Genomic DNA, 57433 nt, shown 5'->3' on the forward strand with positions numbered 1-57433 from the left:
CCGACACAAAAACTCACAGCAAGATCGCCGGAAACTTTTACGGCTTCGGACACGGAAATCTTTTCCGCCTCGCTGACGGTTCGTGGCGGAAACAGATTTCGTTCGAACGCTCCGACTCCGTGCGCAGCAATCCCGATGTGCTGGTGTGGAACGAAGACGGAGCAGATTTCTTAGAAATGCCCGACGAGGCTCGCCGCGTCACCGTCGAAAAGTTAGCCGTACAACTGGAAAGCACCGTTACCAACACATTCACCGGGCTGCACCACGGCAATCTCTACCGGCTCGCAAACGGCGAAAAGTGGATGCAGCTCAGTTTTGAAAATATCAGCACCAACGTCATCAGTCCGAATATCATGCTTTGGTCTGACGAAACGAAAACCAATCTGCTGTTGCGCGACAGCCGCGACGTGACAATCGGAATCTGTACGGTCGCCGATCCGAACGCCGACTCCGACAACGACGGACTCAGTGATGCGGCGGAAATTCTGGCCGGAGCGGATCCGCTCGATTCCGAGTCGCGCTTCGAACTCCGCCAGACCGGCCGCAATGTGCTGAGCTGGAACGCCGTCGAGGGTCGCGTTTACACGATTGAATGGAGTCCGTCGCTGACAGAAATTTTCCAGACATTGGAAAATAATATTATCTGGCCGCAGAACAGCTGGACCGACACCGTCCACTCCGCCGAAACAAAAGGCTATTACCGCATCACCGTCCGCCGCGCGGAGTAAGAAGTCAGCGCCCGCGTTTTTCCGGCGGAACCCAGTTGATCGGCAGGTGCAGCACGGCGCGAATTATTCCGTTACTGACGTGGAAGAGCATGATGAAGCCAATGGTGTAAGAGGCGATGATCAGTTTGCCGGCCCCTTTGATCCCGAAGCCGCTGGAAAATCCGGCGCAGATGGTGGCGACGAGCGCGCCGCAGGAAATGACAATCCGCCAGAGATTGCCGACGGTTCCCTGCACAGAAACCTGCAATGAGTCGTCCATATGTCCGGCGCCCTGCACCAGCATGTGGACAAAGCCCAGCATGGTGCTGATGAACACCAGAAAGCTGACGGCGTAGCCGGAGCTGACTACTGCGGCGGCGATTTTGTTGCCGACGGTCGCTTTGCGGGAAGTGTAGAGCGCACGGCTGCGTTTGAGCGCGGTTTCGACAACGCCGTAGGCCCAGCGTTTCTGCTGGCGGAAAAGGTCGTGCGCCGTGTGCGGAACTTCGCAGTCGCAGGTGACATCCGGGCAATAGGCGATGCGGTAGCCGTTGGTGAAAAAGCGAAAGCTGAGATCAATGTCTTCGATCATGGTGCTGGTTTCCCAGCCGTTCATTTCAACCATCGCCTGACGTTTGATGAGCATGGCTGAACCGCAGAGAAAGCTGGTTTTCATAAACCGGTCGAACAGCGGCAACATGATGAAGTGGGTGACATTGATAATGCCCGCGCCGAGCAGTGTCGTCAGACTTTCGTGCGCATCGGTGATGTGCCAGCGTGCCTGCACCGCCGCGGTCCCAGGATCAGCGACGGCATGCGCCGCCAGTCGCCGCAGAAAATCCGGTTCCGGCAGAAAGTCGGAATCCATGACGAGAATATATTCTCCGGTGGTGTATTCGTTAACGTGGTTCAAGTTGCCCGATTTAAAACCGATCCGGTTGTTCCGCCGCAATATTCTGACGCGCGGATTATGTTCCGCGAAATGATCAATCTCCTGCATGACGTTCGGATTGTTGCTGTCATCTCCCAGCAGAATCTGAAGCTTATCCTCAGGATAATCGAAAGCCATGCAGCAGCGGGCGCAGTCGAGCGCCACCAGCTCGTTGCGGGAAGTAATCTGCACAGTAATCGTCGGCAACTGTTCATCCAGCACGAGCGGACTGACTTTTTTCTGACGGCAGGTCAGCACCGAAATCAGTGTGGTGATTAAATAGGTAATTGAGATCCCGGTGATCAGGGAAAACAGGACGGTTGACAGCCCGTCGATCAGATTGCTCAGCATATTCATAAAGAACTCCAAAAATCAGTTGGTTATTTCCCGGTGCGCGGATTCGCAACAGGACGGAACGGGTTGCGAAAAACTTCGTCGAAATCGTATCCGTTGGCGAAATCGGCGCGGCTGTCTTTTTCGGTTTTACCCAGCATTCCGGTTTCGACCATATTGAAAACAATTTCGCCAATATCTTCGGTCCGCCGGACTCCCCAGTCGTTGAGAACAGTTTTTGTCATCGGCCCGAATTCGAAAAGCGCAAACTCGCGGATGCCGTCGAGCAGTTCCTGTCCGCTGATGTGCCGCGGCTTTTCAAGGCGGCGAACCGTATGGTCGAGTCCGGCGCGAACAAAGGCATAGGCGTCCACGGCGTAGCGCGAGTCGCGGGCCATAATTCCCGCCAGCAGTTCTTCGGCGTTCGGGTGCTTCATTCGGCCAGTCCTTTGCGGATTTTCGCGGCGATATTTTCCATTTCGACCGAATTATCGTACTTCTTGGCGTTCCAGTTCCAGTGATGGCCGTCTCCCTCAAAGCGCGGAATGACGTGAAAGTGGATATGCGGCACCACTTGACCTGCGACGGCTCCGTTATTCTGGATGATATTCACGCCGTCCGCGCCAAGCTCCCTGATTTGTGCGGCGGCAATCCGCTTGCAAACCGACATCAGCTTGGCGAGCACCTCGTCCGGCGTTTCAGTGACAGGGTTGTAGCAGGTTTTCGGAATAACCAGCGTATGCCCTTTGATAATCGGGCCGATGTCCACGAATGCCAGTGTGTCGGAATCCTCATAGACAATGGTCGCCGGAATTTCGCGATTCACGATTTTTTCAAAAATATTCATGGGCGCAGTGTACCTGTTCCCGGCCTTTTTTCCAATGCTTGGAAAAAAGAAAAGCGCTCCGGAATTCCGGAGCGCCTCCCGTCAGCCGCAACACATGCTATTTTCGCGAAGCGCGGCGGACAACCCAAGCCATCAACCCGCCAAGCGCAGCCAGACTTGCGGTTGCCGGTTCAGGAACGGCTTCCACGGTAAACGAATTGAGAATCCAGCCGTTTCCTCCGCCGGTATTCATTGCGATTACCTTGAAATAAGAACCCTGATTCAGCGCGGCATCAATCGTATAGGTTCCGCTGGCTGTAAAATTCACGAGGCTTCCGCTCGCTACCTGATACGCGCCGGTTTCAACATTCCCGCCGGTGAAGCTGGAAACGGCAATGGACTTTACCGTTACCGCACGATTAAATGAAACCCACAATGCCTCCTGTCCATTAACTGTATCAAACAAGGATGTCGCATCTCCGGCACCCGCCGCATTCATCCCGAATTCGGTCGCCGTCGAATTCAGCTGGCTCCCGAAACTGTAACTTCCATTCAGATATGCAAACATGGCCGCTTCCAAAGTCAGCCCGCTGCCGGCATTGGTGCAAACGCCGGAAGACGCCCCATCCCATGATGCACCGTTCTTGTTGACCAGATCGAAGGTGAATAGCTCGGCGCAAACGTCATCCAAAGCAGCCCCCATGAGCAAAACAACCGCGATGATTTTCTTCATGTTTTTCTTTCCTTGTTAGACGAAGTAAATGCCGAGCATGTTACTCTTTAACTTTTTGGTGTTAAGAACTTTTTGAAGAAAAGTTGAATGGACTCACCACCGGGCAATGGGACAGCGGGCGAGCGCGGCGTTGGTGTAACGATGGTCATGAGAGACTTCTTCGCCCAGCCACTCCGGTTTTTCGAACGACTGATTTTCACTTTCAAGTTCGATTTCAGCCAGAATCAATCCGGCGTTCGGCCCGGAAAATTCATCGATCTCCCAAACCACCTGATCGATTCGCAGTGTATAACGTCTTTTTTCGATCTGCCGCCCGCCGCAAAGGTTTTGAATCATATACTCGGCCTCTGCCACCGGAATTTCATATTCCAGTTCGGGCCGGGAAATCCCTTGAGTAGCGCCTTTGATCGTCAAAAACCCCTTTCCGCCCAGCAACCGGACGCGAACGGTCGCCCCGTCCGGCGCGGAGGTGATGTAGCCCTGCCGGCAGGACAATCCGTCTCCGGCGGTTTTGCGCCATCCATAACCAGTTACCAGAAATTTGCGTTCGATTTCCTGCTTCATGAACAAATCCTTGCTTTCGGTCTGCGGTTCAGGGATTTTTAGCGCAACTGATTTCGAATGAAAGGAATAAAAATGAAACCTGCCCTGATCGTCGCGCTGGATGTTCCGACCGCCAAAGAGATGGAAGAAGCGCTCACCCGCCTTCCGGACAGCATTGAGTGGTATAAGGTGGGTCTCGAACTGTTCTGCGCCGAAGGCCCGTCCATTCTTGACCCGCTGAAACGGCGGAATAAAAAAATATTTCTGGACCTCAAACTGCACGATATTCCGCGCACGGTTGCCAATGCGGTAAAAACCGCCGCCAGCCATGGCGTCAACCTGATGACGGTGCACGCCATCGGCGGACGGGCCATGCTGGAAGCCGCCGCTGAAGCGGCGCGCGAATGTTCCAATCCGCCGAAACTGGTGGCTGTGACCACGCTCACCAGTCTTTCGCAGGATGACTTTGCCGATCTAGGCATCGGTCGCAGCGTGTCAGATCAGGCTCTGGCGCTGGGCGAACTTGCCATTTCTTCCGGCATCGATGGATTGGTGACCAGTGCTCACGAAGCGGGCGCATTGCGGAAAAAATTTCCGCAGGCACTGCTGGTAACCCCCGGCATCCGCATGCCGGACGGGGAGGCTGGCGACCAGAAACGGGTCGCGACACCAGCCTTCGCCGTGCAGCAGGGAGCCACTCATCTGGTGGTCGGCCGTCCGATTCTGCAGGCGGAAGATCCGGCCTTAGCGGTTCGGGCGATTTTCGCCGACATAAAAAATGCCCCGTAATTACGGGGCATTTTTCCAAATATTTTCATAGAAAATATTTGTCGAAGTTCGGAATGGTTCCTACTTCTTTTCGGCCAGAGTCAGCTTCTTGCCTGACTGGAGCCACTGTTGCAGAACGATCTTGCAGTATTTGCTTTTGGAAATGTGCATAGAGTCTGCACGTTTTTCCAGATCGTCTGCCATGGTCTTCGACATATTGATACCAATCGTCTTGGTACCTTTTCCGATGGGGTTTGTTGCCATAACATCTTCTCCTTCTCTGTTGTTATGTTGGCTATATCCTACAAAAATAGATGGCTATTACCAAGTTTGTTTTTTGAAGAATGTACGGTATTTCACCACACTTATTTCTCTTGTCTTCCGTCCGTCCGCAAAAAACCCGCCTCGGAATCCGAGACGGGTTTCGGCGAGATCGGCCTGCCTTTTAATACCGGTAATGCGCCGGTTTAAACGGGCCGGTCGTCGATAAGCCAAGATATTTAGCCTGAGCGCGGGTCAGTTTTTCCAGCTTTACGCCGATCTTTTCCAGATGCAACCGCGCGACTTCTTCGTCGAGGTTTTTCGGCAGTGTGTAAACTCCCACCGGATATTTGCCGGGGTTGCAGTAGAGCTCCATCTGCGCCAGCACCTGATTGGTGAAGCTGTTTGACATGACGAAGCTCGGATGGCCAGTTGCACAACCGAGGTTGACTAAACGTCCTTCCGCGAGCAACAGAATGCTCTTCTTGGTCGGGAAGGTGATTTTGTCCACCTGCGGCTTGATGTTGGTCCATTTATATTTCTTGAGCTTCTCGACCTGAATTTCGCTATCGAAATGGCCGATGTTACAGACGATCGCCATGTCTTTCATCTTCCGCATGTGCGTTTCCGTGATGACATCGCAGCAGCCGGTCGTGGTAACGAACAGATCGCCGAGGGCGCAGGCATCGTCCATGGTCATCACTTCGTACCCTTCCATCGCGGCCTGCAAAGCGCAGATCGGGTCAATTTCCGTGACGACAACCCGCGCGCCCTGCCCTTTAAGCGACTGGCAGGAACCTTTGCCGACGTCGCCGTAACCGGCGACCACACAAACTTTTCCGGAAAGCATCACGTCGGTGGCGCGCATAATTCCATCCACCAGCGAGTGACGGCAGCCATAGAGATTATCGAACTTCGACTTGGTCACCGAGTCGTTCACATTAAACGCCGGGAAAAGCAGTTCGCCGCGTTCCATCATCTGGTAAAGACGATGAACCCCTGTGGTGGTTTCTTCGCTGACGCCGATAATGCCTTTGGCGATGCGCGAGAAACGTTTCGGGTCTTTCTTAAGCGCCGTCTTCAGCTGCGCCAGCAGAACTTTTTCTTCGTGGCTGCCCGGCTTGCGATCGAGAATCGAAGGGTCGCTTTCAGCCCGCAGTCCGAGGTGGACAAACAGCGTCGCGTCGCCGCCGTCATCGAGAATCATGTTCGGACCTTTACCGTTGCCCCAGTCGAGGATGCGGTCGGTGTAATCCCAGTACTCTTCCAGCGTCTCGCCCTTCACCGCGAAAACCGGCGTACCGGTAACAGCAATGGCGGCAGCGGCATGATCCTGCGTGGAATAAATGTTACAGCTCGCCCAGCGAACCTTCGCGCCGAGAATCTGCAGTGTCTCGATCAGCATCGCCGTTTGAATCGTCATGTGCAGCGACCCGGTGATGTGCGCGCCTTTGAGCGGCTTCTCTTTACCGTATTTTTCACGCAGCGCCATCAGACCGGGCATTTCATATTCCGCCAGCTCCATTTCCTTGCGCCCGAATTCTGCCAGCGACAGATCCTTGACCAGATAATCACCTTTTTTTGAAATCGCTTTCTTCGCCATATCTATTTGCTCCGTTTCTTCTCTTCTTTAGTTGCCACAATCATCACCACAGAAAAAGCCGGCGTCGGCCCCTCCAGCGTTTGGAAAATCTCCATCTTAAATCCTGTGCCGGCCAGCCAGCCGCGCAGTTCGCGCTCGTCGAATCCGAGCCACTGATCCGCCCACTCTGTCCTCACCCATTCCTGATCGTGCTGGGCCAGATCGAGCAGAATCAGCCGTCCGCCCGGTTTCAGGATTCGCGCCGCTTCCGCCAGCGCCTTTTCCGGCCGCGCGGCATGATGCAGAACCTGACTCACAAAAGCGGCGTCCATGCTGTTTGATTCCAGCGGAAGTTTTTCCAGATCGCCGCGACCCACCGTCACGCGCCGCGCCACGCCCGCTTCTTCGGAACGTTCCTGCACCACGCGCAGCATCTGCGCCGAAAGGTCAACCGCCACGACCCGCTTTGCGAAGCGCGCCAGCAGCAGCGTCAGATCGCCTTCGCCGCAACCGATATCCGCCACCGTCTGTCCGGCGAATCCGGCGGCCAGTGCGGTAGCCAGAGCCTGCCAGCCGCCGCCCGGCTGAGTCAGCGAGCCATAGCGTCCGGCGATTTCGTCAAAAAATTTCGTGCTTTCCTTGCGGCGCAGCTCAATCGCGCGATCCACCGCAGCGCGGTCGCGGCTGGCACCGCGCAACTCGGCCAACTTTTCGCTCATCAGCTGAGCAAAGGTCTGATCCTGAAAAACCGGCCCGCGCCGGTAATAAACGGAAGTCCCCTCGCGGCGGGTATCGAGCAGTCCGCTGTCGCGCAACGGCTTCAAGTGGCGGCTCACCGACGACTGCGGCATTTTTAGCGCCTCGACGATTTCGGCCACCGACAGCTCGGAAATCTCCACAGCTCGCAGAATCCGCAAGCGACCTTCATCGCCCAGCGCCTTAAACACTTCCAGAATGTTGGTTTCGGTCATACTTCATTTATCCGCTTGTCCGGATGAAAGGATATTTACGGACCGGAAGCAAGACAGAAAAAGGCGCCCCGGAATCCGGAGCGCCTTTCAGGTTTCAAGCTTCAGCTCTCAGCTTTTCGCATCAGCCCCACTTGCCTTTTTTCATGTGGCCCTGCATTTCGGTCAGCGAAAGCTTCATCATCTGCCACGCCATCGCACGGGATTTGGTGAACACGTCCACACAGCCGGGATCGAGCTCGTCTTTAATCCCCGCGTTGCAGGCCGCTTCCAGCTGGCGGGCCAGATCAATGACGTGAGCGTGCAGAGTATTGGTGTGGCGTGAGCGCTCAACCAGTTTGGCCGCGGCATCGTCGAGCTGTTTAAACTGCTCCTTCGGCGCTCCGCACTTCGGACATTTGCAAGGCGCTTCATCCCCATCATGAATATATCCGCAGGCTTCACATTTCCACTTCTTCATCGTCTTTCCTCCGGTTGAGTTACTGTTCAGGCGCTTTCATCGTAACCAAGCGCACTTGTGATTGTCTGCGGCAAAGCCTACACTGCGGCGCATGAAACTCAAAACATTAATCCGCCGGTAAAGGATCGTCCGATATGCCGGTCTATCTTCTTCTCGCTCTGATCGCCGCGCTGGGCTACAGCACCGGCAGCATCTTCAACAAGCAGGCTATGACCGAAGGGTGCGGCGTCTTCCGCGTCTTCGCCGCCATGACCTGGACAACCACCGTTCTTCTTCTTCCCTTTGTGCTTCTCGCCGGAACCGCCGCGCCGTGGCATCAGTTTTATCAACCGATGCTCGCCACCATCTGCTGGCTAGGCGGAGCGTCGCTGTGGATGAGCGCCCTGCGCACCGGCGAAGTCAGCCTGATCGCGCCGGTGGCGGGAATGAAGCCGGTCTTTAACGCCCTGCTCACTGCGCTACTGCTGGGCGCCCCGCTTTCACCCAACGTCTGGGCTGCCTGCGGACTCACCGCCGTCGCCCTGCTGGTTATGCGCACGCCGGACCCGAAAACCCATGCGTCGTTTCTAAAAACCGCAGGACTGATGGCTGGCGCGGTTTTCTGTTACGCGCTCTGCGACGTCTGTCTGCAAAAATGGGCGGGCGGCTGGGGCGCCCTGCGCTTCACCGGACTGATGTTTATGATGGCCTCCCTGCTGATGTTCACGCTGATTCCGCGCTTCGGAACACCCTACCGCGACCTATCGCGCCCCGCACGGCGGCACCTAAAAACCGGCATGATGATCGCTTCACTGCCAGGTATCTGTATGGGGCTGGCGGTCGGCCGCTACGGTCACGCGCCGGAAGTGAACGTCATGTACAGCTCACATGCTCTCTGGAGTGTTCTGTTGGTCTGGGCGTTCGGGCGGCATATCGGCAACCTCGAACACACCGCCGGACGCGGCGTCATGCTCCGCCGCCTGGCCGGTGCGCTGATTCTGCTCACCGCCATCGTCCTGATTATTTCCGGACGCGCTCCTTAGGCAAATATTGGATTGGAAAAGTCGCCATGAATATCGAACCGGTCGGAATCATTCGCTCCTGCTTTAAGGAAAAGTTCGGCATCCCGCGCCAGCCGGGACTGATCAAAAGCGCGACCGCCACGCTCGAACTGCTCCCGCCGTACAACGTCGCCGAAGCACTGCGCGGCATTGAGAAGTTTTCCCATCTTTGGATCGTGTTCGCCTTTCATGAAAGCATCTGCGAAACGTTTCAGCCGACGGTTCGTCCGCCGCGCCTCGGCGGCAATACCCGCCTGGGGGTTTTCGCCACACGCTCGCCGTTCCGTCCCAACCCGATCGGTCTTTCCGTCGTCGAACTCAAAGCCGTGCGCGGCACAACACTGGAACTCATAGGCGGCGACTTTCTCGACGGAACTCCGGTTCTGGACATTAAGCCGTACATTCCGTACGCCGACAGCATTCCCGGCGCGCGCGGCGGCTTCGCCGACGACGCGCCGGAACCGGTCAACACGGTTGCTTTAACTCCGGAAGCGCAGACGGTTTTCCAGACCTTGGAAAAAAATCAGCAGCAGCTCATCACCGACGTCCTCAGCTACAACCCGCGCCCCGCCTATCAGGACGATGACCCGGCGCGGATTTTCGGAACCCGGCTATTCGACTTCGATGTGAAGTGGAAACACGCCGGCAAGTCCGTAACCATCATTTCTATAATTTAATTTGTATGTTACGGAGAAACTTATTGCTCAATTATGGCTTTTTTTGACTTTATGAGCAATTTTATGCTCTCTGCGTTTATTGTTTAATGAGCATTTAATTTAACTTTTATCTTGCCTGACGCCTGAAAATGACGATAATTCCACCATGATGAATATGGAAACAGCCAGCAACGAGGCGATCCGTCAGGAGATCGGAAAGCGCCTGCAAAGCGAGCGCCTCAACCGGAATATCACGCAGGCGGCACTGGCCGAAAAGGCCGGTATCGCCCGCCGCACACTGGTCGGAGCCGAGCGCGGCGAAAGCTTCACTATCGACACCCTGATCTCCATCCTCCGGGAACTGGGATGCCTGTCGCAACTCGACCTGTTTCTTCCCGAACCGGAAATCAGTCCGGTACAACTCTCGAAGCTCAACGGGAAGAAGCGCAAAAAAGCTTCCGGCAAGTTCACCTATCCGCAACCCCGCACGACACCGTGGGTCTGGAATGAAGAATGAATCCGTCCGTCACAGCTGATGTGCTCCTGTGGGGTAACGTCATCGGATCGGCCTCGTGGGATGCTGACCGGCAGCTGGCGCTGTTTGAGTATGCGCCGGACTTCCTCGACAGCGGCATTGCACTCGCGCCGCTCACCATGCCGCTGCGCAAGCAGGTCTATTCCTTTCCCGAACTGGCGCGCGAGTCGTTCCACGGACTGCCCGGTATGCTGGCCGACGCCCTGCCCGACCGGTTCGGTAACCTGCTGATCGATGAATGGCTCGTCCGCACCGGACGCTCTCCCGCCGACTTCACGCCGGTCGAGCGACTCTGCTACCTCGGACAGCGCGGCATGGGCGCGCTGGAATTCCGCCCCGCCCTCCGCGACCGGCAAAGCGGCTCGGTTCCGGTCAACGTGGCGGCGCTGGTCGATCTGGCCAACACCGCACTGGCGCAGAAAGAAATGCTCGCCACAAAAATCGGCCCGGAAAACGAAGAAGAACTCGACGGCATGCGCGATATTTTGCGGGTCGGCACCTCGGCAGGCGGCGCGCGCGCCAAAGCCGTTATCGCGTGGAACGAGAAAACCGGCGAAGTCCGCTCCGGACAGGTCAAAGCGCCGCCCGGCTTCGGCTACTGGCTGATCAAATTCGACGGCATCGGCGGCAACCGCGATAAAGAACTCAACGATCCGCAGGGCTTCGGCAAAATTGAATACGCCTATCACCGCATGGCGCTGGCCGCCGAAATCGAAATGAGCGAATGCCGCCTCTTTCAGGAAAACGGGCGCAGTCATTTTATGACCCGCCGCTTCGACCGCACGAATGACGGAAAAAAGATTTTCATGCAGTCGCTCTGCGGCATCGCCCACATGGATTTCAATCAGGCGGGAGCCTACGGCTACGAACAGGCGCTGGATGTCGCGCAGCGTCTCGGACTTGGTGCTGGCGCACTTGAACAACTCTTCCGGCGAATGGTCTTCAACGTCATGGCCCGCAATCAGGACGACCATACAAAAAATATCGCCTTCCTGATGAACAAGCGGGGTGAATGGCGGCTCGCTCCGGCCTACGACGTCATTTACTGCTACAACCCCGACGGCGCGTGGACGCGCCGTCACCAGATGAGCGTCAACGGCAAACACGACAACTTTGAAAAAGCCGACTTTGAAGCCGTCGCCAAACGCTTCAGCATCCTCCGCAAAAACGGGGTAAATCAGATACTTGAAGAAACCGCCGCCGCCCTTGCCCGCTGGCCGCAGTTCGCCACGGAAGCCGGCGTCCCCGAACAAACCGCACAGCAGATTGCCAGCCATCACCGCCAGATATATAGGTAAATTATTTAAATTATAAAAATATTGTAATTAGCCTAATTTCGCTATATACGTCTCTCTATGAATCCGATCACTAATCCATTTGCACCGGGTGCAGGGACTCCTCCTCCAGAACTAGCCGGACGCGACGAACTCCTAAAAACCATTCATATTGCCATCGAACGAACTCGCCTTGGGTTTCCAACCAAGAGCGTTCTGCTGGTCGGATTGCGCGGCGTTGGCAAAACGGTGTTGCTGGATAGAATGCGTGATGATGCAGAAACATCCGGAATTCAGACCTTACGAATCGAAGCTCCGGAAAACCGCTCTTTGCCCGCCTTGCTGGCCCCGCAACTCCGTCAATGCCTCCTTCGTCTTTCCCGAAACGAAAAAGCAAAAGAGTTGGCGCAACGGGCACTCCGCGGACTTGCCGGTTTTGCCAAAGCCCTGAAGGTTAAATACGAAGACATTGAAGTGGGTTTTGATTTTGATCCCGAACCGGGGCTGGCCGATAACGGCGATTTGGAACACGACCTCCAGGCCTTATTGGAAGTAGTTGGCGCTGCAGCAAAAAGTGCCGGTACCGCGCTCGTCATGTTTGTTGACGAGCTCCAATATGTTCAGGAAACAGAACTTGAAGCACTAATTATGGCACTTCACAGGGTTTCACAACGTCAGTTGCCAGTTATGCTGGTCGGAGCAGGGTTGCCGCAGTTGCGTGGTCGTATGGGAAGAGCAAAGTCCTACGCTGAGCGTTTATTCGATTTCCCGGAAATTGGCCCTCTTAATCCGGACGCCGCGAAACAGGCCATCCTTAAACCTGCCGCAGATCAGAATGTGCTTGTCGAAAAAGATGCGCTGGAGCGGATTGTACAGGAAACCGAAGGATACCCCTATTTCATTCAGGAGTGGGGGAAACATGCCTGGGATGCCGCCGAAAAATCCCCCATCACTCTTCTGGACGTAACGCTGGTTTCAAAAGAAGCCATTGCCGCTCTTGATGAAAGTTTCTTTCGCGTCCGTTTTGATCGTCTGACGCCAGCAGAAAAACGTTATCTGCGAGCCATGGCCGAACTCGGAGCCGGGCCGCACCGCTCCGGCGATATCGCGGATATTCTTAACCGCAAGGTAAGCGCCCTCGGACCGACTCGCGGCCAGTTGATTAACAAAGGAATGATTTGGAGTCCGAATCACGGAGATACCGCTTTCACGGTTCCGCTATTCGATGGTTTCATGCATCGCGTCATGCCGGGCGACGACTGGAAGAAAGACTGATCTCGTCAACCTCGACGAAAACGACAACGAACTCATCAAAGTTATGCAGCGCGCCTTGGTGCCGTGACGCAGGAAAGTCCGAGGGTCGAAAAACATCCTTCCAATCCTTGGAAAGTTCAGTGACGTTCTGTAGGCTCGGCGCCAATTTAACAGGCGTATGAATTAGAAGACCGGGAAGGAACTCTGAAATGAAATGTCCAAAATGTAATGGTTCTATGGGAAGCGCAAAATACGCTGATACGACCGTTGATCGTTGCGCCGACTGCGGAGGAATCTGGTGTGATGTTTTCGAGGCGGAAGATTTGGCAGAAGCTAAGGGCGGCACTTCGGTTGACGCCGGCAGCAAAATCAAGGGCCTGCAGATGAATAAAGTTCACGACATCAAATGTCCCCGCTGCGGAAAACCGATGCAAACTGCTTCCGACCGTGAAGATCCTCTCCTCAAATTTGAAGTCTGCACCGCCTGCCACGGTTACTTCCTTGATGCAGGTGAACTCCGTGACATGGCTCACGTCACATCAGCTGAAAAGGCAACCGAGAACCTCTTCTTCAAAGCCAAACAGTTCCTGATCGCCTTTATATCCATGCACACCGCAGCGAACCCGCAGAAGAAGAAATAACCGGCTGCGCCTGCGTCATCACATCCGGAGCGTTTCCAGTTCTTGGAAGCACTCCGGATGTTCTTTTTGTAGATCAGAAAATCTGCTTCCAAGGCTTGGAAAATCCGCCGGAATCCGTAGTCTGTTGCGGTTTACAAACGCCGTGTGAGGGCACACGGCCTACAGTTTTTCGAATCCGCTTCTGTAGGCCCGGTCCCCGACCGGGCGGAGAGGAAATAATAATGAACGAGAAATACCCTTTTTCTGAAATTGAACCGAAGTGGCAGGCGCACTGGAACGAGCACGGCCTGTTCAAAACCGATCTGTCAAAGACGGCGCAGAAGTATTACTGCCTGATGATGTTCCCCTATCCGTCCGGCAAACTGCACGTCGGCCACGGCCGTAACTACATCATCGGCGACGCCGTCGTCCGCTATAAAAAGATGCGCGGCTTCAATGTGCTCTCGCCGATGGGCTGGGACGCGTTCGGCCTGCCCGCCGAAAACGCCGCAATCAAAACCGGTACGCCGCCGCGCGAAAGCACGCTCAAGAATATCGTTGTGATGAAGGAACAGCTCGCCGCCTGGGGCTGCTGCTACGACTGGGATAAGGAAGTCACCTCCTGCGAGCCGGAATATTACAAATGGACGCAGTGGCTGTTCATCCAGATGTTCAACCGCGGGCTGGCCTATAAGAAGAAAAGCAACGTCAACTGGTGCCCGAGCTGCGCGACGGTGCTGGCCAACGAACAGGTCGTCGACGGCCTCTGCGACCGGTGCGATTCGACCGTGGTGCAGAAGGCGCTCGAACAGTGGTTTTTCAAAATCACCGACTACGCCCAGCGCCTGCTCGACGATCTCGACACGCTCGAAGGCTGGCCGGAGCGCGTAAAGACGATGCAGCGCAACTGGATCGGCCGCTCCGAAGGATCGGAAATTGATTTCGCGCTCGTTCCGCGCGCCGACGGCAAAGCCGACTGCTCGAACAAAGTTTCCTGCTTCACCACCCGCGTGGACACCATTTACGGCTGCACCTATATGGTGCTTGCGCCGGAATACGTGAATCTCAAGGAGATGATCGCCGGTCTGCCGCAGGAGCAGGAAGTGCTGAAGTTTGTCGCCGACAGCGCGAAGCTGACCAACCTCGACCGCGAATCCGACGTGCTCGAAAAGAAAGGCGTCTTTACCGGGCGCTATGTTGTTAATCCGTTCACCGGCGAGAAAGTTCCGCTGTGGGTCGGCGACTATGTGCTGATGTACGGCACCGGCGCGGTGATGGCCGTTCCGGCGCACGATACCCGCGACTGGGCTTTCGCCAAAAAATACAACCTGCCGATCAAGCTCTCGATTCAAAATCCGGAAGGCTCGCTTGTTCTCGCCGACATGGACGACGCCTACACCGAAGACGGCGTCTGCTGCGACTCCGGCGAATTCACCGGCCTACCGAACCGCGAGGCGATCAGCGCGATGATCAAGCACGCCGAAGAAAAAGGCTTCGGCAAAGGCACGATCAATTTCCGCCTGCGCGACTGGCTGATTTCCCGCCAGCGCTACTGGGGCGCGCCGATTCCGATCGTCTATTGCGACCGCTGCGGCATGGTTCCCGTCAACGACGATGAACTGCCGGTTCTTCTGCCGACCGACGTCGAGTTCAAGCCGACCGGCGAGTCGCCGCTCAAAGGCTCGGATGCGTTCATGAATTGTTCCTGCCCGAAGTGCGGCGAACCGGCGCGGCGCGAGTCCGACACGATGGACACGTTCGTCGATTCAAGCTGGTACTTCCTGCGCTACCTCAATGCCCGCGACAGTTCTCAAGCGATTGACAGCAAGGCCTGCAACCAGTGGCTGCCGGTTGACCAGTATATCGGCGGCATCGAGCACGCCATTCTGCACCTGCTCTACGCCCGCTTCTTCACCAAGGTCATTCACGACCTCGGCCTGATCGGCTTCGACGAACCGTTCGCCAAACTTTTCACGCAGGGAATGATCTGCAAAAAGAGCGACATCGACGGCAAGCTCTACAAGATGAGTAAATCCAAAGGCAACGTCGTCAGCCCGAACGAGCTGATCGAAAACTACGGCGCCGACACCGTGCGCCTCTATACGCTCTTCATCGGCCCGCCGGAAAAAGAAGCCGAGTGGAACGACAGCGCCGTCGAAGGCTCTTACCGTTTCCTCGCCCGCATCTGGCGCCGCGTCTGGCAGAACAAAGAGATGCTTTGTACCGCAGGCATCCCTGCCTGCAACATTAACGCAATGGACAAGCCGGAACGCGATCTCTACCGCAAGCTGAACGAGTCGGTGAAGAAAATCACCAGCGACCTCGACGGCGCGTTCCATTTCCATACGGCTATTTCCACCATCATGGAACTGATGAACGCTATCGATGAAATCAAAGTCGATGCCGCCAGTTCCGATCAGGCCAAAGCGGTTTTCCGTGACGCCATCGAAAAAGTGATCGTCCTGATTTCGCCCTTCGCGCCGCATATCTCCGAAGAGCTGTGGAAAGAACTTGGTCATACCGGCGGAATTCTTGCGGCTAAATGGCCGGAAGTGGTCGAAGCCGCGCTGCACCGCGACGAAATTCAGATGGCCTTGCAGGTTAACGGTAAAGTCCGCGGACAAATCACCGTGCCGTCCACCGCGACCAAAGAAGAGATCGAAAAACTCGCCGTCACCGACGAAGCCGTCATCCGCTGGTCCGAAGGCAAAACGATCAAAAAAGTCATCGTCGTCCCCGGCCGTCTGGTGAACATTGCCGTGGGTTAACAAACCTCATTATTAAATTTTCATATTAAATCAAAACTGTGAGGATAGGCTGTTAGATGAGCCTGAATGTAGAGGTAAGGAAATACATGATGAAAATATTCGTCTGTTTATTATTTCTATCAGGAATGTTACTAGTATCAGGATGTTTTTCAACCCGCCCCCTTTCTCCGACGGAAAAGTCATCAATCAAAACCATCTACATGGAGTCGAATTATTCTGGCTTTATTGAGTTCTTCGGCCCGACGGGTTCCCCTACACAAATCTACGGAACCCCCTTTCTTGATCCGCTTCTGAGCAAAATCAAAAGTTATCTGACCGATAAAAAATACCGCGTGACGGACAATCCACACGGGGCGGACACCCGACTGGTGATCCAGCCGCACAAAGGGTTTGTTGACGGACGACCTGCAGAAGGTATCGGTTTCTTCGTGAAAAACAACGATACATATGCCTTCGCATGGCTTTCCATCCTCCTGATCGACAGCAAGACCGGAGAAGTTAAAGCTTTTGCCGAAAAGCTAAGCGTTGTGCAAATCACCGACCTTCAATATCAGGTATCAGCATGGTCTAAAGCTTCCTCAGAAGAAGTTGATCTTATGATGCGCGAACTTATCCGAGCCGGCTTTTCCGCGTTTTACGTTTCAGCAAACAGAACCCATCTATAAACAAAGTATAAGCGAAGAGCTCTGGAAAGAACTTGGTCATACCGGCGGAATTCTTGCGGCTAAATGGCCGGAAGTGGTCGAAGCCGCGCTGCACCGCGACGAGATTCGGATGGCCTTGCAGGTCAACGGTAAAGTCCGCGGACAAATCACCGTGCCGTCCACCGCGACCAAAGAAGAGATCGAAAAACTCGCCGTCGCCGACGAAGCGGTCATCCGCTGGTCCGAAGGTAAAGCGATCAAAAAGGTAATCGTCGTCCCCGGTCGACTGGTGAACATTGCAGTCTCATAACGTAACTAACGTAACGGAGTCAGTAACGGGGTCAGCCAATGAATTTTAGAATCGGCTGATTTCTGCGTGTTAAGAAAATCTATTGAGTCAGCAGATTCCGGCTGAAGCCGGGACTACATACCTATGCGGGCGCATGGAGTTCCACTTTGCATACAGCACGGGAGGCATGTAGTTCCGCCTTCAGGCGGTGAAGTGGTTGCTATTTTTAAAACCACTCTAAACAAACCGTCTGCGGGGCTGGCGGACGATTTTGTCACGATAAACTTGTTCTAAATTATCAGATTTTAGTAGTGACAAGACGGGGTGTCAGGAGCAGTTTATCCGCACATGAAGGGCTCATCATCCATCTTAACTCCGTTTGAAGCGCAGATCCGTAATCTGCGCGAACAGGGCGTTCCGCTTCGTAAAATCGCGGAATTGCTGAACCACGAGCATGGGCTGACCGTCACGTACAACGCCGTGTTTTCATTCCTGAAGACGCGGGAAAAGACCGAAAAGCACCCTTCCCTGTTTTATGAAAATCTTCCCGCCGATATCCGAGAGTCGCTGATCAAACAATTCACCGCTCTCTGGACGTTTGATTCGACCGGGATCGAAGGCAATACGCTGACGCTGGGTGAGACCGTAAAAGTACTGGAGCTGGGGCTGACAATCAGCGGAAAGCCGCTGAAGGATCACGAAGAGGTTTACGGTCACGCCAAGGCGGTCGAGCTGATTTATGATCTGATCCAGAAAGAAAAAATCTCTGCTGACGATCTGTTCAATCTGCACCGTTGCGTGATGCAGAAGAGCCCGATCGATTCTCTGCGTCCGGTCGGCGATTGGAAGCGCGATTACAACGGAACGACCGGCGTGCGCGACGGCAAACCGGTTTATATGGAATATGCCCGGCCGGATGACACGCCGAAACTGATGGCGCGCTGGATTAAAGAGTTCAACCGGAAGCTCCGCTCGGCGACGTCGGCACCCAAAGCGGTCAATGTCTATGCGTGGACACATCTGAGCTTCGTGCGCATTCATCCGTTCTTTGACGGAAACGGACGTATCGCCCGGTTGATCGCCAATCTGCCGCTACTGAAACGCGGCTATCCGCCCCTGCTGATTGCTCTGGCGCGCCGCGCCGAATACATCGACCTGCTGTGGAATTATGAAAACGCGGTCGGTGTTATCAAAACGGATGATCCGTTGCTTCCTTTAAGTCCGGCCCTTGCATCATTTAAAATTCTGCTTCGGGAAGAATGGCGCGAATCGCTCCGCTTAGTTGAAGAAGCCCGAAAACAGGCCGCTTTGCGCTAAAACCGGCGTCCGCCGTGCGCGTTGCCGTGCATTCTCTGCTGTTTGGGAAGCGGCGGGGCTTCGAGATAGAGGCTGTACCATTCTTCGCCCAGTCCGGCGTTCGAGAACTGTTTGTCTTTGTTATTGGCGAGCAGTTCCCAGTTGCTGGCGAGGGTCTTGTCGGAAGTGATATCTTTTGCTTTAACCAAAAGCATGCGCGCTTTTTCGGACTCGCCCTGCTGCATATAAATCCAGGACATCACTGCGTAAAGCAGGGTTCCGCGATTGCCGCGCATCCATTTCACATGACTCTTGAACGTTCTCTCGAGTTTCTCCAGTTCGCCGTGCTCATACTGACGGGCTATTTTCATGGCGATTGTCATGGGCTCCATAAACATCGGGCCGGTGAATAGTCCCGCCGTCGCCAAAAGTTTATCCACCGCTTCGAAGTCTTTCAGCTGATAGAGGAACTGCATGCGCATGGTGGCAATCTGCCGACCCATCATCAGGCTCCATTTTTTGAAGGGCTCAAAACGATCCACAAAAACCAGCGCTTCCGAGATCAGCGCCTTTTGATCGCCTTCCAGCTGGCGCTGGATTTGTTTGATGTTCCCGCCGGGCCGGCTTTGGAACATCTGAATCTTCCGGTTCATCTGTTTCTGGCCGTTCACGAGCTTTTCTTGAAGCTCCTTTTGAACTGCCGTCATTTTTTTCCGGACAATGAATCCGATTAAGAACAGGGGAAGCAGGAATCCGGCGAGTCCTCCGAAAATCTCCCCGCCCAAACCGACATGGTAAACCCTCGCGGCAATAACTGCGGCGGCAGAAACAATCACTGAAATCAGCAATGCGATCATGGTTTTAGTCCCTTCTGTAGAATTTAAAGGGCGGCATCGTACAACAGGCGGCAGGAGATGTCACCCTCGAGACGCCCAGACTTTCCTGAAAATAATGAAAGCAAATTCGCGCTTCCATTCGATACGGGTCTGTTTGAGTATCGCCGCCATGAATACGCAAAAAATCGCCGGATCGCAGATCAACGCCTCACGCATCATTTACGGATGTATGACCTCCGCACTCCCTTGGGGGCCGGAACGGGATGCGGAAAAGGAAAAACAAGGACTCGCCGCCTTCGAACAAGCCGTCGAATGCGGCATCAACCTTTTCGACCACGCCGACATCTACTGCTCCGGCAAAGGGGAAATTCTTTTCGGCGAATTCCTTAAAGCCAATCCGGGGCTGCGGGAAAAAATTTATGTGCAGACAAAGTGCGGGATCCGCCTTCCAAACAGTCCGGTTCAAGGCGCGCCCCACCGGCTGGACAATTCCGGAAAACATATTCTGTCGTCCGTGGATGCCAGCCTCAAACGCCTTGGCCTTGATTATCTCGATATTCTGCTTCTGCACCGCCCGGACGCTTTGGTCGAGCCGGAAGAGGTCGCGGCCGCCTTCAACAAACTCTATGCATCCGGCAAGGTTCAGGCTTTCGGTGTCAGCAACCATACCGCCGGACAGATTGCCCTGCTGCGCCGCTTCGTCGAACAGCCGCTGGTCGCGAATCAGGTGCGCATTAATCTGATGCACTCCCATATGTTTGATGAGCCGCAGAATTACGATCAGGGCGGCGGGGCCGGCGGATTTCTCGGCACGCTCGAATACTGCCGTCTGCACGACATCACCTTGCAGGCCTACAGTCCGCTGATGCACGGACGGCTGAGTCAAAACGATCTCAACGAACGGGAATCCGCATGCCTGAAGGCTCTGCAAACGATGTCCGCCGAAAAAGGCGTATCGACCGACACGCTTCTTATGGCCTGGCTTCTGCGCCACCCGGCAAAGATTCAGCCGATCGTCGGTTCCTGTAATATCGGACGCATCGTCGCCTGCTGTCGGGCCGACGAAGTCGAACTGACGCGTGAAGAGTGGTATTCCCTGTGGGTCGCCGCCCGCGGTACAAAACTGCCGTAGTCTCTGGCCGGTCTAACCCTTTCCGCGGTTCCGCGTGGAAAAATTCGGGGCAGATAGCATTCGGCTCTTCTGGGCGTTCCTGCTATACACGGCCCTCGTTTTTAATTTTACCCCGGATTAAACCGTCATGATCACAACCTCAAAAATCACGATGCGCTTCGGCAAGACAGCGCTTTTCGAAGACGTTTCGGTGAAGTTTGTTCCCGGCAACCGCTACGGGCTGATCGGGGCCAACGGTTCGGGAAAATCCACATTCATGAAGATTCTGACCGGTCAGCTGGAGCCGAGCGAAGGAACGGTCACGATCGGCCCCGGCTGTACGCTCGGCTATCTCCGGCAGGATCATTCCGCGTTCGATGAGTTCACGATCCTCGACACCGTCTGCATGGGGAATCCCAAGCTGTGGGCACTGCATTGCGAACGCGAACTGCTCTACTCAAAAGATGATCTGACCGACGAAGAGCACGATCGTTGCAGCCACATCGAGCACGACTTCGGCGAAGCCGGCGGCTATACGATGGAATCCGAAGCCGCCACGCTGCTGGTCGGACTGGGCTTTACCGAGGATCTGTTCGGACAACCCATGACCGTTCTGCAAGGCGGTTTCAAACTGCGCGTTCTGCTGGCGCAGGTTCTTTTCGGCAAGCCGGATCTGCTGCTGCTCGACGAGCCGACCAACCATCTGGACATGGAGTCGATTGAGTGGCTGGTTGAGCTGCTTGAAAATTATAACGGGATGGTGATTACGATTTCGCACGACCGTTTCTTCCTTAACCAGGTTTGTACGCACATCGCCGATTTGGATTTCCATGAGATCCGTCTGTTCCCTGGAAATTATGACGACTTCACCATCGCCAGCCTGGACGCACGCGAGCAGCAGGAAAAGCAGAACCAGAAGATCGAGCGGCAGGCAAATGATCTGAAAGCGTTTATTTCCCGGTTCAGCTCCAACGCCTCGAAAGCCAAGCAGGCGACCTCGCGCAAGAAGACTCTCGAAAAACTGGAAGTTGTAAAAATCAAGGCCAGCAGCCGGGTATCGCCGTTCATCCGCTTTCAACCGAAAAAACGGCTGGGCGACAAAGTGCTTGAGGCCGTGTCGGTTTCCAAGTCGTATGATCAGCCGCTGTTCAGCAGTTTTTCCTGCACGATCGGGCCGGAAGAGCGCGTGGCCATTGTCGGTAAAAACGGAATCGGCAAAACGACACTGCTCAACATTCTGTGCAATCAGCTGCAAAGCGATACCGGCAAGATTATTTTCGGCGAAACCGTTCAGGTCAGCCTCTTCCCGCAGGATGCCGCGACCCTTTTGGACTCTGAAACTCCCGCGCTGGAGTGGCTGGGTCGCTTTTCCGCCGCTGGAACATCCGAAGTGGAGCTGCGTTCCTTTATGGGTAAAATGCTGTTCAAGGGTCAGGACGTCCTGAAAAAAACCGGCGTGCTCAGCGGCGGCGAAAAGGCCCGGCTGATCTTGGCAAAAATGATGCTGGAAGGCGGCAATGTGCTGGCGCTGGACGAGCCCACCAACCATCTGGATCTGGAATCCATCGAGGCGCTGAACTACAGCCTCTCGCTCTTCCCCAATACACTGATCTTTGTTTCGCATGACCACCGCTTCATTGCGACGCTGGCCACGCGGATACTCGAAGTCACCCAAGACGGCATCACCGACTACCGCGGCACGCTGGACGAATTCGAAGCGTGGAAAAAAGCTCAGAAGGCGAAGTGAGGATTCTGGCAAAAATAAGCGGGACATTTAACACAAAGTCACCAAGAAACCGAAGGTCACAAAGCACAATTATTCCAGTAACTTTGAGTCCTTTGAGCCTTTGTGGTGAATATTCTATCGTGTTCACGTTATAAATTCGCTGGCGACATCCCTCTGGTTAGAAATCGACTGCATAAAATTGTCAGATTATCGGACTGACCCCGTCACTTATTAGATTATCGAACCCCGGCCTTAAATTCGGCCTGTGAGCAGAGAAGATCAAAGTGGCGCACGAAGCTACCATACAGACTAGTATGGCCTTCCTGCTCAGGCGCATCAATACGGTACATCGGGGTATGGTGTCCGTGAGCGTCTTCTTCATATGTGCTCATAAAAAGACAGTTGTCGAAGATTAGCAGGCGAAAAACGGGATCACAGGTCAACAAGCCAAGCTTTAGCGCTCCGGAATTTGTGTTAACTCGAGAATCCGAGGTAACTATACTCGAAAATGCGGTTATAGTTTTATTAATGTCTCTAATAAAATTTACTTTAGTATAAGCTGGATCGCAGTGCCTCAACTGAACAAGGCGCTTGTCTATGATCGGATTATCCTCGATTGGATTGAGGATTAAAAAAGTTGCGGCCAGCCCCGGTCGATCCGCAAGTTCTTCATATATGAGTGCATTAGGCCCCTTCCCAAAGCACTCATACCCAGCCATAGAAAGCATTCTAATAGTTCGTGTGTTTTTCAACTGATCTCGAATCGCCTTGGCATACGGCTGTTGCTCAACAGGTCGATCATTATGAGCGGGAAATATTTGAGTAATCCCAGATTTACTTCCGAGTAGATCCAGAAGCAGTCTTGTTTGCTTATCGAGTTCGATTTTTTTTCTACGAACTTCATCGAGTCCCAAAGTCGTGTATATGTCTGATTGGACTGCTGAAAAACATAGTTTTACAAAAAGCGCAGATACAGCAAAACAGGCGACGCCTTTCCACAAAAACACCAATTCGCTAATATCGGACAACTTAAACGAGACTGAAGCCGGAAGCCCGAAGGTCAAATTTGGATGCTCTGCCCTAAAAAATTGTATCGCGTCGCCGAATCCACGACATAGGGCGTAAGCCTCCAAAGTTAACAGAAGAACCAGTAGGCGCTTTTTTGTGAACTTAAAAAAGCTCATTTAGCCTACACAGTGCGGTTGTATTCTTTGGACAGCTCAACAATATTGATTGCCCTTGTCGGGTTCTTAGATTCGTCAGAATTAATCCCACGCTTAGATGCGCTTCTGTTTCTTGGTGCTGGCACAGTGAAACAGGCGATTGCAAAAATAAGTACGCTTAACACAGGTACTATAATATTCATACAGACAGCCTTATTTATCCTAAACTTCTCTTCGTTCTATTTCTATGGTCAAAAGAGGTTACAAACATACCTCCAAACCCCGACACCTCTACGTGCCTCTGTTTACCAATGCGAACATTCTATGGAAACACTATGGGAAAAGGAAGGGAAAGGAACAGAAAAGGGCGGTTTTTTTAAAATGACATTTTTTGGCAAAAACCATTAAAAATAAGGGGATTTTATCTTATTTTATTTTTTATATAACCAACCACTTCATTTTTTTGTCAAAAATTGACTCGAGTTGCCTCCAAAACCTTCAATGAAAACGAGAGCAAAAAAGTGTCAGAAAAAAGTCCTATCTTTTACCCCCCCTTTTTTTTTGTTTATCTGGTGCCGGATTTTTGAGCGGCGGCGGCGCGGGCTCTGTCTTTTTTGTTCGGACGGTTTCCTTTGACCGGCGGTAATCCCTTTTTCTTTACGGGCGCGGCACCGGTGAGTTCGAAGCCGGGAATCTGTTCGCGGTCGAGCTGTAGCTTCGTTCGCTTTTCGATGACCGCGAAAAAGGCCCGATCGCTGTGGTCAACAAAGCTGACAGCGACCCCGTTGGAACCCGCGCGGCCGGTCCGGCCGATGCGGTGAATGTAACCTACCGGTGAGCGCGGCAGGTCATAGTTGACGACGGTTGAGAGATTCTGAATGTCGATGCCCCGCGCGGCAATGTCGGTGGAAATCAGAACCCGAATGTTCCGGTTTTTAAACTGGCTCAACACGAAGGTTCGTTCGTCTTGGCTCAGGTCTCCGTGGAACTCATCGGCCAGAATTCCGTCGCGCTTCAGCTTGGCGGCGAGGTTGCGGGCGGCGCGTTTGCTACTCACAAAAACGAGCACATGCTCCCACTTTTCCGTTTTGAGGAGGTGGCGCAGAAGCGGGCCGCGGTTGACTTGATTCACTTCAATCACGCGCTGCTTGATGTTCGCCACCGTCGGAATATCGCCGATGACGTTGATGTAACTCGGATTGTTCATCACCTGTTCGGTAAGCGTCATCACTTTTTTCGGATAGGTTGCGGAAAACAGCAGGCTCTGGCGTGTCGCCGGAAGTGCTTGAATGAGCAGGTCGAGCTCTTCGGAAAATCCGAGATCTAACAGCCGGTCGGCTTCGTCGATCACGAGAAAGCGCAGTTCATCGAAGCAAATTTCATCTTCGCGAATCAGTTCCAGCAGACGCCCGGGCGTGGCGACCACTACGTCCACGCCGCGCCGCAGATGACGCAGCTGAAATTGAATGTCTTCTCCGCCGATGATCGCCGTCACGCCGATTTTAGAAGGCATGTACTGCTCAAAAAGTTCGAAGGCCGCCGCGACCTGCTGGGCCAGCTCGCGGGTAGGTGTCAGCACAAGCGCCCGGACGGCACCCGGTTGCTTTTTCGTTTCCATCTCGTTCAGCAACTGGAGAATCGGCAAGGCGAACGCCGCGGTTTTTCCGGTACCGGTCTGGGCCTGCGCAATCAGGTCGCTTCCTTCCAAGATAAGCGGAATGGTTTGTTCCTGAATCGGCGTCGGCGTTTTGTAGTGAACAGCTTCCGCTACGCGCTGCATCGCCGTTGTAAGCCCGAGTTCAGAGAATGGCATTGTTTATAAATCCTTGTTTTGACCGGGCCCGTTTTTGACGCGCCGCAATCTAGCCTTTGCGCGTCAAAACACAACACCAAACGCCCCCTGTCAAACCCCGTGTGCATCCCGGTAAAAGGCGGAACCCGACGGGAAAAGCCGTTGCACTGAGAAGTCCCTTTGAGCATAATGCCGCTCCTATGAAAAAAATCCTTCTTCTTCTCGTTCTGGCGGCTCCGGCGCTTTTCGCACAAACCAATCCGGCTCCGGCGGCGGTCTCCACCAACGGCCCGCTGATTACCGCGATTGACGGCTACGCCGCCCGCGTGGACAGCACGATCATCACCTATGGCGAAGTGCGCGAAAGCGCCGCGCCTTATGTTCAGCAGCTCATGCGCCAGTATAAAGGAAAAGAGCTGGCGGAACGGTTGCAGGCTGTTTATCTCGATGCTCGTGAAGCGCTGGTCGAGGAAGCGCTGTTCAAGGCCGAAACCAAGAGACGCGAACTGTCTCTTCCCGATAAGGTGATTGACGATGAAGTCAGCAAACTTATCCGCGAGCGGTTTAACAACGACCGCGCTCAGCTTACCCGCGCTCTGGCATCCCGCCGCATGACCTACGACGAATGGAAACAGGACGTCCGCGACCAGATCACCCTGCGCGTTTTCTACAATCAGGAAGTCACCCGCCGCGCCAATGTTCCGGCAGAAGCCGTCCGCGCCGAATACGAGCGCAACAAAGCACAGTACTTCATTTCCTTTAAGGTTAAATACCGCTTCATTCTCATCAGCAAAGGTAAAACCGACGAAGACCGAGAGGTGAAACGGAAACAGGCGGAAGATACTCTGCAGAAACTGCATGATGGTGCCGCGTTCGACACGGTCGCCCAAGAAGTTTCTGAAGGCGATCTGGCCGCTAGTCCGTGGCGCGAGCCCGCTGATGTGCGCGCCGAACTGCGTCCCGCCCTACTGAAAACGCCAGCAGGCCAAATCAGCGATCTCATCGAAACCCCCGGCGAATTTTATATCGTCAAAGTCGATGAGCGGCGCGAAGAAGGCTACGTGCCCTTTGAAGACGCTCAGAAAGACATCGAGAAAAAACTCCTCGAAGCGGAAAGAGACCGGTTGCACGCTGCGTTGGTCAAGGCCGTTTCTGCCAACCATTTTATTGAGCGGTACTGAGAACGCCCATGAGCATCCGTATCGGTATAACCTGCGGTGACGTCAACGGCATCGGGCCGGAAGTCGCTCTCAAAGCCGTCTCTTCCAAGCACTGGATCAGAGATGTTGAGTTTTTTCTGATCGGCCCTTCCGGCAAAGGCAAATGGAACATTCCGTTCGACGGAAAACTGACGCCCGGTAAAATCACCGCCGATGCATCGCGAACCGCTGTCGTCGCGATTGAACGCGCCGTGCGCGGCTGTCTCGACGGCGAACTCGACGCGATGGTCACGGCACCGATTTGTAAAGAGGGGCTTAAACTCGCCGGAGTAAATTATCCCGGCCACACCGAAATGATTGCCGCGCTTACCGGAACGAAACGCTACGGCATGATGCTGATGGGCAAAGGCCTGCGCGTGATGCTCGCCACGCGCCACCTGCCGCTGCGCGCCGTCGCGGACGCGCTCACCAAAGAAAATATTTTTGAAGCCATTGAGCTGACCGGCGAAGCGCTGAAGTGGTTCGGAATTAAAGACGGACGCATCGGCGTCTGCGGACTCAACCCTCACGCCGGTGATGGCAGCACGCTCGGCGACGAAGAATCCGCCGTCATTGCGCCCGCCATTGAAGCGGCCCGCGCCAAGGGCTTCAACGCCGTCGGCCCCATTCCGGCCGACGTGATTTTTTTCCAGGCGTTGAATCATCAGTTCGATGCGGTCGTGGCGATGTATCATGACCAAGGTCTCGGCCCGCTCAAGATGCACGCGTTCGACTGCGGAGTGAATCTGACGGTCGGACTGCCGATCATCCGCACTTCACCCGACCACGGCACGGCGTTTAACATCGCCGGAAAAGGGATCGCCAAACCCGACAGCATGATCGCCGCCATCGAAACGGCCATTGAACTAGCCAAAGGTTCTAATCCGTGGAAAAAATAAATCCTTCAGGCAAGCTAACCAGCCCGTCGGTGATCCGGGCTTTGCTTGATTCGCTCGAACACCGCCCGAATAAAGGACTCGGTCAGAATTACCTGATTGATTCCAATATCCTCGGCATTATCGTCGCGGCAGCGGAAATTTCTCCGGCGGATCAGCTGCTCGAAATCGGCCCCGGCCTCGGCGCGCTGACGCAGGCGCTGCTGACCACCGGAGCAAAACTCACCGCGATAGAAAAAGACCGGACGATGGTTGCGCATCTGCAGGAATACTTCCCGGCGCTTCCGCTGATTGAGCAGGATGTGCTCGACGTGAATCTAAACGAACTGTTCGCAGGCGGTATTAATAAAATCGTCGCCAATCTGCCTTATTCCGTCGGGAGCCGATTCATCGTCGATGCCCTGGAAGCCGCACCGCTGCCGGAAAAAATGGTTTTCATGATACAGAAAGAAGTGGCCGACCGCCTGACTGCACAGCCAGGCGGAAAAGAATTCGGGCCGCTGGCGATCTGGAGCCAGCTGAATTACGACGTGAAGAACATCAAGAACGTCAGCCCGACCTGCTTTATGCCCGCGCCGAAAGTGTGGTCGGCGGTAGTTCGTTTTGAAAAGCGCACTGCGCCGCTGGCCGATGTACCGGATTACGCGCGATTCAAAAAACTGATCAAGCTGGCCTTCACACAGCGCCGCAAACAGATCGGTTCCAATCTGCGGAAAAACGCGCCGGAATTTTTTGAAAGGCTGGAACCGTGCGGAATCGATCCGGCGACACGGCCGGAGCAAATTACCATAAAACAATGGGCTGCACTGGCCCGAAAAGAGGAGTCGTCTATATGAAAAAAGCTGCTTTTACCGAAGTCCCGCTGGCGGAAATCCGCCCGGGCGGATGGATTCAACGCTGGCTGGAAATTCAAAAGCACGGATTAACAGGTCACCTTGAGGTGGCGGGGTTTCCGTTCGCCAGTAAATTGTGGGCCTGTAAACATATTGCTTTCCAGTACGGAGAACCGTGGTGGCCTTATGAACAGACCGCTTACTGGATCGACGGATTCACCCGCTGCGGCTATCTGCTGGATGATCCCGAGCTGATGAAAAAGACCCGGGAGCAGGTTGATTACGTTCTCAAACACGCTGACCCGGACGGGTATCTCGGACCGAAGGGTTGCAAAAAGCCTATGCCGGCCGGCCGGTGGTCTCATTCGATTTTTTTCCGCGCCATGATCGCGCATTTCTACGCCACCGGGGACCAGCGGATTATTCCGGCGTTAAAAAAACACTATCTGTGCAGCGCATACGACTATGCAGGCGGAAGAGATGTCTGCAACGTTGAGATCATGTGCTGGCTGTACGGACAGACCGGTGAAAGCAAACTGCTGGCCATGGCGGAGGAGGCTTATCAGGAATATGACCGTACCGCCAAGGGCCCCGAGCGCGATCTGCGGGCGTCGGAATTGAAAAAGGATACGCCGGCGACGATCCATGGCGTCACCTTTATTGAAACGGTGAAGCAAGGCTCCATTCTTTATATGTACACTGGCAACCGGCGGTATCTGCAGCCATCCGTGAACGGATTCCGGAAGCTGGACAGGCATCATATGCTGATCGACGGCGTGCCAAGTTCCCACGAAGAGCTGCACGGAAAAAGTCCGAAAGATGTGCATGAAACCTGCGATATTGCTGACTATGCGTGGAGCGCCGGATATCTCCTGATGGCAACAGGCCACACCGATTTCGCCGATAAAATTGAACGGGCATGTTTTAACGCCGCGCCCGGAGCTGTAACACCGGACTTCAAGGCTTTGCAGTATTTCAGCGGCCCGAATCAGGTGGTGCTGAATAAAAATTCCAGCCACTCGCTTTCTTCCGCCGGAGGACAGTGGATGTGCTACCGCCCCAAGCCCGGAACAGAATGCTGTACCGGACAGATCAACCGGGTGATGCCCTGCTATGTGTCCAGAATGTGGATGCAGAAAGACGGAAATCCTGCCGCCGTGCTCTACGGGCCGGGAAGCTATTCCTTCAAGTCCGGACGACAGGACATAACGATCACGCAGGAAACCAACTATCCCTTCGGCGAAGAGATTGATTTCCTGTTCCGCATGAACCGCCCGGCAAAATTCACCTTCTGGCTACGGATTCCCGGCTGGTGCCGCAACGCAAAAATTCTGATCAACGGGAAACCGCTGAAGCGCAAGCTCACAGCAGGAACGATGACCGGCATCACCAGACTGTTCGCCCACACCGACCGGATCACTCTGGTGCTTCCGATGGAGCTGAACCGGATCGACTGGATCGGCGGCGGAGTTGCCATCGAGCGGGGCCCGCTACTTTACTCGCTCAAAATTGAAGAAGATCGGCGGATTGACTCGGATGATCCGAACCAGACCAAAGAGTTCCCCGCTTACGTCATGTTTCCAAAGAGTTCGTGGAACTATGCGCTCAGCCTGGATAAGAAACCTCTGTCCGAACAGATTGAAGTGCAGCTTCATGCCATGACCAGCGAGCCGTGGACGAATCCACCGGTCAGCCTGCGCGTGCCGGCCAAAAAAATCAAAGGCTGGACGCTGTCTCGCCCAGAATCCATTCCGGCGACAGAACGGGCTTTGCTGGATCCTGTTAATAATATTTGGGGGCCGAAACGGGCGATGCAAAAAGGCGACTACCTGATGACGCCGGATTTACCCGACGAGAAAACCGTGAAGGCCGGTCTGAGCAAAAAAGAGGAACTCATCACACTGGTTCCATACGGTTGCACCCAGCTGCGGCTCACCTTGTTTCCGTCTGACCGTTAACCCCGGCGGACGGAAAATTTATAAACCGTCTGAGAGGCGAAGAGTTCGCCGGGATGCAGGATCGTATTCGGAAACTGCGGACGGTTGGGTGAGTCGGGATAGTGCTGAGTTTCGAGACAGAATCCGCCGCGCCGGACATATGCACATCCGCCTTTCCCCTGGTCTTTTCCTTTAAGAAAATTGCCAGCATAAAACTGCACGCCCGGCTCGGTGGTGTAAACTTCCATCACACGGCCGCTCGCCGGATCTTCCGCGCGGGCTGCAAAACTCAGTTCGCCTTCCGATTGTTTATTAAGACAAAAGTTGTGGTCGTAGCCGGGGCTTTTTGCGATTTGAAGCTGTTCGTAGTCGGCGTCGATCCGCTGTCCGATGGCAGCCGGTGTTCGGAAGTCGAACGGCGTATCTTTCACCGGACGAATCTCGCCCAGCGGATTGCCCGTTGCGTCTGTCGGAAGAAATGTGTCGGCGTTGATGGTTAAAATCTGCGCCCCGTGACATCCGGCATCGTGTCCGGCCAGATTGAAATAGCTGTGATTGGTGAAGTTAACCGGCGTGGCCCGATCCGTTACGGCCGTGTAGTCCAGCTTCAGTTCATTTTCTTCCGTGAGGGTGAATGTGACCGTCGCGTCCAGATTGCCGGGATAGTTTTCTTCGCCGTCCGGGCTGCGATAACTCATCCGTACCGCATTTTTTTCCGCCAGCGGTTCCGCCCGCCAGATTCGTTTGTCGAAACCGCGATCGCCGCCGTGCAGAGCGTGAATTCCATCGCCGTTGCGGGCCAGCTGGAATTCTTTGCCTCCGAGTTTAAACCGTCCGTGAGCAATCCGGTTGGCAAAACGTCCGACTGTGCATCCAAAGAATGGTGTTCCGGAACCGTATTCCGCCGCCGTGTCAAATCCCAGCACGATGTCCGCCATCTGCCCGCTTTTATCCGGAGTCTCAATCGAAAGAATCGTCGCGCCGTGATTCATGATGCGAACCTGAACCCCGTTCGTATTCGTCAGCGTGAATAGTTCGACGTCTTCGCCGTACGGGTTTTTTCCGAAAGTCTCTTTTTTTAGCGACATGATTTTTCCTGTGTTGCGGTTCTGAGCAAGGCGGACATGTTTATGGAACCAGCACAAAAAGTAAATCGTATCTTCATTTCAGGCAATTTTTCGCCAGTTCTCTCTTCACAATGCGCAATGCGCCCTGTACTTTTTCCCGACTCAAAAGGAGCCCGGCCAGAATGAATAAAGAATCCGCTGTTAAAAAAACTGTTGCCGAACACATTAAAAATTTCGGCGAGAAGCCGGAATGTATTGCCTGGGCGCCGGGCCGCATCGAGGTGGTTGGAAACCATACAGACTATAATGCCGGCACCGTGCTTTCAGCCGCCATCGATAAAGGTCATTGTTTCTGTATCTCGCGTTCAACCCGTCCGGGTATTCACCTTTTCGCCGCCGACGCCGGGCAGCGTGCCAGCTTTACCACCGCCGACAACAGCAAAGTTCCGAATATCGGAAGCGGAAATTATGTTAAAGGCGTTTTCTATTTTATTCAGGAATTTTTGGGGCAACCCATCGACGGCCTCGACTGCACTTCTTTCGGTGCCGTTCCGCTCGGTGCCGGACTCTCCAGCTCGGCGGCACTGGAGGTCTCCGCCGCCTTCGCCGTGCTGAAGATTCTCAATGTTACCGTGGATAAAAAAGAAATCGCCCGGCTGTGCCAAAAGGCGGAACACCAGTTTGCAGGAACCAAATGCGGACTGCTCGACCAGTTTTCCAGCATCTTCGGACGCGATCACGGCCTGATTCATTCGGATTTCCGGACGCTGGAGGTTTCCCCGGTTCCGCTGCCGGACGATATTGAATTTCTGGTCGTCAACCCGCACGTCAAACACAGTCTCGCCGACTCGCCCTATAATGAACGGCGCGAACGTTGCGAACAGGCTGCAGCACAACTGGCAAAACTCCTTCCTCATCCGGTCTCCGCACTGCGGGACGTTTCGCCGGAAGAGTTTGAAGCGCTTCGATCAAAAATCGATCCCGCCGCCGCAAAACGCGCCGCGCATGTCGTCGGCGAAATTGACCGCGTAGAAAAAGGCCGCGCCCTGCTTCGCAACGGAGATGTTGCGGCGTTCGGAAACCTTTTGTTCGATTCGCACCGGAGTTCCATCGAAAACTTTGAAAATTCCTGCCCCGAACTCGACGTGGTTGTGGAAGCCGCCCGTTCGGCCGGAGCCTTTGGCGCGAGATTGTCCGGCGGCGGATTCGGCGGCAGCGCGATTGTGATGGTGCGCGCCAATCAGGCAAAAGAGATCTCCGCGAAGATTTCAGAGTTCTGCAGAGCAAGGGGTCTGATGCCGGAAATTCTCGCTGTTATTCCGTCCGCTGGTGCCCAGCTTATCGGCGAGGCCTAACGCGGCTGACAGCATTTAAACCGTCCCGAGCCGGCCTGCACACGACAGACCGGTGCGCGGCGAAACCGCGCGCGAAAATAAAGCTTCCAGACCATCACGAGCGCTTCGAAAATAATGTTTTTCGACATTTTCGAGGCGCCGGAGCGGCGCTCTTCAAACACGATCGGCACTTCAACAATCCGGCAACCGATGCGCCAGGCCATATGAGTCATCTCGACCTGAAACGAATAGCCGCTGGATTCAATTTGATCGAGCGGAATGGCTTCCAGTACGCAACGACGGAAACATTTGAAGCCGCCGGTCGGATCGGTGAACGGCATGCCGGTAACCAGTTTGACGTACACCCCGGCACCGCGACTCAGGAAAAGCCGGCGCAACGGCCAGTTGATGACGCGAATGCCGTTCAGATAACGCGAGCCAAGAACCAGTCCTGCGTCTTTAGCGGCGGCGCGCAGCTTCGGAACATCGGCGGGGTTATGGGAAAAGTCGGCGTCCATCTCGCAAATGAACTCGTACCGGCGTTCCAGCGCCCACTTGAAGCCGGCGATATAGGCGCGTCCCAGTCCGTTTTTCTCCGCACGATGCATCACTTTCACGCGGGAATCCGCAGCGGCCATCTCGTCCACAATGGCTCCGGTGCCGTCCGGTGAGTTGTCGTCGACAAAAAGAATATTCACATCCGGAGAACTTGCGAACACAGCGTCGGCGATGGCGCGGACATTTTCGCACTCGTTATACGTCGGTATGATGATCAGCGTGTCATTCATAATGCCGCGGAGCCTACTTGAAAAGAGGCGCCTAACGCAAGTCGAAGCCGGTTTAATATTGCGTTTACCGGAAGCTTCGCCGATATTGTCGCGCTTTCGTAAACGCGGGGAGTAGCTCAGTCTGGTAGAGCGCTTGGTTTGGGACCAAGAAGTCGCAGGTTCGAATCCTGTTTCCCCGACCACTTCGGCGCCGCTTTCAGGCCGCATGAAAAAAGCTTCCCGCATACCGGAAACGCGCTATTGTTCCTTCCTGATGATATTTCCTGTCATAGCATTTATGACGCTCGGCGGCGGCGAGCTGATTGTGGTTATGCTGGCGCTGTTACTCCTCTTCGGCCCCAAAGATGCGCCGCGCATCCTGCGCGGCATCCAACGTGTTCTGAATAAGTTGCAACGCGCGACAGCCGACCTCCGTTACAAGCTGATGTACGAAGATCTGCATTCAACCCCGCCCGAAAATTCCAAAGATACCGCAACAAGCGCCGACGAAGTCCCGGCATCCCCGCCAGAGGATGTGTCCAATCATGAAAAACCTGTTTAAAAAACTAACGCCGCAGTTTGGTTACCGCGATAAAGAGCTGTCTTTTCTGGAGCATCTGGAAGAGTTCCGTACCATGCTGATTCGCTGTCTGCTGACACTGGCTGTTGCAACCGCAGCGTGCATCCCTCTGGCAAAGCCCCTGCTCAACTGGTTGCAGGCGCCGCTATTGCAGGTGGCGGAGAAAAACCACTATACCTTCGAATTAATCACCACGTCACCCATTGAAGGATTTCTGCAGGTGATGAAAATTGTTTTCGCCTCCGGCGTTCTACTGAGTCTGCCTTTCATCATCTATTTCGCTGCCCGCTTTATCTTTCCGGGACTCAAGGCAAGAGAGCAGAAATTTCTGGTGTACGGGGGTCTGGCGGGTGCCGTCCTCTTCGCCGGCGGCGTGACGCTCTGCTATACCGTCACTCTGCCGATCGCCATCAAGATCATGTTCTATTTCAACAATTATCTGGGCGCGACCGCTAACTGGAAAATTGACACCTATCTCAGTTTTGTCATGCAGTTGCTGGTCAGCTTCGGGCTGATTTTTGAACTGCCGCTGATTCTGCTTCTTCTGGGACATTTGGGCGTTATTTCCACCGCTCAGATGCGCAAATATCGCCGGCACGTGGTTATCGGCATTTTGATCATTGCCATGGCGCTGACCCCCGGGCCGGATGTAATCTCTCAATTACAAATGGCCATCCCGCTCTACATATTGTATGAACTGTGCGTCTTGATTCTGCTCCTCCGTGACCGGAAGAGCCGTAAAGAAAAGGAAGGAAGCGGAAAATGAATATCGGTGCCCCTGAAATTCTGTTGATCGTTTTTGTCGTCCTGCTTCTGTTCGGCAGCAAAAAGCTGCCGGAACTGGCCCGTGCGCTTGGCAAAAGCCTGAATGAGTTCAAACGCGGCCAGACAGAGAGCGCGCCTGAAAAGAAAATTGAAAAACAGGCGGAGCCCGCTGAGCCGGATGAAAAGAAAACGCCCTGATGATTATTTGTAGTCGTCCGGATTAACGCCGAGCTTTTGGATCCGGTAGTTGATGATGCGTTGTGTGGTGTTCAGATAGCGCGCCGACGCCGCTGCATTCCCGCGATGTTTTTTCAGGGCATCAATAAGAATTTCTTTTTCGTAGCTTTCAATCATGGTTTTTAGATCGGCTCCGTCTTTCGGAAAAATCGAGGTGTGTGTTTCGTCGCTGGTTTGAAGCGACGGCGGCAGATTGTAACCGTGAATCACTTCATCGGAGGCCGTCAGCACGGCGCGTTCAACGCAGTTTTCAAGTTCACGGACATTGCCCGGCCAGTGATACGCCATCATCATATTGATCGCTGAGGTCGAAATGCGCTTGATATTCTTGCCGTACATTTCGCCGTATTTCTGGAGGAAATGGTCAGCCAGCAGCATGATGTCGCTACGGCGCTCGCGCAGCGGCGGCAGGATGATCGGAAAAACATTAAGACGATAATAAAGGTCTTCGCGGAAGTTTCCTTCGGTAATTTCTTTTTCGAGGTTCCGGCTGGTGGCCGCCAGCACCCGCACATTAACCGAAACACTCTCGGAGCTACCGACGCGTTCAAAGGTTCTTTCCTGCAGAACCCGCAGCAGTCTTACTTGAACGGCCGGCGAGATGTCACCGATTTCATCGAGAAAAATGGTGCCTCCGTTCGCCAGTTCGAACCGGCCTTTACGTTGCTGAGTCGCCCCGGTGAAAGCACCCTTTTCGTGGCCGAACAATTCGCTTTCAATCAGATTTTCCGGCAAGGCCGCACAGTTGACGCTGATAAACGCATTATTGCGCCGCTCACTGCCATAATGGATGGCGCGGGCAACCAGTTCCTTACCGGTTCCGCTTTCGCCGCGAATGAGAACCGTTGCCGTACTGCTTGCCACCTGAACGATCTGTTCATAAACAGAACGCATGGAGCTGCAATTGCCGATGATATTGTGCATCCGGTACCGGTCACCTAGTTGTCGGCGCAATCTCTCGTTTTCCGAAAGAAGGCCTTCGCGCTCTTCTAGTTCTTCACGGATACTGGCAACGGCTTCGGCCAGAATGTTGGCCACCAGCTCCAAAAAACGTTGGTAGCGGCGAAGCGCCTCGATATCCGTCGTGATGGAAAGATCGATACTCATCGTACCGATCACGGCTTTCCGGTAAATAACCGGGACACAGATAAAGGCCGTCGGGTTGCCCGCGCGCGATTTGGTGAGATTCAGGAAGCGGGGATCTTTACTGATGTCGGGAATGAGCGCCGACTGCCCGGTTTGTGCCACGCGCCCGGTTACTCCTTCGCCGAGTTTATACTGCCCGCGCTTTTTCTCTTCGGCGGTCAGTCCGCGCGAAGCTTCGATCACAAATATTTCAGTGTCGGGCTTGCGCAGCGTGAAGGTTCCGCGCGACACGCTGAGCTCGGTTTCCATGATATCGAGAACCTCGATCAACAGTTCAGAAACGGTGTGCGGATGGGTCGCGGCCGCTTGCGATATCTGATAAAGGATCGCCAGCTCCTTGTCACTCTGCCCCGCGAAGTCGGATAGTGTCGGCATAATTGCTCCCGAATTTGTATTACTTGATTACTTTATAAACAATAATGTAGTCTATTGCTACTGTTTATTTATGATTTTACTCCGAGACGCGCTCCGCTCATTTTCCAGAGAGATCGCCTCTCAGGAAAATTCTCCGCGCTTTATTGTCGGCGAATCAAACAGACGGTACAAAAATGTACCGGACTGGATGCCGACGACACAAGTGTACTGTTTTGCTTTTTTGTCGAGTTGACTATTAGCCCAAAACGCGTACGATTCGTCAGCTTGAGTTAGCGAGGTTTTCGAAATGAATATGAGAGAAGAAATTCAAAAAAGTTTTCCGCAACCACAGGGTCTATACCACCCCGAAAACGAGCACGATGCGTGCGGCGTCGGGTTCATCTGCAACCTGCACGGGAAAAAATCGCATGACATTATTCATCATGCGCTCGAAATTCTGGTCCGCCTCACCCATCGCGGTGCCTGCGGGTGCGACCCGCTGACCGGCGACGGAGCCGGCATTCTTCTGCAGATCCCCCACGCTTTCTATAAGAAGGAATGCGAGAAACTCGGCATCAACCTCCCCGCCGAACAGGAATACGGCACCGGGCTGGTTTTTCTCCCGCAGGACGAAGCCCAGCGCGCAGCCTGTATCGAAATCCTTGAACAGGCCATCGCAGAAGAAGGCCAGAAACTGCTTGGCTGGCGTACCGTTCCGACCTGCAACCGGCTGATCGGCGAAACGGCCCGCGCTTCCGAGCCTCATATCATGCAGGTATTCATCGGCCGCGGCAAAGGAGTCAGCGATCCACGCACCTTCGACCGCATGCTCTACATCATTCGCAAGGTCGCCGAAAACCGGATTTTTCACTCCGATCTTACGAATAAAGCCGACTTTTACATCCCAACGCTAACCTGCCGTATTATCATCTATAAGGGACTGCTCCTGCCCGAGCAGATGGAATTTTACTATCCCGACCTGCTGGACGACGATTTCACCAGCGCACTTGCCCTCGTACACCAGCGCTACAGCACCAATACCTTCCCGGCCTGGAAACTCGCTCAGCCGTTCCATGTGCTTTGCCATAACGGCGAAATCAACACCCTGCGCGGAAACTTCAACTGGATGAATGCCCGGCAAGGGCTCTTAAAATCGCGGCTCTTCGGCGAAAACATTGATCGTCTTTTCCCGATTATTCAGCCGGGACTTTCCGACTCCGCATCGCTCGACCAGACCGTCGAACTGCTCTATCACGGCGGACGGTCTCTGCCGCACATTATGAGCATGCTCATTCCCGAAGCCTGGCAGAACCACAAGACCATGAGCGCCGAGAAAAAAGCGTTCTACGAATATCACTCCTGCCTGATGGAGCCGTGGGACGGCCCCGCCTCGATTCCCTTCACCGACGGCACCTGCCTCGGAGCCATTCTCGACCGCAACGGCCTGCGCCCGTCGCGCTACATCGTCACCAAAGACGGCTACGTCATCATGGGCTCCGAAACCGGTATCGTAGATATTGATCCAGCCAATGTGGAACGAAAAGGCCGTCTCGAACCGGGCCGTATGTTCCTCGTCGATATGGAAAAGGGCCGCATCGTGCCCGACGAAGAAATTAAACACGAAATCGCCTCCGGCCAGCCGTATGAAAAATGGCTCAGCGAAAATCTCATTGCTCTCTCCAGCCTGCCGCCGGAAGAAGCGACCGGATGCGACCCGGAGACTCTATTGCAGCGCGAACGCATGTTCGGCTACACCATGGAAGACCTGAACCTGATTCTGGCACCGATGGCCAAAGAAGCGGAGGAAGTATCCGGCTCGATGGGCATTGACACGCCTCTGGCGGTCCTCGCCGAAAAACCGCAGATCCTTTACAACTACTTCAAGCAGCTCTTCGCGCAGGTCACCAACCCGCCGCTCGATGCCATCCGCGAAAAATGCGTCACCTCGCTCATCACCAACATCGGCGCCGAACAGGATCTCTTTGCAGAAACGCCAAAACATTGCAGTCAGCTCAAGATCGAACACCCGATTATCACCAACGACGAACTTGCGCGCATCCGCAAACTCAAACACGACAATCTTAAATCGATCACCCTGCCAATGCTCTACAAGGTTGCAGAAGGCGGCGAAGGCTTGCGTGCCGCGCTCGAAAAACTTTGTACCGACGCCTCTGCGGCCATTGAAAACGGCTACACCCTGCTGATTCTTTCCGACCGGCAGGCCGATCAGGAAAACGCACCGATTCCCGCTCTGCTCGCAACCGCCGCCGTGCACCACCACCTCATCCGTAAACTTCAGCGCACCCGTTGCGGGCTGATTGTTGAATCCGGCGAGCCGCGCGAAGTACACCACTTTGCCCTGCTAATTGGTTACGGTGCCGGCGCGGTCAATCCCTACATGGTCGGCCAGATTCTGGACGACATGATCAAACAGGGGCAGCTCACCGGCATTGATTGGAAAACCGCCGCAAAAAATTTCGTCAAAGCCATCGACAAGGGTCTGCTTAAAGTGATGTCGAAGATGGGCATCTCCACGCTGCACAGCTATCGCGGCGCACAAATCTTTGAAGCGGTCGGTCTGAACAGCGAAGTCATTGACAGCTGTTTTACCGGCACCGCCTCGCGCATCGCCGGTATCGGCCTCGACGGCATTGCCCGCGAAATCAGCGCGCGCCACCAATCCGCATTTCCTGAACGTCCGGCGGATAAAACCCTGCCGCTCGATATCGGCGGAGCCTACAAGTGGCGGCGCAACGGCGAAGATCACCTACTCAATCCGCTGGCCATTGCCAAACTGCAGGAAGCCGTTCGCACCGACAACGCCGACCGGTTCAAGGAATTCTCCGACCTGATCAACCACGACAACCGGGCCGTTTACACGCTGCGCGGCCTTTTTGAATTCAAAAAAGACCGTCCGGCGATTCCGCTCAGCGAAGTCGAACCGTGGACTGCCATCGTCAAACGTTTTAAAACCGGCGCAATGTCCTACGGCTCCATCAGTCAGGAAGCGCACGAAACGCTCGCCATTGCCATGAACCGCATCGGCGGCAAGAGCAACTGCGGCGAAGGCGGCGAAGATGAAGACCGCTTCCTCCCCGACGAAAACGGCGACCTGCGCCGCTCGGCCATTAAACAGGTGGCCTCCGGACGCTTTGGCGTCACCAGCAACTATCTGACGAACGCCGACGAAATCCAGATCAAGATGGCGCAAGGCGCCAAGCCCGGCGAAGGCGGACAGCTGCCCGGTCATAAAGTCAAACCGTGGATCGCCAAAACACGCTATTCCACGCCGTACGTGACGCTGATCTCGCCGCCACCGCACCACGATATTTATTCCATTGAAGACCTCGCTCAGCTCATCTACGACCTGAAGAGCGCCAACCCGTCGGCCAAAGTCACGGTAAAGCTGGTTTCCGAAGTCGGCGTCGGCACCGTTGCCGCCGGCGTGGCCAAAGGTAAAGCCGATCTCGTTCTGATCTCCGGCTATGACGGCGGAACCGGCGCTTCGCCGCAGTCCTCCATTAAGCATGCCGGCCTGCCGTGGGAACTTGGGTTGGCTGAAGCGCAACAGACGCTAATCCTGAATAAACTGCGCAGTCGCATCCGCGTTGAATGCGACGGCAAACTACTGACCGGCCGCGACGTCGCCGTCGCCGCCCTGCTCGGCGCCGAAGAATTCGGTTTCTCGACCGGCCCGCTGATGACGCTCGGCTGTATCATGATGCGCGTCTGCCACATGAATACCTGCCCCGTCGGCGTCGCGACACAGGATCCCGAACTGCGTAAAAAATTCTGCGGCAAACCGGAATATGTCATCAACTTCTTCCGCTTCGTCGCCGAAGAGCTTCGCCAGATCATGGCCGACCTCGGATTCCGCACGATGGACGAAATGGTCGGACACCGCGAACGGCTCGACGTCCGTGAGGCCGTTGAAAACTGGAAAACCAAAGGGCTCGATTTCTCGAAGATCCTTTACCAGCCGCCGGTGGACGAAAACACTCCGTTGCGTTGCACCGAAAAACAAAGCGACGATCTGGCCGGCGCGCTCGACCACGACCTGATTCGTCAGGCGAAGCCGGCATTGGAACGCGGCGAACGCGTCGTCATTCATACGCAGATCCGCAACATCCACCGCACCGTCGGCGCCATGCTCAGCCACGAAATTTCCAAACGCTACGGCGAGCGCGGCCTGCCCGACGACCGGATCACCATCCATGCGACCGGCTCGGCCGGACAAAGCTTCGGCGGATTCAGCGCAAAAGGCATTACCTTCCGCGTCACCGGCGATGCCAATGACTATTTTGGTAAAGGCCTGTCCGGCGCGAAACTCATCATCCGCCCGCCGGAAGACGCCACGTTCATCGCGGAGGAAAACATCCTGATCGGCAACGTCGCCTTCTACGGCGCCACGCGCGGCGAAGCCTACATTCGCGGCCGTGCCGGCGAACGCTTCTGTGTTCGCAACAGCGGAGCTCATACCGTTGTCGAAGGCATCGGCGATCACGGCTGTGAATATATGACCGGCGGAAGCGTGGTCGTGCTCGGCCCGACCGGCCGCAACTTCGCGGCAGGGATGAGCGGCGGTATCGCCTACGTCCTCGACGAAGCGGGCGACTTCATTGAAAACCGCTGTAATCCGGAGATGGTAGATTTTGACCCGCTCACCAACGACGATATTGCCACCCTGTGCGAACGGCTCGAAAAACATTTGGAATATACCGGAAGCGCTGTGGCGCGGAGACTTCTCCATAACTGGCAGAACTCCGTGAAGAAATTCATCAAAGTCATTCCGGTCGACTACAAACGCGCGCTGCAGCGCATCGCCGATGAAAAACGGACAGGAGAGTAAGGGGAAGGCTTTAGGCTATAGTCCTTAGACTTTGGGAAGAAAGAGAAAAGACCACAGGCTATATTTGGAATTTAACAATACAGGAACTGCGGCAGACCTAAGGCCTAAAGCCCAAAGTCTAAAGCCTTCTAAACCATGAGAGACCATCGGAAGTTGAAAGCGTTTGAATTGGCTGATGCACTCGCCCTGTCGGTGTATCGGTTGACGCAAAACTTTCCCAAGGAAGAAACCTTTGGCCTGACTTCACAGATTCGGCGAGCAGGAATTTCGGTTCCATCCAACATTGTAGAAGGCTGTGCGCGGAACACAGAGAAAGATTATATCCACTTCCTTGATACGGCCTATGGTTCAGCGAAAGAAGTTGAATATCAGGCATCCATTGCTCGAAGACTCGGATATTTGAGTGAAACAAAATTAGAAGAAGCTGCGGCTGAAACCGCACGAGTGTTAAACGCTTTGATAAATGCATTACGGAATAATGGAGGCGATTAGACCTAAAGCCTAAGGCCTAAAGTCTAAAGCCTCTCTCCGAAGGAGAGACCCATGGGTAAACCAACTGGATTTAAAGAATTCGAACGCAAGACACCAGCCGAACGGCCGATTGTTGAGCGCATCAAGGACTACAACGAAGTTTACCGTCCGTTCCCCGAAGACAAGCTTCGGGAACAGGCCGCGCGCTGCATGAACTGCGGCGTCCCCTTCTGCCATATCGGTTGTCCTCTCGGAAATATTATTCCTGAATTCAACGACCTGACCTACAAAGGCCACTGGAAAAAAGCGTGGGAAATGCTTTCCGCCACCAACAACTTTCCGGAATTCACCGGACGCATCTGCCCCGCCCCGTGTGAAGAAGCCTGCGTGCTCGGTATCAATGAACCGCCGGTCACCATCGAGAATATCGAAAAAGAAATTATCGAACACGCCTTCAGCGAAGAGTGGGTGGTTCCCGTTGTGCCGGAAACGCGCACCGGTAAAACCGTCGCCGTCGTCGGCTCTGGGCCGTCCGGCCTCGCCGTCGCACAGCAGCTCAACCGCGCCGGACACACCGTCACCGTATTCGAACGCGCCGACCGCGTCGGCGGCTTGCTCCGCTACGGCATTCCCGATTTCAAACTCGAAAAATGGGTTATCGACCGCCGCGTGAACATCATGCAGGCCGAAGGCATCGTTTTCAAAACCAGCGCCGCCGTTGGCACCGACATTTCCGCCGATGAACTGAAACAGTTTGATGCTGTGGTGCTCGCCATCGGTTCCACCGTCGGACGCGATATGCCGGTACTGGGCCGCGACCTCAAAGGCATTCACTTCGCCATGGATTTCCTGCCGTTGCAAAATAAAACCTGCGCCGGTGATTTCGCCGAGCCGCAGATTTCTGCTAAAGGCAAAAACGTCGTCGTCATCGGCGGCGGCGATACCGGTTCCGACTGCGTCGGCACCTCCATCCGCCACGGCGCGCGCAGTGTCGTCAATTTTGAACTTTTTCCTGAACCGCCGGGAGCCCGTCCGGCCCACCAGCCGTGGCCCTACTGGCCGATGAAACTGCGCACCAGTTCCTCGCACCGCGAAGCGGGCGAAGATCCCCGCCGCTACTGCATGCTCACCAAAGAATTCAACGGACAGAACGGACACGTCACCAGCGTGCGCACCGTCAATATCGAATTCACCCGCGAGCGGCAGACCGGAAAATCCAACATGGAAGAAATCGCTGGCTCGCAAAAAGACTGGCAGGCCGACCTCGTCCTGCTGGCCCTCGGATTTGTTGGTCCCGAACGCGACAACGCCGTCAAAGCGCTGGGCGTTGCGCTCGATAAAGCGGGCAACATCCAGACCGGCAAAAACTATCAGACTTCCGTTCCGAATGTCTTCGCCGCTGGCGACTGCCGCCGCGGACAATCACTCATTGTCTGGGCGATTTCCGAAGGCCGCGAAACCGCGCGCTGCGTCGATGAATTCCTGATGGGCGAAACCAGCCTGCCGTCCCGCGGTCCCGCTGAACTTCCGCGCCGGTAGGCGCAGGGGAGAAGGCGTTAGGCCTTAGGTGACCCGGAGCTTCCAAGGACTGGAAAGATTCCTCGCAAAGGCGCAAAGCCCGCAGAGTTTTTTCCAATGATTGGACTCTGAGCACAGCGAGAGGGGCTTCGCAACCGCGAAACAACGACCACCGGGGTGGCATGCAACAAAACCATGGAGGCGGGTTCTTTTATTGAGACAGAGCTTCAATTGCAGTTGCTAATTGCCGTAGCTCTTTTCTGATTTCCATAAATTGGGCGTGGCCAAACCCATCTTTGTACTGAGTTGAGTTTTCGAGGTATATTCGACCATCTTCTTCTTTGAGAGTAGCTTCTTGATGGGCAAGCTCGTTTCGTAGTTTTTGCATTTTGTTGAGGACGTCCAGAAGTCCGTTCGGGAGGCCTTTTAAAACCTCCATGCTATCGAGGCGGTCTCGCACACAGCCGTACTCCATTGCCAATGGATCTTCTACTGCCGCAATAAAGTTTTCATGAGACATTTCGTCCGCTTGCTTTTTGCAGGCCTCGGCTCTTTTATTGAATCGTTTTGTTGTGCGTTGAACCTGAGTATCTTTTTGACTGTGATCCAAAGCCCTAAATTTGCGAACAAGCAACAGGCGCAATTTTTTGTCTAACTTGCTCATCTCGTCCAGAACAACCCCGCGCATATTGTTGAGATCACAGATCCGTTTGAGTTGATCTTCGATGATGTCGGAACCATCCCGATGTAAATCGGTTCGGGTGACGATGTAAACCCCGTCAACTCGCAAGTCGAAGAGTGCTTTACGCATATCTTCAGCCGGCTTGGAGCTGTAAAAAATCATGTCCGTATATATTAGTCGTCGAAGAGAATGAGCTATTTCGGCACCGTTTGTTTGGTCTTTCCCTAAATCATAATCAAAAATGATCAGGTCGTATGGGTTGTAGATTTCCAGACGACCTTCGAGTGCTTGTAGGTCGTCGTTGCTAATAGTTAATCTAGAATCCAAATCCAAGTTGAAGCCGAGTTCGCCAAGTTTTCGCCTTATAGCTTCAACATGAAATTCTACCTCACTCGGTTGATCCTCAATCCACAATATTTTGTAATCAATCTTCATTTTCCGATCCTGACTATAAAGTGAGTGCCTCGTTTTGGTTGTTCCTTTGACAGGGATATCTCCCCTCCGATAGATTCGAATGTCTGTTTACATAGGTATAGGCCCAGACCAGAGCCATCCGTTCGAGAGAAGCCTTTTTCAAAAATACGGGAGGGGTCGCTAATCGATCGGTCGAGACCCCGTCCATTATCTATGATGTCGATCTGAAGGAAGCCATCTTTTATGGAGATGCCAAACTCAACGCGCGCTGCCTTTGCTTTTTTCGCATTATCGATGAGATTTTCTATTGCCATACCGAGCTCAATGGGCTTGAACCTTTTCTCAAACGATTTTTCTGTGCAATCAAAAGAAACCATAATTTTTGATGCATATATCTGGGATATATTTTTCAAAAATTCACAGATAAACGCAGCAAGGTCGGTGGTGAGGTATGTGCTGTCCATTCGGAAATTTCCGTGTGTCGCAAACCGCGAGGCCATTATAATTTTTTCATTAATTTCACGTAAATTTTCAAGCGACTGTTTAATGTTTGGAGGCAGTCTGGGATCGGCTTTATCTTCACTCGGGAGAATTTCCTCAAGCTGTACTTTTGCATTGGCCGCATAGATTACGATTTGATGAAGAAAGCCTTCTAGAACTTCCTTATCCCGAGAGCCGCTCCCAAGAAGGAAGAGGGAACGTTTTTTTTCTTCCTCAAGCTCTACTTGTGCGGCATTGGTTTCTGCTCGAGCTTGTTCTGCTCGAAGGGCTTCTTCTTGGGCTCGTCGTTCGGCGGCTTTACGAGCTACGGCCTCTTCTTCCGCGATTTTTAACGCTCTGGCTTCGGCCTCTTTGACCTTTTTGAACTCTGCTTCGGCGCGTTGCACATCTTTTAGAAGCTGATTATCCCCCTGTTTGGCGGCGATGTTATTGAGCCGCGACAGCGTGGCTTCAAGGTCAGTCACCTTGTCACTCAGGATTCCTACTAGATTTCGGTTGTAATCCAAAACCTTAATAGAACCTGATAATGACAGAGCTTCTACCAATTCGATGATGCGATCACGATTGGTATCCAGCGATATCCTCTCTATGGTGGAATACTCTTTGTCTAGCTTATCCCTCCATGAAACGCCAACCACATAGGCCTCGAGTTTTTTTATGCAAAGTAGTACGCACTCGTTTAGTTGCTCGCTTGCAGGCGTGTGAATAAGGCCCTTGTCCCGGCTGGAAGATTCTCTAAACGCAGTTTCATTGCCGTAGACAGATACAAAACCTAGAAGCTCTCTGGTTCCAAGGTATCGGTTGTATCCCTGCGCCTTTCGTCGATCTAGCCCCCAATAGTCATCACCTTCTTCACCAACGGGATAAACAAGGAATCCGTTTCGGATCAGGAAGACGGATCCGTACTGTACAGAGGGTATTCCCATACGTCTTCCGAAAGTCATTTTTGCTGAAGTATTCAGATAGGATATCTGACATCTGAATCCTGCCGTCCGAAGCTCGGATAAGCTTTTTGAGACATCTTCACGAGTCCGATAGATCACCGAACCACGATCCGTAAGGGTGATATCTAGATTCCCTTTGGTATCTATCGAGGCATCAAGGGCGGTGGTTTTGTCTTTTAAAACATCAAAAATGTCGTTGGTAATACCTCCGTTGACAACTTCTGCAAAGCGCTCTCCTTTGAGGGCTTCTTCGCTCTCCTTTTCATCAGAAGAAACTTCTCTATCGCAAAACAGATGAATCTTGCCTTGGTCTTCTAGATTCTCGAAAGGGGGAATCAACTTCGAGAGCGAGCGATGCAGGCGGAGAAGCTTATTTCTATCCCATGAGCCGGCTTCACGCAAATCCGAGATCTCAAGGATGACACCGTGCTTTAACTTTCGCGGACCATTTGGGAATTCAAAATGAGGAAGTTGATTATAAGTTACAGCGACATCCCGGAATTCTTGTTTGGCGTCTTTTTCGAAGGCACCCCAATTGACCTTTAAGTTGTGAACATAGGTTTCGCTGGATATTTTCGACTGAATTCGGAGGTGTCCCCCTAGTCTATCGCATGAGAATCGGCCCACCCCCTTGTTGCCCGCAAAGATTTTCCTTTGCGACCGCTCAACCCCTTCTTTTTTTGCGGAGTATGCAACAAAAAGCCATTTGTCCCTTAAATCGGCCTCATCCATTCCATTTCCGTCATCAGCGATGATGATTTTTTGGTTCTTAGGATCGTTCAGAAGAAAGGATACCTCAATGTTTTTGGCTTCAGCATCGAACGAGTTTTTGACCAGCTCAAAGATGGCAACGAAATCATCTGTGATGAGGTCTTTCCCGATAATACTTTTGAGCGCAGAACTGATTCGAAATTTAACCGTACTCATATCAACGCCTCCCCAAGCACCCGCCCCGCGAGTTCTGCAAACAGTGGCGGGATGGCATTCCCAATTTGCGAGTAGCGGGGAACTTCGATTTTTCGTCGTGAGCCGCCGGTTGTGTATTTACCCTTGAATTCGTACCAGTCGGGAAATGATTGGATGCGCGCATATTCACGGACGGTCAAAATTCTAGGTTCGCAGTAATGGACGTAATCGTCGGGCAGAGTAGTCAGTGTGGGCGTTGGCTCAGAGGCTCGTAGTAATTTTGTACTGCTTTTTCTCGTGTTGAATTGTTTCTGAACATCTCTGGAGGTTAATTGGTTTTCAATGATTGCGGCAAATTTATCCTGCACAGCTGGGGAATGTTTGGCGAATCGGTGGCTGTCGGGAGTTTTTCCTGCGCCCGTTCTCATTAATTTTTGGTACGGCGAAAATGCGCGCGATGCGTATTTCCCAGCCATAAATCCAGGCGTGTCGGGTGAATCAAATTCTCCGTGACCTCGCTCAATGTCGGATATGGCCTGCTTTAATGAGGGTGTGGCAGAAAGCTCTTTTTTACCCAAGAAGTCTGATGCCGCCGCTTTTATGTTTTTAAAAAATTTGTCGGCTGTGCCGTTTCGAGTACCGACAATAATGAACCGTTTGCGCTGCTGAGGAACCCCGAACTCAGAAAAGTCGAGCACGTGCGGCACAGCATCTTCGTACCCAAGAGCATGCAGTTTTTTTAGCACGGTTTGTGAAACGGGGGTTCCTCGTGTATCGCCAGTTTTAAATCCGACACTAAATCCTTTTACGTTTTCAAAGAGAATCGCCCGGGGCTGTACGAGTTCAATGAATTCCAGATAGGAGTGTACCAAATTGTTGCGGTGGTCTTTTTCAGCCCTGCGGCCAGCCAGCGAGAACCCCTGACATGGCGGTCCGCCAGCAACAAGATCCACCTTTCCCCGAAGAGCGATAAGGTTGGCTCGGTGGGTTATTAGCAACGACTTAATATCATGGTTTTGTTTGCGGAGCCATTCCGGCCAAGAGAAGTGTTGGTGGCTGTCTATGAGGTTGTGCTTCAGCGTTTTAAAGGCGTCCGCATTTTTCTCCACGGCAAAAAGACCATGCCATCGCTCGGAGTTATAGAGACCCAGAGAAAGTCCGCCGCAACCAGCAAACAGATCAATATACGTTAGCTTTTTCTGGATTTTCATGAGTTTTACTATCGGGCAAGAAGGTACAAACTATTTGGTTGTTTGCAAAGCCTATCCTTTTAACGGCTAAGTGTCCAGGCGCTTTAAATGAAAGATGGCTCGTTGAGCAACGCGTCAATTTTGCGAAGAAAAAAGGAAAAATGGTTTCATACTCCAGCAATCTCCCAAAAATTGGAACCGGCCTTCGCCAAAGGCTTCGGCGGTCAAGAACGCGGTGAGGACACCGCGTCTACATTTCCAAGGCTTGGAACTTTTCGTGGATTTTTGTGTTTTTCGTGGCGATTAATTTCCAAGGTTTGGAACCCCAAAGCCTATGGCCTATAGCCCAAAGCCTTTCTCCCCCTCCTCACTTAAGGTAGCAGACGACTTTTTGATCTACCGCGCTAGCCCAGAGGTTGATGCTGCTGCCGCCGGGCAGATCTTTCGTTTCGATGACGTGCACGGCGTCGGCCCATTTCGTGGCGGAAGGAACGAGATCGAGCAGCCGATTGCGTCCCTTCAGGAAAAATTCTTCGTTGAGGAAGTTGTTGCCCTGTTTCGGGAAGAGCGCCAGATAGAGCATGTTGTTTTCGACCAGCTCGTTGAGAAAGTGCGTGCCGAGTGATACGTCGGGCACGAGGTGTTCGTGCATGGCGACGATTTCGCACAGGACATTCACGCGGTTGATGTCGTTGAAGCTGACGGGAACTCCAAGCTCCGGACTGCTGGTGCCCCATCGTCCGGGGCCGAGCAGCATGACGGTGCTGTCCGGTGTCGCGGTGCGATTGATTTCGCCGATCAACCGGGAGACGGCGTAACGCTCCTGCAGAGGAAGTTTTCCGTAGATTGAGGGAACCACATAGATCAGACGATCCACCGGAATCAAACGGCTCTGCCCGACAACCGCGCCGCGCGCTTCGATGATGCGGCTGGCTTCCGGCACTTTAATTTCCGGCAGTTTCACCGCGCCGACACCCTGCACCTGAAGCGGGCGGCACTGGACGAGGTTGATGCGGTAGTTTTTTTCGTCCACAAAGTTCATGGTGAATTCGATGTCCACCGGATAATCGTAGGCTTCGTGCAAAATATTAAGGATGTCGCGCATGTCGTGCACAAACGGTGTCTCCTTGAGCAGTTTGTCGAAGGTGAGCATCCGGCGCTCGACCCGCCGTCCGTCAGGCAGAGTAACAACGTCAGCGGCGGCGAACATATCCAGCGGCAGATCTTCCGGCGGCGTTTTGATGAGATCGCTGAACAATTCGGAGGCGGGCTGGTTCGATTCGAGGTCGAGGCAATCGACGCGGCGCTGTGTGTATTGCAGTGTCGCTTCAAAATTTCCTTCCGGGCGTTTGTCCGGCGCGTTCAGCGCGACGATGCGGGTATGGTCGTCGTCGGAGCGATCCACGGCGCGCGTGCCGAGTCCGAAGACCAGCCGCATGACGCCAGCCTCCGGATCAATGTCAGGGCTCCATGCGTAAGGATTGAAAGAAAAGGCGACGCCAGCCGCCTGCGGATAAAAGTAGTGTCCGTACGAAGCGCCGGAAACGCGCATGACCAGCAGCGCCATCTGCTCGTCTTTATCGAGCGCGCCGCGGTGAGCGCGGTAGTTGAGCGCCCTCTCGCTCATGGAGCTGGCGTAAATGGTTTTCACAGCGGCGAGCAGATCCTGCAGGCGGCGTTCGCGCGGCCCCTGATTGGCGCAGAAGACGCTGTCGTATTTTCCGGCGTAGGAGTTGCCGTAGTTGTCTTCGAGCAGTGAGGACGAGCGGACGATGAACGGCGACGGCCCGAAGTAGTCGAGCATTTCATCGAACTGCTGAAGAATGTAGTCGGGAAAGTCGCCGCGAATAATCATGTGGCGGGCTTCTTCCGCTCCTTCAAGGAAGCGCTCCGGATCGCTCTGGTTCTGGCGCACTTTCCAGATGCCGTTACGCACAAGGAAGGTATAGAACGCGTCAGAGCCGATATAAAACGAATCGTGCTCTTCCAGCAGTTCGACGTAGCGCGGATCGGTGCGCTTGAGAATGGCGCGGGCCAGAAGCATCCCGACGGTTTTACCGCCGATCAGCCCCGTGCCGATCATGCGTTTGCGTACATCGAGAATATCTTCGAGCGTCAGATTGCGCGCAATCAGCCGCTGCATTCCTTCGTCGCGTGAAATAATCATCCGCGAGAGCTGTTCGTAGAGAATTTTCCCGCGCTCGGGAATGTCGGGGCGGTACGTTCCAGATTTAATCATCTCACGGGCGCGGACAAATGCTGTCTCCCAGAAATCGCCGCTGCTGTCAGCGCTCAGTCCCGACCAGCGGGCCGAGGTGAGAATCTCGGAAATCACATTACTGGAGCTGACGGCATGAAACGTGTCGTCCTCTTTGCGCCATTCGTGAAGCATATTGATCGTCGGCGAGTGGCGGTGCTGCGTCTTCATCGGTCGCAGATAGAGCCGGCCTTTATGGGAATAGACATCCAGAAACAGCTGGGTCGTGCGGCTGATCGGGCCGATGGCGTGCTGCGTGTGATAGTTGCGGAACAGCGCGAAGTAGGTGACGGTTTCAAGGTCGAAAAGATACGGACAGGTCAGCATGAAAAAATTGCCGAGCATCTGATCGGAATACCAGTCGACCGCCAGACACGACAGGCAGTCAAAAACATAGAACCCGCCTTTGCCGACGCGGCGGATCACTTCATGAATGCGGGCGATAAACGCTTCAAAGCCGATCTGCGGGTCGAGTTCGTGCACTTCGGTCGCCATGAACGACGGCAGTAGCGGTTCGTGGCGGGCGAAACGGAAATAGATCAGCACCCGGCCGTTATCCTGCGCCGCCTGAGCGAACGGCAGCACGAACGCCTGATACTCGGCAATGTCGTCCACCTGCCAGACGATATTATCGCCAGCCAGCACACCGCGAATCGTGTGGTCGAGATCCGGAATCCCTGTGCTCAGTGTTGTGCTGAAAGGTTTCATGAAGGTCTCCTGCTGACGCTCGCCGTTCTCTCATTTTTTCCAACCATTGGAAAACCCAATATTCGAACGCCCCATCATTCCAAACAAAAAGGGGGCCGAAGCCCCCTTTCTGTTTTTGTATCGCAGGGCTTCGTTTAGATCAGCCCCTGAGCGAGCATGGCATCGGCCACTTTGGTGAATCCGGCGATGTTGGCGCCCGCCACATAGTTGCCCGCACAGCCATATTCGGCGGCTGTTTCGAAGCAGTTCTTGTGGATACTGACCATGATGCCGTTGAGTTTTTCGTCCACTTCTTCGCGGCTCCAGCTCATCCGCATCGAGTTCTGACTCATTTCGAGACCCGATGTGGCTACGCCGCCGGCGTTGGCCGCTTTGCCCGGTCCGTACAGAATCTTCTTGGCCAGGAACCGTTCGACCGCTTCCGGCGTGCTCGGCATATTTGCGCCTTCGCTGATCAGGAAGCATCCGTTATCGAGCAGCGTCTTGGCGTCGTTGCCGTCGATTTCATTCTGCGTAGCGCTCGGGAAAGCGCAGTCGCACTTCACAGACCACGGGCGTTTGCCTTCAAGGAACTGTGCTTTGCTGAACTTCTTGGTGTATTCGCTAATGCGTCCGCGCTGTACGTTCTTGAGGTCCATGACCCACGCCAGTTTTTCGTCGTTGATGCCATCCGGATCCACGATGGTTCCGGCGGAGTCAGACAGCGTGACGGCTTTGCCGCCGAGCTGGTTGATCTTTTCAACGGTGTACTGCGCGACATTACCGGAGCCGGAAACCGTACACACTTTGCCTTCGAGGCTGGTGCGGCGGGTCTTGAGCATTTCCTGCGCGAAATAAACCGCGCCGTAGCCGGTAGCTTCCGGACGGATCAGTGAACCGCCCCACTTCAGCCCTTTGCCGGTGAGCACGCCGGTGAATTCGTTACGGATGCGGCGGTACTGGCCGAACATGAAACCGATTTCACGTCCGCCTACGCCGATGTCGCCGGCCGGTACGTCGGTGTCCGGGCCGATATGGCGCTGCAGTTCCGTCATGAACGACTGGCAGAAACGCATGACTTCGCTGTCGGATTTACCTTTCGGATCGAAGTCCGAACCGCCCTTGCCGCCGCCCATAGGAAGCGTGGTCAGTGCGTTTTTGAAAATCTGCTCGAAGCCAAGGAACTTCAGGATGCTGGCATTCACGCTGGGGTGAAAGCGCAGTCCGCCTTTGTACGGGCCGATCGCGCTGTTGAATTCGAAGCGGAAACCGCGGTTGACCTGAACCTGACCTTTATCATCCTGCCACGGCACGCGGAAGATGATCTGACGTTCCGGTTCGACGATCCGGTGCAGGATTTTTGCATCGCACAGGTCTTTGCGGCGGGCCATAACCGGTTCCAGCGATTCGAGAACTTCGCGCACGGCCTGCAAGAACTCCGGTTCGCCCGCATTGCGGCGTTCGACGATGTCTAACACTTCTTTGACTACACTCATTTTCATCTCCCTGTTCAGGTTTACGGCTTAATCTCTATACGGCATTATCGCGTCGTATAAATCCTGTAAGAACGTCCCCATTTCATCTAAAAACCCTCTCCGGTCAACGGTTATTTTTAAAGCCAAAGTTGCATTTAAAAATCTATGCGGCATTATTGCCGTATAAATTAAAAGTTGCGCCGCCAAAGCCCCGCAATTCGATGAAACGGCTCACGGCGCAATGTCAGGTTATACGGCGGATTTTAGAACGCATTTTTTTTGGCCGAACGGAGGTAAAAACGGATGAATGTCCGGAACGACAAAGCTCGCGCAGCCGTTTTGCGGGCACTCAGCGAACTCGACGGACCGGCCGGCGCGGCGCGAATTGCCGAGCGGCTGCCCGGCATGGGCGTCCGGCTCCAGCCGCGCACCATCCGGTTATATCTGACCGAACTCGACCGCGACGGACTGACCGCGCTGAACAGCCGCCGGAAAGGCCGCGTCATCACCGAACTGGGCCGCGCCGAACTGGAACGCTCCGACGTTGTTGCCAAAGTCGGTTTCGTCCGCGGACGGATTGATACGCTCGGCTACCGGATGACCTTTCGCGGTGAAACAAACGAAGGAACGGTTATCGCCAACTTCGCGCTGGTTCCGTCGCGCGACCTGTCACAGGTTTTCGCCGAAATCAAACCGGTTTACGCCCGCCGACTTGGGCTGGGTGATCGGCTCTGCCTGATTCGCGCTAACGAAATGCTCGCCGGACACGCTGTTCCCGGCGGCTATGCCGCACTCGGAACTGTCTGCAGCGTCACCGTCAACGGCGTTCTGATGTCGGAAGGCATTCCGGTCACTTCGCGTTACGGCGGACTGATTGAAATGCGGCAGGGACGACCGGTACGGTTCGTCGAACTGATGGACTACTCCGCCACCACCGTTGATCCGCTCGAAACATTCATTCGCGCCGGTATGACAGATGTGCGTGAAAGTGCGCGCAGCGGCCACGGCATCATCACGGCCAGCTTTCGCGAAATTCCGTCGGTCGCGCTCGACGATGCGCGCCGCGTCTTCGACCGGCTTCAGCGTGCCGGCATGGGCGGCATCCTGATGGTCGGCCGCCCCGGTCAGCCGCTGCTGGATATTCCGGTCGCTGAAGGCCGTACCGGCTTTATTGTGGTTGGCGGGCTGAATCCGGTGGCGGCGCTGGTCGAAGCAGGCATTTCCTGCGAACTGAAATCGCTCTCCGGCCTCGAAGAATTCAGCCGCTTCAGCGCCTTCGACGAAACCTTCCGCCGCTACATGGATGCGCTGCGGTAGAACACAGGCAGCGTCTCAATGTAGACGCGACGCCCTCGTCGCGTTTTTAAAGAAAGAGAATGCGACGAGGGCGTCGCATCTACATTTCAATAAAACCCAAAAGCGTTTTGCTCTTTCCGCCCGCCACTGCTAAAAACTTCCTGCGAGATATGAAAGAGATTTTCCTCACTGCTTTGATCGACAGCGCCGGAATGATTCCGTTCCTGCTGTTCATTTATTTTGTCGTGGAATGGTTTGAGCGGAAGTTCGGCGGGAGCATCGAACACCGATTAAAGAAATCCGCCAAGGCCGGCCCGGCGCTGGGCGCGCTGTTCGGTTGCGTTCCGCAGTGCGGATTTTCCGTCGTGGCCGCGTCGTTCTATTCGCGCCGCCTGATCACCACCGGTACGCTGCTGGCCGTTATTCTATCCACTTCCGACGAAGCGATTCCAGTAATGCTGGCGCAACCGGGCCGATGTGGAATCGTTATCACCCTGCTGATCACCAAGCTGATTATCGGCATAACTGCCGGATTTCTGATCGACTTTTTTATGCGCCGCCGCAAGTCAGTCGAAGCCGCTTCCGCCATTCAGGCCAACGAACATCACGAGCTGGGCTGCTGCAACCACCAGCTTTCCGGTAAGCCCAACCCGTGGCAACTGCTAAAACATCCGTTGATTCACACGGCGAAAATTTTCCTATTCATCTTTGCCGTGACGCTCGGCATTAACGGCCTGATCGCTCTGGTCGGCGAAGAAAATCTCGGCCGCGTTCTGCTGCGCCATTCCCTGTTCCAGCCGTTTCTCGCCGCGCTGGTCGGACTGATTCCTAACTGCGCCGCTTCAGTAGCCATCGCCGAAATGTTTTTGAAAGGCGGCATCAGCTTTGGTTCCGCCGTCGCCGGACTGTGCTGCAGCGGTGGGCTCGGACTGCTGGTACTGGTACGGGAAAACCGCGATTTTAAAGATACGCTCCGGGTTATCGCGCTGCTGGTCTTCATTAGCACCGTTGCGGGGCTCGCCATTCAGCTTCTTTTCCCGTAAGCACCGCCAAGGCCGTCCCCCGATTCATTTATTCAGCGGACGGCTTCTGTAAATCCTTGAGGTTGCCCTCGCGCAGAAGAGCTTCCTGCCAGCTGGAAACCAGCCGCTGTGTGCGCCCGCGAGAAAGACTGTCCGTTAGTTCTTCGCGAACGGCTGGCAGACCAACATCTGCATCCGTCGATTTGCGGGAAGTCACACAGGCCAGCAGTACGCCGCCTTCGACCGGAGCCGGATTGCAAAGTTTGCCCTGCGGCACATTAATACAAAGGCTGGCAAGAACATCGCCGTATTTGTCTTTCAACTCAGTCGACATATCAAATTCGGGCGTGGTCTGCACCTTGAGACCGAACGGCGCGATGGCCGTTTTGAAGTTTGCGCCTGTGCTCATTGCCTTCACCACGGCCTGATCAATTTCTACGGCGCGTTCGGCCAGCGCTCTGGCAATCGCCTGTTCGCGCGCCTCTTTGGTCACTTCGGCCGCAACCGCATCAAAGGTCGGAATGAAAGCCGGATAGCGCTGTTCCAGCGAAAGAACATAAACGGTGTCTTTGCCGATGACGGCATCGCTGAAAGACGTGTAGGCATCGTTATCCAAACTGAAAGCCGCCTGCCGGAAAGGCGCCGTTTCGTCGATACCCTTGAGGTCATCCTGCGCGCCGAAGGCTGGCAGTGCTTTGATTTTCAGGCCGGCAGACGCGGCGGCTCCGGCGAAGTTCGGCTTCCCGCCTTCGGTTTTTGGAGCCACCGCTTCGACAAACTCTGTTGCTTTCTCAGCGGCCAATTTACGAGCCGCCGCCTGATGAAGCTGTTTGGTAATTTCGCCTTCCACCTTTTCGAATGGTTTGTACTCTACCGTTGCCATGCTGTTGCTGGTCTCAACGCGGTATTGCTCAATGTTCTTATTGTAAACCTGCAGAGCGGCACCATCCGGAACAACCGCTTTTGCCAGATAGCCGCTCACCGGAAACTCAACATAGGACACGCGCACTTTGGCCTGCATGCGGAACGCGGCGGGGTTTTTGTCGAAAAGAGCCTGGGCCTCTTCCTTGGAAACGGTGACCTTCTTTTCGACCTGAGCGCGCGGTACAACGATATAGTCGAGCACGAAGCGGTCGGTGTAGAGATGGTAGGCCTTCTTCAGTTCGTAAGGAGAAATCAGCGCCGCCTGCGCCGGGCGGGCCATCAGTTTATAAATGACGATCTGTTCGCGGAAAAGCTCTTCCGCCTGACGGGGCACAAGACCAAGCTGCTGCAAAATCGCTCTGTAGATATTGCCGTCAAATGTGCCGTTCTGTGCGCGGAAAAGCGGCATCGCCTGCATCTGCTGCACAACTTCCTTATCGGTCACAAGAATGTTCTCGGCCTGCGCTTTGCGCAGAACCGCCACGCGCTGCCAGGCTTCTTTATGGAGGGCCGCGTTCATCTCTTCTGTCATGGGAATCATTTTCCCCGAGGAGAGAATGTACCAGATATACGAGTTGTGATAGGCGCGGCGGTATTCTTCCATGGACACCTTTTTGCCGGACAGCTCGCCCGCCGTGACGTCCCTTTGCTGCCGGTTTGACGAACGCATCGTGGGCGTGAAAAATCCAACGAAAGACACGATGATGACACCGAGAATGAAGTACCAGAGCACTTTGGACTGAATCAGTTTGTGAAAGCGTGTGATCAACATTGCCATAACAGACCCCTTGGTTTTGCGATAAAAAACAGGGGCACAGCATAGCCATGCCCTCCCCCATGGTCAACGGGAAAGCCGCCCGCTCAAGCTTTCCGCAGCCGGGCTGTAAACATGCCGTCGCCGGGGCCTTCCCACGGCCATATCTGAAGTGTGCCGTTCGTCGGTGCGCCGGTCAGCGGATTAGCAAACGGATCCAGCACAAACTCAGGATGTTCCGCCATGAACCGCTCCAGCACGCCGGTTGTTTCTTCGCGGGTGAACGTGCAGACGGCGTAAACCAGCACGCCGCCGGACTTCACGCACTGCGCCGCGTTGTTGAGCATCTTCACCTGCAAATTGCGTTTCTGCGCCGGATCGCGCGGATCGCTCCGCCAGCGGGCATCCGGATTACGGCTCCATGTCCCCCAACCGGAACAGGGCGCGTCCACCAGCACACCGTCGAACTCTTTGGTAAACGGACGGTCTTTGGCCAGATCGTGAAGCTGGGTGCGGACGATGGCAATGCCGCCGGCCCGGGCCCGCTTTTTACACTCGTGCAGCGCCTCGGTTCGCAAATCGGTCGCCAGAATTTTTCCGTCGTTCCCGATCAAGTCGGCCATTTGTACGGTTTTGCCGCCCGCACCGGCGCAGGCGTCCCACCAGTCGGAACCGGCGGCGGGCGCGGCAATCAGCGCCACGGCCTGCGAAGCGACATCCTGCACTTCATACTGTCCGCCGTGACCCAGCTTGCCGAGCGACGTGCCCGCATCAACTGAAATTATGCCGGGAACCACGGCGTGCTCCTTGAAAGGAATATTCGCTTCGGCAAGCGTCTGCTTGAACGCTTCATCGCGCAGCCGCAGCCAGGTCGGCGGACGCTGCTGGAGCGTTTCGTAAAAGCCGTCTTCGCAACCTGCCGGAAGATCCACCGACTTTCCAAACTCCGGAAAAATGAGATCGGCTTTATCCAGCGCCTGAACTTTCGGAAACCACGCGGCCAATGCGGCGCGCTTTTCTTCCAGCGGTTTCCCGCCGAGCGGAAACCAGCCCGTCTTTGCGGCGGCTTGCAGCGCGACGTGCAAATCGGTCCGGTCGAGAAGCCAGCTGAGTGCGGCGGCCTCCAGCGGTTTCAGATTGAGCGGGCGGGTCCAGCCGAGCCAGCGGAAATAGGAAAAGAAGCATTCGGAGAGAAAACGACGGTCGCGCGAGCCGAGTTCGTGGCGGTTTTTGAAGAACCGGAGCAGAACGCGGTCGGCCGGATGCCGGTGTTCAAGGACGTGCGGCGTGAGCGTTTCGAGGATTTCGGCGG

At 54.5% G+C, this 57433-nt stretch carries 51 protein-coding genes and 1 tRNA gene (2 of these 52 only partly in view); 30 read left to right on the plus strand and 22 right to left on the minus strand.

Annotated features, from left to right (window positions below; translation table 11 throughout):
• Positions 1-728 carry the 3' end of a hypothetical protein gene (locus tag HOO88_03360; protein NOU35794.1) on the plus strand. It extends 1036 nt beyond the left edge of the window, so 728 of the gene's 1764 nt are visible here — the last part of the coding sequence; its start codon lies off the left edge, out of view; it ends in the stop codon at positions 726-728.
• A 4-nt stretch (positions 729-732) separates the two neighbouring features.
• Here HOO88_03360 and HOO88_03365 read toward each other — a convergent pair whose 3' ends face one another.
• The 5 genes from HOO88_03365 to HOO88_03385 all read right to left on the minus strand — a co-directional run bounded on the left by HOO88_03365 (position 733) and on the right by HOO88_03385 (position 4094).
• Positions 733-1995 (minus strand): glycosyltransferase, encoded by a 1263-nt coding sequence (locus HOO88_03365; protein ID NOU35795.1) that lies wholly within the window; start codon positions 1993-1995, stop codon positions 733-735.
• Positions 1996-2018: 23 nt separating this feature from the next.
• Entirely contained in the window at positions 2019-2408 is a 390-nt protein-coding gene (locus HOO88_03370) for a hypothetical protein (GenBank protein ID NOU35796.1), read from the minus strand.
• Positions 2405-2818, minus strand: a complete 414-nt coding sequence (locus HOO88_03375; protein NOU35797.1) for an HIT family protein — start codon at positions 2816-2818, stop codon at positions 2405-2407. The genes HOO88_03370 and HOO88_03375 overlap by 4 nt, the downstream gene beginning before the upstream one ends.
• Before the next feature lie 97 nt (positions 2819-2915).
• A complete protein-coding gene (locus tag HOO88_03380) occupies positions 2916-3530 on the minus strand; it encodes a hypothetical protein (GenBank protein ID NOU35798.1) in 615 nt (204 codons plus the stop codon).
• A 93-nt stretch (positions 3531-3623) separates the two neighbouring features.
• Positions 3624-4094 carry a CYTH domain-containing protein gene (locus HOO88_03385; protein NOU35799.1) on the minus strand — a complete coding sequence of 157 codons (471 nt, stop codon included), beginning with the start codon at positions 4092-4094 and terminating at the stop codon, positions 3624-3626.
• A gap of 72 nt (positions 4095-4166) precedes the next feature.
• On the opposite strand from HOO88_03385, the gene pyrF reads away from it, so the two are divergent.
• Positions 4167-4862, plus strand: a complete 696-nt coding sequence (gene pyrF, locus HOO88_03390; protein ID NOU35800.1) for an orotidine-5'-phosphate decarboxylase — start codon at positions 4167-4169, stop codon at positions 4860-4862.
• A 60-nt stretch (positions 4863-4922) separates the two neighbouring features.
• Here the strand turns inward: pyrF and HOO88_03395 are convergent, their stop codons facing one another.
• The 4 genes from HOO88_03395 to HOO88_03410 form a co-directional block, all read right to left on the minus strand.
• A complete protein-coding gene (locus tag HOO88_03395) occupies positions 4923-5105 on the minus strand; it encodes a hypothetical protein (GenBank protein ID NOU35801.1) in 183 nt (60 codons plus the stop codon).
• A gap of 181 nt (positions 5106-5286) precedes the next feature.
• Entirely contained in the window at positions 5287-6705 is a 1419-nt protein-coding gene (locus HOO88_03400; protein ID NOU35802.1) for an adenosylhomocysteinase, read from the minus strand.
• 2 nt (positions 6706-6707) lie between these two features.
• Positions 6708-7655 (minus strand): metalloregulator ArsR/SmtB family transcription factor, encoded by a 948-nt coding sequence (locus HOO88_03405; GenBank protein NOU35803.1) that lies wholly within the window; start codon positions 7653-7655, stop codon positions 6708-6710.
• A gap of 121 nt (positions 7656-7776) precedes the next feature.
• Positions 7777-8112 (minus strand): rubredoxin, encoded by a 336-nt coding sequence (locus HOO88_03410; GenBank protein NOU35804.1) that lies wholly within the window; start codon positions 8110-8112, stop codon positions 7777-7779.
• A 134-nt stretch (positions 8113-8246) separates the two neighbouring features.
• On the opposite strand from HOO88_03410, the gene HOO88_03415 reads away from it, so the two are divergent.
• The 10 genes from HOO88_03415 to HOO88_03460 all read left to right on the plus strand — a co-directional run bounded on the left by HOO88_03415 (position 8247) and on the right by HOO88_03460 (position 18509).
• Positions 8247-9134 carry an EamA family transporter gene (locus tag HOO88_03415; GenBank protein ID NOU35805.1) on the plus strand — a complete coding sequence of 296 codons (888 nt, stop codon included), beginning with the start codon at positions 8247-8249 and terminating at the stop codon, positions 9132-9134.
• Positions 9135-9160: 26 nt separating this feature from the next.
• Positions 9161-9829, plus strand: coding sequence for a tRNA (N6-threonylcarbamoyladenosine(37)-N6)-methyltransferase TrmO (gene tsaA, locus HOO88_03420; protein NOU35806.1), 669 nt, complete (start codon positions 9161-9163; stop codon positions 9827-9829).
• A gap of 154 nt (positions 9830-9983) precedes the next feature.
• Complete coding sequence (locus HOO88_03425) at positions 9984-10325, plus strand: helix-turn-helix transcriptional regulator (protein ID NOU35807.1); 342 nt, start codon at positions 9984-9986, stop codon at positions 10323-10325.
• Positions 10322-11641 carry a type II toxin-antitoxin system HipA family toxin gene (locus HOO88_03430; GenBank protein ID NOU35808.1) on the plus strand — a complete coding sequence of 440 codons (1320 nt, stop codon included), beginning with the start codon at positions 10322-10324 and terminating at the stop codon, positions 11639-11641. The genes HOO88_03425 and HOO88_03430 overlap by 4 nt, the downstream gene beginning before the upstream one ends.
• 57 nt (positions 11642-11698) lie before the next feature.
• Complete coding sequence (locus tag HOO88_03435; GenBank protein ID NOU35809.1) at positions 11699-12892, plus strand: ATP-binding protein; 1194 nt, start codon at positions 11699-11701, stop codon at positions 12890-12892.
• A 188-nt stretch (positions 12893-13080) separates the two neighbouring features.
• Positions 13081-13512, plus strand: a complete 432-nt coding sequence (locus HOO88_03440; GenBank protein ID NOU35810.1) for a zf-TFIIB domain-containing protein — start codon at positions 13081-13083, stop codon at positions 13510-13512.
• Between the two features lie 221 nt (positions 13513-13733).
• Positions 13734-16259, plus strand: a complete 2526-nt coding sequence (locus tag HOO88_03445) for a leucine--tRNA ligase (GenBank protein NOU35811.1) — start codon at positions 13734-13736, stop codon at positions 16257-16259.
• 86 nt (positions 16260-16345) lie between these two features.
• The gene (locus HOO88_03450; protein ID NOU35812.1) at positions 16346-16924 is read left to right on the plus strand and encodes a hypothetical protein; all 579 of its coding nucleotides are present in this window, start codon (positions 16346-16348) and stop codon (positions 16922-16924) included.
• The gene (locus HOO88_03455; GenBank protein NOU35813.1) at positions 16917-17213 is read left to right on the plus strand and encodes a class I tRNA ligase family protein; all 297 of its coding nucleotides are present in this window, start codon (positions 16917-16919) and stop codon (positions 17211-17213) included. Before HOO88_03450 ends, HOO88_03455 begins: the two co-directional genes overlap by 8 nt.
• 327 nt (positions 17214-17540) lie before the next feature.
• Entirely contained in the window at positions 17541-18509 is a 969-nt protein-coding gene (locus HOO88_03460) for a Fic family protein (GenBank protein NOU35814.1), read from the plus strand.
• Here the strand turns inward: HOO88_03460 and HOO88_03465 are convergent.
• The gene (locus HOO88_03465) at positions 18506-19345 is read right to left on the minus strand and encodes a hypothetical protein (protein ID NOU35815.1); all 840 of its coding nucleotides are present in this window, start codon (positions 19343-19345) and stop codon (positions 18506-18508) included. The two genes, HOO88_03460 and HOO88_03465, sit on opposite strands and share 4 nt — an antisense overlap.
• Before the next feature lie 94 nt (positions 19346-19439).
• On the opposite strand from HOO88_03465, the gene HOO88_03470 reads away from it, so the two are divergent.
• A complete protein-coding gene (locus HOO88_03470; GenBank protein NOU35816.1) occupies positions 19440-20456 on the plus strand; it encodes an aldo/keto reductase in 1017 nt (338 codons plus the stop codon).
• A gap of 127 nt (positions 20457-20583) precedes the next feature.
• Positions 20584-22182: an ATP-binding cassette domain-containing protein gene (locus HOO88_03475; protein NOU35817.1), complete on the plus strand. Its 1599-nt coding sequence runs from the start codon at positions 20584-20586 to the stop codon at positions 22180-22182.
• A 215-nt stretch (positions 22183-22397) separates the two neighbouring features.
• Here HOO88_03475 and HOO88_03480 read toward each other — a convergent pair whose 3' ends face one another.
• Positions 22398-23345, minus strand: coding sequence for a hypothetical protein (locus HOO88_03480; protein ID NOU35818.1), 948 nt, complete (start codon positions 23343-23345; stop codon positions 22398-22400).
• Between the two features lie 27 nt (positions 23346-23372).
• Between HOO88_03480 and HOO88_03485 the strand changes: the two genes are divergently transcribed.
• The gene (locus HOO88_03485; protein NOU35819.1) at positions 23373-23732 is read left to right on the plus strand and encodes a hypothetical protein; all 360 of its coding nucleotides are present in this window, start codon (positions 23373-23375) and stop codon (positions 23730-23732) included.
• 157 nt (positions 23733-23889) lie between these two features.
• Here HOO88_03485 and HOO88_03490 read toward each other — a convergent pair whose 3' ends face one another.
• A complete protein-coding gene (locus HOO88_03490; protein ID NOU35820.1) occupies positions 23890-25137 on the minus strand; it encodes a DEAD/DEAH box helicase in 1248 nt (415 codons plus the stop codon).
• Between the two features lie 179 nt (positions 25138-25316).
• On the opposite strand from HOO88_03490, the gene HOO88_03495 reads away from it, so the two are divergent.
• From HOO88_03495 to HOO88_03510, 4 genes are read left to right on the plus strand one after another with little or no spacing between them, the layout of a single operon-like run.
• Positions 25317-26297, plus strand: a complete 981-nt coding sequence (locus HOO88_03495; GenBank protein NOU35821.1) for a hypothetical protein — start codon at positions 25317-25319, stop codon at positions 26295-26297.
• Positions 26298-26305: 8 nt separating this feature from the next.
• Complete coding sequence (pdxA, locus tag HOO88_03500; protein ID NOU35822.1) at positions 26306-27214, plus strand: 4-hydroxythreonine-4-phosphate dehydrogenase PdxA; 909 nt, start codon at positions 26306-26308, stop codon at positions 27212-27214.
• Positions 27202-28047 carry a ribosomal RNA small subunit methyltransferase A gene (rsmA, locus tag HOO88_03505; GenBank protein ID NOU35823.1) on the plus strand — a complete coding sequence of 282 codons (846 nt, stop codon included), beginning with the start codon at positions 27202-27204 and terminating at the stop codon, positions 28045-28047. Before pdxA ends, rsmA begins: the two co-directional genes overlap by 13 nt.
• Positions 28044-30002 carry a glycosyl hydrolase gene (locus tag HOO88_03510; protein ID NOU35824.1) on the plus strand — a complete coding sequence of 653 codons (1959 nt, stop codon included), beginning with the start codon at positions 28044-28046 and terminating at the stop codon, positions 30000-30002. The genes rsmA and HOO88_03510 overlap by 4 nt, the downstream gene beginning before the upstream one ends.
• Here HOO88_03510 and HOO88_03515 read toward each other — a convergent pair.
• A complete protein-coding gene (locus tag HOO88_03515) occupies positions 29999-31069 on the minus strand; it encodes a galactose mutarotase (protein NOU35825.1) in 1071 nt (356 codons plus the stop codon). The two genes, HOO88_03510 and HOO88_03515, sit on opposite strands and share 4 nt — an antisense overlap.
• Before the next feature lie 161 nt (positions 31070-31230).
• On the opposite strand from HOO88_03515, the gene galK reads away from it, so the two are divergent.
• Positions 31231-32403 (plus strand): galactokinase, encoded by a 1173-nt coding sequence (galK, locus tag HOO88_03520; GenBank protein ID NOU35826.1) that lies wholly within the window; start codon positions 31231-31233, stop codon positions 32401-32403.
• Here the strand turns inward: galK and HOO88_03525 are convergent.
• Positions 32400-33170, minus strand: coding sequence for a polyprenol monophosphomannose synthase (locus HOO88_03525; protein NOU35827.1), 771 nt, complete (start codon positions 33168-33170; stop codon positions 32400-32402). The genes galK and HOO88_03525 overlap by 4 nt on opposite strands.
• Positions 33171-33275: 105 nt before the next feature.
• On the opposite strand from HOO88_03525, the gene HOO88_03530 reads away from it, so the two are divergent.
• The 4 genes from HOO88_03530 (at position 33276) to tatA (ending at position 34692) form a co-directional block, all read left to right on the plus strand.
• A tRNA-Pro gene (locus HOO88_03530) sits at positions 33276-33352 on the plus strand.
• 23 nt (positions 33353-33375) lie between these two features.
• Positions 33376-33711 (plus strand): twin-arginine translocase TatA/TatE family subunit, encoded by a 336-nt coding sequence (locus tag HOO88_03535; GenBank protein ID NOU35828.1) that lies wholly within the window; start codon positions 33376-33378, stop codon positions 33709-33711.
• Positions 33695-34495, plus strand: coding sequence for a twin-arginine translocase subunit TatC (gene tatC / locus HOO88_03540; protein ID NOU35829.1), 801 nt, complete (start codon positions 33695-33697; stop codon positions 34493-34495). Before HOO88_03535 ends, tatC begins: the two co-directional genes overlap by 17 nt.
• Positions 34492-34692: a twin-arginine translocase TatA/TatE family subunit gene (gene tatA / locus HOO88_03545; protein ID NOU35830.1), complete on the plus strand. Its 201-nt coding sequence runs from the start codon at positions 34492-34494 to the stop codon at positions 34690-34692. Before tatC ends, tatA begins: the two co-directional genes overlap by 4 nt.
• A gap of 3 nt (positions 34693-34695) precedes the next feature.
• On the opposite strand, the gene HOO88_03550 is transcribed toward tatA, so the two are convergent.
• Positions 34696-36252: a sigma 54-interacting transcriptional regulator gene (locus HOO88_03550; protein ID NOU35831.1), complete on the minus strand. Its 1557-nt coding sequence runs from the start codon at positions 36250-36252 to the stop codon at positions 34696-34698.
• Between the two features lie 292 nt (positions 36253-36544).
• Between HOO88_03550 and gltB the strand changes: the two genes are divergently transcribed.
• The 3 genes from gltB to HOO88_03565 all read left to right on the plus strand — a co-directional run bounded on the left by gltB (position 36545) and on the right by HOO88_03565 (position 43090).
• The gene (gene gltB, locus HOO88_03555) at positions 36545-41080 is read left to right on the plus strand and encodes a glutamate synthase large subunit (GenBank protein NOU35832.1); all 4536 of its coding nucleotides are present in this window, start codon (positions 36545-36547) and stop codon (positions 41078-41080) included.
• Positions 41081-41215: 135 nt separating this feature from the next.
• The gene (locus tag HOO88_03560) at positions 41216-41572 is read left to right on the plus strand and encodes a four helix bundle protein (GenBank protein NOU35833.1); all 357 of its coding nucleotides are present in this window, start codon (positions 41216-41218) and stop codon (positions 41570-41572) included.
• Between the two features lie 51 nt (positions 41573-41623).
• Complete coding sequence (locus HOO88_03565; protein NOU35834.1) at positions 41624-43090, plus strand: glutamate synthase subunit beta; 1467 nt, start codon at positions 41624-41626, stop codon at positions 43088-43090.
• A gap of 190 nt (positions 43091-43280) precedes the next feature.
• On the opposite strand, the gene HOO88_03570 is transcribed toward HOO88_03565, so the two are convergent.
• From HOO88_03570 to HOO88_03580, 3 genes are read right to left on the minus strand one after another with little or no spacing between them, the layout of a single operon-like run.
• Entirely contained in the window at positions 43281-44186 is a 906-nt protein-coding gene (locus HOO88_03570) for a response regulator (protein ID NOU35835.1), read from the minus strand.
• The gene (locus HOO88_03575; protein ID NOU35836.1) at positions 44183-46537 is read right to left on the minus strand and encodes an ATP-binding protein; all 2355 of its coding nucleotides are present in this window, start codon (positions 46535-46537) and stop codon (positions 44183-44185) included. Before HOO88_03575 ends, HOO88_03570 begins: the two co-directional genes overlap by 4 nt.
• Complete coding sequence (locus HOO88_03580) at positions 46534-47727, minus strand: DNA cytosine methyltransferase (GenBank protein ID NOU35837.1); 1194 nt, start codon at positions 47725-47727, stop codon at positions 46534-46536. Before HOO88_03580 ends, HOO88_03575 begins: the two co-directional genes overlap by 4 nt.
• A gap of 87 nt (positions 47728-47814) precedes the next feature.
• Here HOO88_03580 and HOO88_03585 point away from each other — a divergent pair, with 87 nt between their 5' ends.
• Entirely contained in the window at positions 47815-48051 is a 237-nt protein-coding gene (locus tag HOO88_03585; GenBank protein ID NOU35838.1) for a hypothetical protein, read from the plus strand.
• Positions 48052-48073: 22 nt separating this feature from the next.
• Here the strand turns inward: HOO88_03585 and HOO88_03590 are convergent, their stop codons facing one another.
• Both HOO88_03590 and gdhA read right to left on the minus strand, forming a co-directional pair.
• Positions 48074-50671 (minus strand): pyruvate, phosphate dikinase, encoded by a 2598-nt coding sequence (locus HOO88_03590; GenBank protein NOU35839.1) that lies wholly within the window; start codon positions 50669-50671, stop codon positions 48074-48076.
• Between the two features lie 134 nt (positions 50672-50805).
• The gene (gene gdhA / locus HOO88_03595; protein ID NOU35840.1) at positions 50806-52152 is read right to left on the minus strand and encodes an NADP-specific glutamate dehydrogenase; all 1347 of its coding nucleotides are present in this window, start codon (positions 52150-52152) and stop codon (positions 50806-50808) included.
• Between the two features lie 276 nt (positions 52153-52428).
• Between gdhA and HOO88_03600 the strand changes: the two genes are divergently transcribed.
• Positions 52429-53442 (plus strand): DUF128 domain-containing protein, encoded by a 1014-nt coding sequence (locus HOO88_03600; GenBank protein NOU35841.1) that lies wholly within the window; start codon positions 52429-52431, stop codon positions 53440-53442.
• Between the two features lie 149 nt (positions 53443-53591).
• Positions 53592-54464 carry an arsenic efflux protein gene (locus tag HOO88_03605; GenBank protein ID NOU35842.1) on the plus strand — a complete coding sequence of 291 codons (873 nt, stop codon included), beginning with the start codon at positions 53592-53594 and terminating at the stop codon, positions 54462-54464.
• 28 nt (positions 54465-54492) lie between these two features.
• On the opposite strand, the gene HOO88_03610 is transcribed toward HOO88_03605, so the two are convergent.
• Complete coding sequence (locus HOO88_03610) at positions 54493-56145, minus strand: hypothetical protein (protein NOU35843.1); 1653 nt, start codon at positions 56143-56145, stop codon at positions 54493-54495.
• A gap of 83 nt (positions 56146-56228) precedes the next feature.
• A protein-coding gene (locus HOO88_03615) for an RsmB/NOP family class I SAM-dependent RNA methyltransferase (protein NOU35844.1) crosses the window boundary here: on the minus strand, positions 56229-57433 show its 3' portion. It continues 46 nt past the right edge of the window; 1205 of the gene's 1251 nt are visible here — the last part of the coding sequence; its start codon lies off the right edge, out of view — the gene reads right to left on this strand; the stop codon is at positions 56229-56231.

The sequence above is a fragment of the Kiritimatiellaceae bacterium genome (genome assembly GCA_013141415.1).
Classification (GTDB): Bacteria; Verrucomicrobiota; Kiritimatiellia; order Kiritimatiellales; family Tichowtungiaceae; genus Tichowtungia.

Bases quoted from the DNA above. Each gene is read 5' to 3' on its own strand.
- HOO88_03365 (NOU35795.1), bottom strand. From the start codon at position 1,995: ATGAATATGCTGAGCAATCTGATCGACGGGCTGTCAACCGTCCTGTTT.
- HOO88_03370 (NOU35796.1), bottom strand. From the start codon at position 2,408: ATGAAGCACCCGAACGCCGAAGAACTGCTGGCGGGAATTATGGCCCGC.
- HOO88_03375 (NOU35797.1), bottom strand. From the start codon at position 2,818: ATGAATATTTTTGAAAAAATCGTGAATCGCGAAATTCCGGCGACCATT.
- HOO88_03380 (NOU35798.1), bottom strand. From the start codon at position 3,530: ATGAAGAAAATCATCGCGGTTGTTTTGCTCATGGGGGCTGCTTTGGAT.
- HOO88_03385 (NOU35799.1), bottom strand. From the start codon at position 4,094: ATGAAGCAGGAAATCGAACGCAAATTTCTGGTAACTGGTTATGGATGG.
- pyrF (NOU35800.1), top strand. From the start codon at position 4,167: ATGAAACCTGCCCTGATCGTCGCGCTGGATGTTCCGACCGCCAAAGAG.
- HOO88_03395 (NOU35801.1), bottom strand. From the start codon at position 5,105: ATGGCAACAAACCCCATCGGAAAAGGTACCAAGACGATTGGTATCAAT.
- HOO88_03400 (NOU35802.1), bottom strand. From the start codon at position 6,705: ATGGCGAAGAAAGCGATTTCAAAAAAAGGTGATTATCTGGTCAAGGAT.
- HOO88_03405 (NOU35803.1), bottom strand. From the start codon at position 7,655: ATGACCGAAACCAACATTCTGGAAGTGTTTAAGGCGCTGGGCGATGAA.
- HOO88_03410 (NOU35804.1), bottom strand. From the start codon at position 8,112: ATGAAGAAGTGGAAATGTGAAGCCTGCGGATATATTCATGATGGGGAT.
- HOO88_03415 (NOU35805.1), top strand. From the start codon at position 8,247: ATGCCGGTCTATCTTCTTCTCGCTCTGATCGCCGCGCTGGGCTACAGC.
- tsaA (NOU35806.1), top strand. From the start codon at position 9,161: ATGAATATCGAACCGGTCGGAATCATTCGCTCCTGCTTTAAGGAAAAG.
- HOO88_03425 (NOU35807.1), top strand. From the start codon at position 9,984: ATGGAAACAGCCAGCAACGAGGCGATCCGTCAGGAGATCGGAAAGCGC.
- HOO88_03430 (NOU35808.1), top strand. From the start codon at position 10,322: ATGAATCCGTCCGTCACAGCTGATGTGCTCCTGTGGGGTAACGTCATC.
- HOO88_03435 (NOU35809.1), top strand. From the start codon at position 11,699: ATGAATCCGATCACTAATCCATTTGCACCGGGTGCAGGGACTCCTCCT.
- HOO88_03440 (NOU35810.1), top strand. From the start codon at position 13,081: ATGAAATGTCCAAAATGTAATGGTTCTATGGGAAGCGCAAAATACGCT.
- HOO88_03445 (NOU35811.1), top strand. From the start codon at position 13,734: ATGAACGAGAAATACCCTTTTTCTGAAATTGAACCGAAGTGGCAGGCG.
- HOO88_03450 (NOU35812.1), top strand. From the start codon at position 16,346: ATGATGAAAATATTCGTCTGTTTATTATTTCTATCAGGAATGTTACTA.
- HOO88_03460 (NOU35814.1), top strand. From the start codon at position 17,541: ATGAAGGGCTCATCATCCATCTTAACTCCGTTTGAAGCGCAGATCCGT.
- HOO88_03465 (NOU35815.1), bottom strand. From the start codon at position 19,345: ATGATCGCATTGCTGATTTCAGTGATTGTTTCTGCCGCCGCAGTTATT.
- HOO88_03470 (NOU35816.1), top strand. From the start codon at position 19,440: ATGAAAGCAAATTCGCGCTTCCATTCGATACGGGTCTGTTTGAGTATC.
- HOO88_03475 (NOU35817.1), top strand. From the start codon at position 20,584: ATGATCACAACCTCAAAAATCACGATGCGCTTCGGCAAGACAGCGCTT.
- HOO88_03480 (NOU35818.1), bottom strand. From the start codon at position 23,345: ATGAGCTTTTTTAAGTTCACAAAAAAGCGCCTACTGGTTCTTCTGTTA.
- HOO88_03490 (NOU35820.1), bottom strand. From the start codon at position 25,137: ATGCCATTCTCTGAACTCGGGCTTACAACGGCGATGCAGCGCGTAGCG.
- HOO88_03495 (NOU35821.1), top strand. From the start codon at position 25,317: ATGAAAAAAATCCTTCTTCTTCTCGTTCTGGCGGCTCCGGCGCTTTTC.
- pdxA (NOU35822.1), top strand. From the start codon at position 26,306: ATGAGCATCCGTATCGGTATAACCTGCGGTGACGTCAACGGCATCGGG.
- HOO88_03510 (NOU35824.1), top strand. From the start codon at position 28,044: ATGAAAAAAGCTGCTTTTACCGAAGTCCCGCTGGCGGAAATCCGCCCG.
- HOO88_03515 (NOU35825.1), bottom strand. From the start codon at position 31,069: ATGTCGCTAAAAAAAGAGACTTTCGGAAAAAACCCGTACGGCGAAGAC.
- galK (NOU35826.1), top strand. From the start codon at position 31,231: ATGAATAAAGAATCCGCTGTTAAAAAAACTGTTGCCGAACACATTAAA.
- HOO88_03525 (NOU35827.1), bottom strand. From the start codon at position 33,170: ATGAATGACACGCTGATCATCATACCGACGTATAACGAGTGCGAAAAT.
- HOO88_03535 (NOU35828.1), top strand. From the start codon at position 33,376: ATGAAAAAAGCTTCCCGCATACCGGAAACGCGCTATTGTTCCTTCCTG.
- tatC (NOU35829.1), top strand. From the start codon at position 33,695: ATGAAAAACCTGTTTAAAAAACTAACGCCGCAGTTTGGTTACCGCGAT.
- tatA (NOU35830.1), top strand. From the start codon at position 34,492: ATGAATATCGGTGCCCCTGAAATTCTGTTGATCGTTTTTGTCGTCCTG.
- HOO88_03550 (NOU35831.1), bottom strand. From the start codon at position 36,252: ATGCCGACACTATCCGACTTCGCGGGGCAGAGTGACAAGGAGCTGGCG.
- gltB (NOU35832.1), top strand. From the start codon at position 36,545: ATGAGAGAAGAAATTCAAAAAAGTTTTCCGCAACCACAGGGTCTATAC.
- HOO88_03560 (NOU35833.1), top strand. From the start codon at position 41,216: ATGAGAGACCATCGGAAGTTGAAAGCGTTTGAATTGGCTGATGCACTC.
- HOO88_03565 (NOU35834.1), top strand. From the start codon at position 41,624: ATGGGTAAACCAACTGGATTTAAAGAATTCGAACGCAAGACACCAGCC.
- HOO88_03570 (NOU35835.1), bottom strand. From the start codon at position 44,186: ATGAAGATTGATTACAAAATATTGTGGATTGAGGATCAACCGAGTGAG.
- HOO88_03575 (NOU35836.1), bottom strand. From the start codon at position 46,537: ATGAGTACGGTTAAATTTCGAATCAGTTCTGCGCTCAAAAGTATTATC.
- HOO88_03580 (NOU35837.1), bottom strand. From the start codon at position 47,727: ATGAAAATCCAGAAAAAGCTAACGTATATTGATCTGTTTGCTGGTTGC.
- HOO88_03585 (NOU35838.1), top strand. From the start codon at position 47,815: ATGAAAGATGGCTCGTTGAGCAACGCGTCAATTTTGCGAAGAAAAAAG.
- HOO88_03590 (NOU35839.1), bottom strand. From the start codon at position 50,671: ATGAAACCTTTCAGCACAACACTGAGCACAGGGATTCCGGATCTCGAC.
- gdhA (NOU35840.1), bottom strand. From the start codon at position 52,152: ATGAAAATGAGTGTAGTCAAAGAAGTGTTAGACATCGTCGAACGCCGC.
- HOO88_03600 (NOU35841.1), top strand. From the start codon at position 52,429: ATGAATGTCCGGAACGACAAAGCTCGCGCAGCCGTTTTGCGGGCACTC.
- HOO88_03605 (NOU35842.1), top strand. From the start codon at position 53,592: ATGAAAGAGATTTTCCTCACTGCTTTGATCGACAGCGCCGGAATGATT.
- HOO88_03610 (NOU35843.1), bottom strand. From the start codon at position 56,145: ATGGCAATGTTGATCACACGCTTTCACAAACTGATTCAGTCCAAAGTG.